The organism is Streptomyces sp. NPDC030820 (genome assembly GCF_055572075.1).
This window is the reverse complement of sequence record NZ_JBVIEB010000026.1, coordinates 1-54,436: the sequence shown is the minus strand read 5'-3', so window position 1 is coordinate 54,436 and position 54,436 is coordinate 1. Positions and strand designations below refer to the sequence as shown.

The following is a 54,436-nucleotide window of genomic DNA, read 5'->3' as shown; positions in this document are numbered from 1 at the left end:
CTCTGTCTCTGGACAGAGGCGGATGATCGCCCTCCCGGCTAGGGTCGGATGCGTGCGAGGCATGATGGTGAGGCATGACGCGGGGTCCTGTGCCAGGAGGCTGACGCCGACTCAGCTGATCGGGCTGGATGTGCTTTTGGCCATGGTCCTGATGGCGTCGAACGTCTTGTGGTGGACGCTTGGCACGCACCGCACGGGCTGGCCGGCATGGCAGACCGTGCTGACGTGCTCGTTGGGCGTGGCCGTCGCCGTCCGGCGGCTGCTGCCACTGCCTGCACTGGCGGTGGCTTCGGTGGTGATGGCCACCGACGGCGGGCTCAGCCTGACGGGGGTGCTGGCGACTGCCTTGCTGGTGTACGGGGTGGCGGTCGCCCGACCTACGCGTGTCGCGGCGTACGCGAGCGCGGTGGCAGGCGCCGCACAACTCGCCTTGGTGATCCCTATGCAGGGCATAACAGGGCACGACTACTGGGGGTGGCCAGGGATGAGCCAAAGCCTCATCGTCGAGGCCGCTGCCTGGGCGATCGGATGGTCCACCAGACAGGGCCGCGCCTACACCCGAGGCCTGGTCGAGCAGGCCGAAGAGCGGGCACAGCTCCTCCTCGTCGAGGAACGCATGTGCATCGCCCGGGAGTTGCACGACGTCGTCGCGCACAGCCTGAGCATCGTCGCGGTCCAGGCGGGCGTCGGCCACCACGTCATCGGCAGCCGACCTGACGAGGCCGCGAAATCCCTCTCCGCGATCGAGACCACCAGCAGGGACGCCCTGCGAGAGCTGCGTTCACTGCTAGGTGTCCTGCGCGATGACGACGGTGCCGAATGGCTGCCCGGCGGCCTCGACGACCTAAACACACTCATCGAACAGACCCGACGGGCCGGCGTCCAGGTCGACTTGACGACCAGCGGTCACCCACACGCCCTGCCCCGAGGTCTGGACCGCGCCGCCTACCGCATCGTGCAGGAAGCACTGACCAACGTCGTCAAGCATGCCCGCACCAGCCACGCCCGGGCGACGGTCGCCTACGCGCCGGGCGAGGTCGCTCTCACGGTCGTCGATGCCGGAGCCGGCCGCACGACCACCCCGATCACCGAGGGCCACGGCCTGACCGGCATAAAGGAACGCGCCGCCCTCTACGGCGGCGAGGTCCACGCCGGCCCGCTCTCCCCGCACGGCTTTCGCGTCACCGCCCGCCTGCCGTACGCCACGGACGAGCGAACAGCCCAATTCCCCGTGGGCGCCGACCTGGAGGGCGCATGACGGTGCGGGTCGTCGTGGTGGACGACGAAACGCTGGTGCGTGCCGGGTTCCGTGTGCTGCTCGAGTCGGAAAACGATCTCCAGGTCGTCGGCGAGGCGGCCGACGGGACCCAGGCGGTCAGGGTGATCCGCGAACAACGCCCCGACGTCGCCCTGATGGACATCCGGATGCCCGGGCTCAATGGCATCGAGGCCATCCGCGCGCTGCTCGGGGGCCCGTCTCCGGTACCCGTCCACGTCCTGGTGCTCACCACCTTCGACCTGGACGAGTACGTCTTCGAGGCGCTCCGCGCAGGCGCCGCGGGCTTCCTCCTCAAGGACACTCCACCCGCACGCCTGATCGACGCCGTGCGGGTGATCGCCACCGGGGAGTCGCTGCTGTCACCCGGCGTCACCCGCAAGCTCATCGAGACCTACGTCCGCCGCCCCGGCTACACAGGCCCGGTCACCCGCACCCTGGACGATGTGACCGGCCGCGAGCGTGACGTGCTGGGCTTGATCGCACGTGGCCTGTCCAACCACGAAATCGCAGCCGAGCTGTATCTGACCGTCGGCACGGTCAAGACCCACGTCAGCCACCTGCTGACGAAGCTGGGGGCCAGGGACCGGGCCCAACTCGTCATCGCCGCCTACGAAAGCGGACTGGCAGGGCCCGCACGTCGTTGAAGCAGGACGAGCAGGACCCAGTTGTTAGGCAGGAGGTTCACGCCTCGGCCGGTGCGATCCACGCGGGGCACGACACAGCCCAGCCACCCGCGGATGGGCCAATCGGCTTGACGCCCGTCCTGGCGAGCCGGACGTACCCCACCCCGACGCCCTCGAGTTGGCTTCGCAACCCTCGTCCTGCACCGGAGATCCTGCTTTCATACGCCCACCCAGCCAAGATCCCCCACCCAGGGACCCCGTTCGATCAGAACCGTCCTCGTGATCGATAGGACAACGGCTTCTAATAGGACTCCGTTAGGTCTGTCTTGATCTTGGTATTGTGTGTGTCCTGCTGGGCAGGGGTCAGGTGGTGCAGATGCCGGTCCAGCACCTCAAGACGTGTTGGAGGGCGTCGAGGGTCTGGTAGAGCGTGAGCCCGGCCCGGGGACTTTTGGGGCCAGCCGTTGTTCGGTGAGGAAGGCATGGGCTGCGGTCACGAGGGTGACGTGGTGGTGCCAGCCTTGCCAGGAACGGCCTTCGAAGTGGTCCAGGCCGAGGCCGTGCTTGAGTTCTCGGTAGTCGGGCAGGATTCCGTCCCACCAGGCCTGCTTGGAGGATGCAGCGGCTTTGATCGGACGCTCGACGGCCTTGACGGCGGGGCGGACGCGCACGGCGGCGAAGCGGGACCGTAACTCCCCGCGCGTGCCCTGCCGCCAGGCGACGGTGGTGAACGCCTGCGGCTCGAGACCGGCGGTCAGGGCCGCCACCGACGGTGCGGGCTGTCGATAGCGAGGCCGGGGGCCGGCAGCCGATGGGTCCGCTGCGGTCCGGCGTCTCGGGCTCCGCGTCGAAGGGGTGGGCGGTCACATCCGCGCGGCCGGCCAGCACGTAGTCGATTCCGCGGTCCGTCAGGGCGGCCCGCAGGTGCGCGTTGGTGCCGTAGGCGGCGTCGCCCACCACGACCGGCGGCCTCATGCCCCAGCCGGCCAGCGTGTCGAGCATGTCCAGTACCAGCCGCCACTTCTTTGTCCGTTTCCCATTCCTGAGTCAGCAACAGCCGCCACTGCAGCGGGTATGAGGCGGTGTCGGTCGCGGCGTGGACGCTGACCACGACCTGGCAGTTGGCGCGTTTGCCCAGGGCCCCGCAGTACTGCGGGGCCACAGCGACCGACATTCTTCCGTCCTTGGGCACCGACACGTCGTCGATCACCCAGGCCGTCGGGGCGATGAGCGGCAACATGCGTTCGCAGATCCGACGCTGCACCGGCACGGGATCCCAGGTGGACTGGTTCACGAACTGCTGGAGGTTCTGCTCGTTGCCGTCCGGCAGCCGAGCGGCCATGGCCTGGATCGACTTGTGGCGGCCGTCCAGCATCAGTCCCCGCAGGTAGCAGTCGCCCTTGGCCCGCTGGTCCTTGCGCGGCACCGAGGCGAACACATCAGCCACGTATAACGCCAACCTGGCCCGTACACGCTTCACTTCGTGTGCATCCACACATCCAACGGTGCCCAGGAACAGCCCGAACCGGAAGACCTAACGGAGTCCTACTAGTGCCGCATCAAGCAACGTTCGCCCTGTGGCGTATCTGAATGAGGAGTCTGGCCAGGCTCGCCTCACAGAACAAACTCTCGCCGAGAGCGAGACCCTGGTTCGGCGATGCCTCGGCCTATCGGGTCACCGGCGAGTGGCCCAGACTGCGAAGCCCTCGACTGCGTCGGCGACGGTATGGAACCGGAGCGAGTGGAAGAAGTCGAAGTTGTGCTGAGTGCCGGGTAGCTCGGCGAAGGCGACTGGTGCGCTGGAGGCGTGGGCGAGTTCGTCCGCGAAGTGGCGGGCGTCCTCGACCAGCACCAGGGTGTCCAGGGTGCCGTGCACGATCAGGAACGGCGGTGCATCGGCATGGAGATGGGCGTGCGGGGTGGCCGGGGTGCCCGACGTGCCTGCGGCGGTCGGTCCGTAGTAGCCGTACAGTCCGATCGCGCCCGAGATCGAGTCGTCGGTCAGCGCGATGGTCGCAGCCAGGTGGGCGCCGGCCGATCCTCCGGCGACGACCAGACGTGACGGATCGGCGCCGAGCTCGTCGGCGTGGTCGCGCAGCCAGGCGATCGCCTGTTTCGCGTCCGCGAGCGAGTCGGTGTAGGCCGTCCGCAGCCGGTAGTTCGCGCTGGCGCAGACCCAGCCGTGGTCGGCCAGGCGGTAGAGGAGCGGTCGCGCACCGAGGAGCTTGCTGCCCATCACGAACCCCCCACCGTGTAGATACAGCAGGATCGGGGCGCCGTGCGGTCGGCTACGGGAGACGTAGACGTCGAGGCGTTGGGCCCGGGCGTCGCCGTACCGGCGGTTGCGGAGCCGGCAAACGCCGGGCCGCCATGAAGCCAACGGCAGCAACAGAACCCGGAGGAGGGGCAGTCGGCTGTGGGGCGTCCGGATGCCTGGGTCGGCCGCTAGGGCCGCCTCCAGGACGCCTCGCGCCGAGCGGGTCAGGACCGCGAGCGCGACCATGCCGCAGACTGGGACGCTGGTGAGTGCGACCGCGAGCCACCACACCGGCGTACCGACCCGAGTCGTCAGAGTCGGAAAGGCACTGACGGCCAGCAGGACCAGGCCGAGGAACGGCTGCTCGTTGAGGAGATGCCCGAGCCAGAACCATAGGTTCGACGGGCTCGAATGCCGTGGCATGGGGGGCCGAAGGGCGGCGAACGTGCACAGTGCCAGCAGCGCGATGGAGGTGAGGAAGCCGATTGGCACGGTTGATCACACCCAGCCCGGCGAAGCGGGGCAGGGTGTCCCGCGCCGATGAGCGGGCAGGTGGATCGCCGCGCCGACGGCACCCAGGCCGCTGCCAGCCACCGTGGTGGCCTGGATGATCGTCGATGCGATCAGGGCCCCGGCGGGCGGGCACACCGTGGCCGCGACGCCGAAAGCCGGGGACACGGCCATCCCCACGGGAACCGTCAGACTTGTCAGCACCCCGTCCTCCCCTGCCTCACTGACACGGCCCATCCTTCCCATCCGGTCGTGGTGTGAGAAGTGCCGGTCCCGGCAGCTGCCCATAGGCGAGACTGCACGAAACCGGCAACGAGCACTGCCCCCGGCCCCCGCGCAGGGCGAACCTACACGGCTCGGTCCCCTCGGGTGACACGGCCGCCGGGCCGGCATCACCGTCCGCCCCGTTGCCGACTTGGCGGACGGATCCAAGCAGGACGGCCGGGGAGGCTTGCCCGGTGGCTGAACGAGTACGCGTCCGTGAGATCGATGACGATGAGGGCCGGCGCCTGCTGCGAATCCTCCGCCGCGGCACGGGGTCGGTGGTGACCTGGAGGCGGGCTCAGATGGTGCTGCTGTCCGCACCGGGCATGGCCGTGACGAAGATCGCCGAGGTGACGTTCACCAGCGCGGACCGGGTCCGGGACGTGATCCATAACTTCAACGCCGACGGCTTCGAATCGCTCTACCCGAAATACAAAGGCGGCCGGCCCAAGACCTTCACCCTCCCGGAACGCCGGGAGATCAAGAAGATCGCCAAGTCCAAGCCCGCCGAGCACGGCCTGCCGTTTTCGACCTGGAGTCTGGCCAAACTGGCCGACCTCCTGGTCGCCGAGGGGGTGGTCGACGACATCAGCCACGAGGGCCTGCGCATCCTGCTCCGCGAGGAGGGCGTCTCGTTTCAACGCATCAAGACCTGGAAGACCTCACGCGACCCCGACTACGCCGCCAAGAAGGCTCGCGTCGAGCACCTCTACGCGATCGCCGACGGCGAGGTCCTACCCGAGGACGGCGAACCCGAAGTCGTCTTCTGCCTGGATGAGTTCGGCCCGCTCAACCTCCAGTCCCACCCGGGCCGGCAGTGGGCCGAGCGCGGCGGACGGTACAAGGACCCCGACCGGGAGCGAGACCCCGCCGCCGGTCGACCTACACCCGCCCACACGGGGTCCGACACCTGTTCGCCGCCTACGACCTGGCCCAGGACAAGCTCTACGGCCACATCAAGCCGAAGAAGAACCGCACGAGGTTCCTGGAGTTCTGCCGCTACCTGTGCAGCCACTACCCGCCGGACTTCAGGATTGCGATCGTGCTCGACAACTTCTCCCCGCACCTGACCACGAAAAAGGACACCCAGGCCGGCGACTGGGCCGCGACAAACAGCGTCGAGCTCGCCTACACGCCGACCAACAGCTCCTGGTTGAACCGTATCGAGGCCCAGTTCACCGCCTTGCGCTACTTCGCGCTCGATGGCACCGACCACGCCAGCCACAAAGAGCAGGGCAGCATGATCCGCCGCTACATCATCTGGCGGAACAAGCACGCCGCCAACGAACGGCTCCGCGAGATCGTGAACGGGGCGAACGTTGCTTGATACGGCACTAGAAAGGGGGAGGCGACATGCCTGATGCGATCCGGATCGTGCAGGCCGACGACGAGCTGTGGCAGCAGTACGACGCCCTCGCCACCCGCAGCTACGGCCATCCCGTGGGCGACATCACCCGCCTGCGCCCGCACGCCGACATCCGCGTCGCCATCCGGAACGGGCGGGTCATCGCCGGCGGCCTCGGCCGCCTCGTCCCGCAGTTCTTCGGCGGGGCCCCGTACCCTCCGCCCTGCTCAGCGCCGGGTGCGTCGCCCCCGAGGAACGCGGCGCCCGCCTCTCCGTCGACATGCTCGCCGAACGGCTCCGCCACCTGCGCGACCAGGGCGCGGTGATCTCCACGCTGTGGACGACATCTGGCGGATACGTCCGCCGTCTCGGCTGGGAGGCCCCCATTGCGGTCTTCGCGTGGTCCATCGCCACCGACGACCTCAAACGAGCCTTCACCCGCTCTGGGCTGCCCATCGAACACGGCCGTACGAAGGAAACCGACGATCTGCAACGCCGCCTGGCCCGGCAGTGGAACGGGCCCGTGCAGCGCCCGGACTGATGGCCCGCCTGGATCGATGACAAGCAGCAGCTGACCACGTACCAGTTCGGCCCGGCCCAGTCCCCCACGGGGCCGCTGTCCTTCGCCATGAAGTGCAGCGAGCGCCACGGGATGCAGCTGACCGTGAACGACTTCTGGGCCACCGACGCGGACACCGTCGGTGAGATGATGGCGTTCCTCGCCAACCACCACACCCGCGCCCCAGCCATCCACTTCCGGCGCTCCGCCCTCCCCCCATACCCGGCGTTACTGCACGACCTCCACCGCTACCGGCTGACGGCGAAAGCCTGGCACCCGTGGATGCTCCGCATCCTGGACCTGGAGGAAGCGGTGCGGCTGCGGGGCTGGCCGGACGACCTCGACATCACCGTTCCCGTGGACATCGAAGACGAAGACGGCGAGACCTGGGGCCAGTACCTGCTCGAAGTGAAAGGCGGCACCGGACAGATCACCAAGACGCACACCGCTGGTGAAGTCCGGCTCACCCGACGGCAACGGGCCGACTGGTACGCCGGCGGCTACCGGACAGCGACCGCAGCACGCCTGGACGGAGTGGACGCAAGGTCCGAGGAGGTGCTCAGCAGACTGATCCTCACCACAGAGCACGAACCGTGGTTGCCCGACCACTTCTAGATTCTGTCCCTCGGGATTCAGCGGTCGACGACGTCCTCGGGATGGACACCGCTGTCCTCGAATCGCTCCGCGCGATCTGCGGCGAAGCCAACGCGCACAAGCTCGGGCTCTACCTCGGCGACCGCGACGTCCCCGACCCCATGGGCGGGGACCAGGAGGCGTTCAATGCCTGCGCCGTCCTCATCGAGGCGGGGACGGCTCTCCACGTCGGCCACCAGTGACCGGCTGCCCGGACGCGACGGACAGGATCTCGTCCACGAGCCTGTCGGCCGCATCCGGACGTCCGTACGCGCGGGCCCGCTCCGCCATGCCCCACCGCAGGTGGGCATCGGCAAGCAGCGGGCCCAACGCGTTGCGCACCTGGTCCGCCGTCACATCACCTTCGAGCGCGACCGCGGCCCCGACCTCCGCCGCTCCCGCCGCCCGTGACGGCGAGCCGGAAAGGAGCGCTGTTCATCCGTGGGCTGCTCCAAATCTGGCGGGGCTCAGACGAGTCGCCACAGTAGTGGCTGTGGTCCACAGCTCTTGCCTTCGCAGGTGAGGGTTCAGCGGTCGACGACGTCCTTGTCGAGGTCGCGGTGGACGAGGGTTACCGTCAGGCCGCGGCCGGGGTACGGCTGGGCCAGGTCCTCGACGCCCAGTTCGGCGGCGCCGGCGATGTCGCCGGTGAGGACGGCTTCGAGCGCGAGGGCGAAGGTGGCGGCGCTTTTCCGGACTAAGAGGTCGCACGGATAGGCATGCGGTCATGGTCGGCGATTCGGGCGTTCGTCCCAGCGGTGAGTGGTCCATGCATGCCGGATCAGGCTACGCACGGTGATGATCGTGTCGGCGGGGTCGAAGAAGGCGTGGATGACGGTGGTGCGCCGCTCGTAGCAGCGGGCGAGCCGCTGGAAAGCGTTCTGCCATGCGTGGGTGCGCTCGACGTGCCACCGCCGGCTCGCCTGGATCGGCGCCTTCTCGCCCTTGTGCGCGATGCGGGGTGGTCGAGCGGCACAAGCTCCGCAGCCGGGTGTTCAAGGGCCGGGAGGCGGCCGGGGAGGAGGACACCTGGGTGGTGATCGAGCCGGTCGCCGAGGCCGTCAAGGTGATGGAGGCCCTGACCGTCTGCGACCGGATCTTCTACCGCCACGGCTTCGGCTCGCGCAACGAGGGCATCGGCAACACGATCAACAGTCAGCTGAACATGCTGCGGGACCGGCTCGGCCAGGTCAGAGCCCATAACCCGATCCCACTGGTCGACGGCGAGCCCTGGCACTTCAGCACCCGCCAGTTCCGGCGGACGGTGTCCTGGCACATCGCCCGCCAGCCCTTCGGGGCGGTCGCCGGGAAGATCCAGTACAAGCACCTCAAGGTCGCGATGTTCGAGGGCTACGCGGGCAGCTCGGGTTCCGCGTGGAGGTGGAGACGGAACGCCAGCTCGCCCAACTGGAGCGCTTCCTGGACCAGTACGAGGACTTCAAGGCCGGGGTGAGGCTGCCCGCCCGCCTGACGGCGGAGTTCGGGCGCATCCGCGAGGAGCTCGGGGACTTCCCCGGCAAGGTGGTCGACACCGCACGGCTGCGGTCGATGCTGGTCAGCCCGGCGCGGACCTACTACCCCGGCGTGCTCAACGACTGCTACTTCGAGGCGTCCACCGCGCTCTGCCTGACCCGCCGGCCCGGCGCCGAGAGGGACACCGAGCCGGTGATGAACCACTGCCAGCCCGCCAAGTGCCTCAACTCGTGCTGCCACGGCACCGCGGCGCGATCGAGTCCGTGATCGCCGACGCCCGGCAGCTGCTGACGATCCGCCCGATCACCGCCCTGCAGAAGACGGCGTTGCAGCAGCAGGTCGACCAGATGCGCCGGACTCACGAGCAGGCCGGGACGGAGTCCGGATGAGCGTCACCGAGCAGGCCACCGCGGCGCTAGAGGCCGCGATGGAGCGGCTCCTGGCCGGCGAGCCGGACCGCAGCGACGGCGCGCTGACCGTCGCCTCGCTGGCCCGGGAGGCGGGGGTGAGCCGGGCGACGGCCTACCGCGCCGGCGACGTCCTCGAACGCTTCCGTCAGCAGATCGAGGAACGGAACGCCGGCCCGGACATCCCGGCGACGTTGCGCGAGCAGATCCGGGAACTGAAGGGCGAACTGCGCGAGGCCCGCAGGGCCCGACACGAAGAGATCCGAGATCTGCGACGATCGGTGGACGTCCTCGCACAACAGGTCCAAGCGCTGACGTTGGAGAACATCGCCTTCCGTGAGGCACAGAACCGCGGCGGCACGGTCACCGCACTGCCGCTCCGAGGTGCCCCGAAGGCGGGGGTTGATCACTGAGAGCCAGTCAGGACTTCCGGCTGCGACGCCACTGCTGGTCCGAGCGCGATCTCGCCTTCCGATGAGATCGTGCCCAGCAGATGCTCGTCCAACCAGTCGTCCGCGAACACCACATACATGCCCCGCACCGGCGCGATCTTGATATGCCGGTTGGCCTCCTCCATCGTGACGGCCGACACCCGGATCCGTTCGAAAGGGGCAGTGACCTGATAGCCGTCCGGGCCGAAGTCGGCCTGGAACAGGTAGTCGGAGTTGACGTGGGACCGTTGCCGCAACTCGATACGCGTAAGAGCGAGATGAGTGCGGATGATCTCCGCCCCTCGTCTCGTGATCGTGCTCGTGGCGAACCGCTTCTCTCCGCAATGCGGCAGCAGCCAGGTCCCGCCGGCGTTGTCTTCGCCGGCCTTGGGGAGCGACGGAACCAGGTTCTTGGCGTCATAGCGGCCGGATTCCCCGATGACGTCGAACATCGGGGTCTTGCCGCCCTTCCACTCCACGTCGAGGCCAGCGTGGTGGAGGAGCACAGCGGTCGCATGCTCGCTCATCACTTGCTTCACCGGTCCGAACGCCCCGTCCAAGATCCAGAACTCGCCGTCCGGCACGACCGGTTCCTCCCTGCCCCGCCTGCTCGTCGCCGACGGTCTGCACCCGTGTCGGCGGCCAGCTGAGATTCCCCATCTGCGGCCAGTTGACGGGGAGTCATCTGGCCGCAGATGGTTACCGAGAGTGTGGTGTAGTTCAGAGCTCCATGCGGTCGAGGTCCATGGTCCAGTTGGTGCGCCAGGTGGCACCCTGGTCATAGGAGAACGCCTGCTCCCAGTGAGGGGTCTGTCGGTGTGCGGTCCAGCGGAAGCGGACCTTGACCGCGCGGCCGGCCAAGACGTCGTCGCAATGGAACTCGCCGATCCCGTTCGTGAAGGCTCCCTCGACGTAGGGGTCCAGGTGTCCCGGGCGGCCGCTGGCGGCCCACCAGATCCGCCAGACCCTGGCCTCGGGGTCGAACTGGCGCAGGGTGAAGCCTTCGAAAGCGTCGGTCCAGATCCGGTCCACGTTGCCCAGGCCGCCCAGGATCGGCTCAGCGGCGGCCGTGGCGTCGAACTCGATCCACTCCTCGCAGGTCGGGTCGGTCACATCCACCAGCTTGCGGTTGCGCACGCGCCACCGTCCGAAGATGAAGTCGAAGTCGGAACGGCCGTCATCAGGCACTTGGGGACTCACAGCAAAGCTCCCGACAATCAGGCTGCCGAGCGGCAGCGGGACCGCGCCACGCTACGTGCCGGGTCGAGACTCAGGCAAGGCATTTGATCAAGAAATCATCGCAGAGAGTGATGGTCTAGCTGGCCGTACGCGGGGAGTCCCAACTGGCCGCTGACACACCCGCCAACCGACATCGCGCAGCCACCCGAGAGAACGTCAGGACGGGCACTCATCCAGGTCGCTCGATCGAGTGCACTCCCTGGTTGACCCTCCGGAGCCAACTTCGCTGGTAATACAGCCATCTGCCCGGATAACGACGTCGAGGACGACCGTCGTCCGGCTCCAGCCGGGAGAGTTCCAGGCCCAAACCATCGTTCCGTGCCGGTCGGCCAGGGCCTGCGCGAAGCCCTTCACCGCGGGCCCGATTGGGAGCCGGACCGCGTACTCAAGCAGCGACGACACACGCCCTTGGGCAGACCCCGGACGTTAGGAACAGTTGGACTGTCTCAGAGCTGGTGCCGTCTCAGTTGAGAGGATGGCGTCGGGGCGTTAGCGCCGACTGGACTACCGAGTGATCCGTCTCAGAAAGAGTTGAGCAGCTTCATCCCTCCGTGGTGGGGCTGAGAGCACTGGTTGACGAAGTGCGTCAACCAGTGCCCCGTATCCGTACCCAGCGGGGACGCGGCGTGTCCGGCGCGTCATCGCGCCCGGCGGCCGACGGGCGGGTTCACACTGCAGTTTGCAGGTGTTGAAGCCAAGTCGGGGTCGCCGTGCTGCAACTCCTGGCGGAGCTGGGCGAGCGCCCGGTGCAGTGTGCTCTTGACGGTTCCGGGCGCTATGCCGAGGGCGGTGGCCGTCTCGTCGGTAGACATCTGCTCCCAATGCCGTAGCACCACGACGCTGCGCTGTTGCGGCGTCAGCGTCTTGATGATGTCCATCAGCAGCATGCGATCGGCGTACTGCTCGGTGAAGTCCCCGATGGGCGCGTCCGGAAACTGCTCGATGGGAAGCTCCTGCAGTTTCCGTGCCCGCCACCACTCCGTCCGGGTGTTGATCATGACGCGGCGAACATAGGCGTCCGCGAGCTGCTTGTCCGCTATGCCATCCCAGCGACCATACGCTCGCAATAACGCGGTCTGCAGTAGATCCTGAGCGGCGAGCGGGTCGGGCACCAGGCGGCGGGTCTTGCGCAGCAGTGTGTCCTGCCGAGTACGGACGTACTCCTCGAAGTTCAGTGCCGGGTCAGGGTGGGTACGCGCATGCACGGTTGGATGCCTTTCGTGGATGGTCATGAACGGCAGGAGAACCGCGGCGCGGCCGATGCATACCCCCTAAGACATCGGCCCCGCGTCGTGCGGTCTGGCGGAGAGGAACTCGTCGCCCGGCTCGCGATGTCCTTTGCATCGGCAAGCGAGGCTCAGAGCGGCACATGCCGGCCTGTCACCCCTCGTGCGACCGCGAGGCCGCACGAGGGAGGTGCGCAGGGTTCAGCTGCAGGTCCGGTAGTCGTAGCCGGCGATCCGTCCGTTGCCGTCCCCGTCGTAGAAGTGATACCGGCCTTGGTCGTCTCGGCTGACGCTGATCACGTGGTTGGTGCCGATGTACGTGTCGACGGCTCCGTCGCCGTCTGTGTCCCGCAGCCAGTCGCCCGCCTTTCCGAAGGTCTCCTTTCCGACCACCCCGTCGGGGCTGGCCTCCCAGTCGCTCTGCCACGCCTTGGTGGCGGCCTTGGTCTTGGAGCCGAAGACGCCGTCGATGTCCGAGGCGGAGGTGAGGTTGCCGTCCGCCCACAGGATCTTCTGCCACAGGCAGGTGGCGTTGGAGGTGGTGTTGGTGTCCGTCGACAGGATGCCCTCGTCGTCCCAGTCGTTCGAGAAGGCACCGGCGCCGTAGACGTAGGGTTGACCGCTGTAGGTACCGCTTGCGGAGGCCGGGGAGGCGCTCAGCGCCAAGGTTGCGGCGGTCAATGCGCCGATCGAGCATGCGATCAGCTTGGCCTGTGTCGTACGTGAAGTCACAGTGCTGCTCCTTTGTCGTGATTCCGATTGCATCGAGCCTGCGCGGCGACGAAGAGGGCTGGCGCCGAGCTGCTCGCTGCGAGGGTTTTCGTCATCGAGTTCAGCGGGTCGGGGATTGAATGGGCAGCGGGTTCCGCCGCCCTGAACAATGGATTCGTTGCAGGTCACAGACACGGCGTTGGGGCAGTGGCCAAAGCAGACGGCTTCGGATTGCGCTCCTGCCACGAGGTTGCGTACCTTGTCCGACCTCGCGCCGCATCCACGGGGGAAGCGGGCGGCTAGAGGGGTGAGCTGTCGATGGCGGGACGTCCTGAAAGCCCACTCGATCCCAGCACCGGGCCGGTGGCGCGGTTCGCGGCCGAGTTACGCAAACTCCGGGCGGAGGCCGGGAGTCCGACCTACCGGGTGATGGCGCAGCGCGGGGGGCAGGGGACAAGCACCCTGTCGCAGGCTGCTGGTGGTGAGCGGCTGCCGACCTTGCCTGTCGTGCTGGCCTACGTGAGGGCGTGCGGCGGTGATCCGGAGGAGTGGGAGGAGCGTTGGCGGCTGGCGGCCGCCGAAGTAGCGGCGGAGCCCCGCGCCGAGGATGAGGACGTCGAGCCTCCGTACCGGGGTCTCGCCCGGTTCGAGCCGGGCGACGCCGATCTGTTCTTCGGCCGCGACGAGCTCACCGACCGCCTGGTCGAGCTGACCCGTGTCCGTCGGTTCACCGCGGTGTTCGGCCCGTCGGGCAGCGGCAAGTCCTCTCTGCTGCGCGCCGGCCTCATCCCCCGCCTCCGCACCCCGGACCAGGCCACCCCACAGCCAGCCGCGCTACGAGTCCTCACCCCCGGCGAGCATCCCCTGCGCACCCACGAGCAGCGGCTGACCCCGAAGGACGGCGACGGGGACACTTGGCTGATCGTGGACCAGTTCGAAGAGCTCTACACCCTGTGCCACGACCCGGAGGAGCGCGACCAATTCATCGACCAGCTCCTGACAGCCACCAACCCAGCCAGCCGGCTGCGCGTGGTCATCGCCGTGCGCGCCGACTTCCTCGGTCGGTGTGCCCAGCACCCGCGGCTGACGGCCGCGCTGCAGGAGGCCACCGTGTTGGCCGGTCCGATGAGCCGTGACGAGTTGCGCGAGGCCATCGTCAAACCCGCCCAGACCGCCGGGCTGATCGTCGAACGCACCCTGACCACGCGCATCGTCGAGGAGGTGGAGGGCGAACCTGGCGCCCTGCCGCTGATGTCCCACGCCCTGCTGGAGACCTGGCGGCGCCGCAAAGGCCGAGCCCTGACCGCTGAGGCCTACGACGCGGCCGGAGGTCTCAGCGGCGCCATCGCCCGCACCGCCGAGAACGTCTACACGCATCTGACCCCGTCCCAGGCCGACCTCGCCCGCCGTATCCTGCTCCGGCTCATCACCCCCGGCGAGGGAACCCCCGACACGCGTCGGCCCGCCCCTCGCACGGAACTCGACTTCGGCGACCCCAGCGACACAGCCACCGTCCTCGAACACCTGGCCCGCGCCCGCCTGCTCACCCTCGAGCACGACACCGTCAACCTCGCCCACGAGGCCCTCATCGTGGCATGGCCCCGACTGCAAGCCTGGATCAACGAAGCGCGCGACCGCCTGCGCCTGCACCGCCAGCTCACCGAAGCCGCACGAACCTGGGACGGCCTCAACCAAGACCCAGGCGCGCTGTACCGGGGAACCATGCTGGCCGCCGCAGAGGAAGCGTTCGCTGATCCCGGTCGGCGCCGCGCCCTGAACACCGCCGAGACCAAGTTCCTCACCGCCAGCCTCGATGCCCGGGCTGGAGAACGCCGGGCCACTGCCCGCACCACACGGCGCCTGCGCACGCTCGTGGCCGCTCTGAGCGCACTGCTCCTCGTCGCCCTCGCGACCGCAGGCGTGGCCCTGAAACAGCGGGCGGCGGCGAACGCCGAGCGGACCACGGCGGTGGCCCGGCAGATCGCGGCGGAAGCGGACCAGTTACGGGGGACCGACGTGCCCGCCCAGACAGAGGACGTGGCGCTGGCGGCGCTGCTGGATGTGACGTCGTACCGGATGCGCGACAGCGCGCGCACCTACACGAGCCTGGTACAGGCGGCGAACTCCGCACTGTTCAAGGACGTGCCTGAGCAGGACCGGGCACCAGCTGGCCCAGGCGTCGTGTCCGAGGGCAGCCCGCGGCTGGCACACGACGCACACCGGCACACCCTGGCCGTGGTCGGGGATGACGGGAACGTGCGGCTGTGGGACACCACCCACTTCACGCACCCCAGACGCGTCGGTCGGACGCTGCCGGGCAGCGACGTGGCCATGACCCCCGATGGGCACGTGCTGGCCATCGGGATCCACCTCGGCGTCCATCTGTGGAACATCGCCGACCCGGCGGACCCCGCGCCGCTTGGCAGTATTCCCACGTCCGGTGACACCAACTGGATGGAGCTGGCCTTCGGGAACGATGGTCACCTGCTCGCGGTCGGTACCGACAGTACCGCGCTGTGGGATGTCACCGACCCCCGGAAACCGGAACGCCTGGCTGCATCCCTGCCCGGAAACGTGGTGGCGTTCAGCCCCAGCCGGAAGATCATGGCCACGGCCGACTCCGGCAACGGCACAGTACGCCTCTGGGACACCTCGCACCGGGCGCGCCCGGCTGCCCTCGGGCTGCTGCGCACCCGCTCGGACCACGAGACCATTCTGGTGTTCAGCCCCGACGGGCACTATCTCGCCACGAACGGCAGCGAGGCCGACCAAGTGCCGCTGTGGGACGTCGGCAGACCGGACCGGCCCACCTCTTCCGACATCGTGCTCGGCACGTCCGACGGAACGGAAGCAGGGGCGGCGTCCTACAGTCCCGACGGCCGGGTCGTCGCGGTCAGCGGAGGGAATGGCACCCAGCTCTGGAACACCGACGCCGGCTTGAGTGCGCCGCTGGGGAGAGCGCTTGGGCAGCGCTCGCCGACGGGGATCACCACGGTGTTCGCTCCCGACGGACGCCGTCTGATCGCCGCCGGCGGGGCACTGCGGATCTGGAGCCTGCCGCCGGGCGTGCTGCTCGGTTGCGCAACCTCGAGCACGACCGGATTCTCCCCGGACGGGCGGATCATGGCGACGGCCTGCACCGATGGCGAGCCCGTGCGGCTGTGGGACGTTGCCGACCCCGGAGTCCCCCGTCTGCTGCCGGGCACGCTTGCCCCGGGCACCGCCGCGCAATTCGCCCCGCACCGACACCTGCTCGCCGTCACTGCATCTGACGGCGGGGTCCGGCTCTACGACGTGATCGACCCGGCACGGCCCCACCCTCTCGGGCATCTCACCGTCGGCCGTGACGACGCAGTGGTCTTGTCAGCCTTCTCCCCGGACGGGCGCGAACTGGTCACCTATGAGGAGATGAGTGACCGCTCGCAACCTGCGGGACCGGGCATCGGGGACGGGGACGGACGTATACCCAGCGAGGTCCGGCTCCCGGACAACGGTGTCCGCATCCGTACCTGGGACCTCGGCGACCCCCGGTATCCCCGGGAGACGGGACGGGCCGTCGTACTGGAGAAGAACGCTGGCGCCGGTCCACTCGCCCGCGCCTCGGACGGCCACGAACTCGCGGTCGTCGATGACGACCGGCGCATCCTGCTGTGGGACACGAGCGACCCCAGGCATCCGCGTCGGCGCGGCCGGTACTTCGTCGGTGACGTGCTGGCCTTCGCGCCCCACGGCGACACTTTGGCCATCGGCAGCGCAGATGGCACCGTGAGCCTCTGGAACACCGCTGACCCCGCCCGGCCCACCAAGCTGGGTACGCCGCTCGACGCTGGCGCCTCCGTCACCGGCCTCACGTTCGACCGCGACGGGCACAGGCTGGCGGTGGGCACTGTAGACGGCCTGATCAAGCTGTACGACACGACCGACCCGGCACATGCCAAGGCCGTCGGGGACCCGCTCGTGGGACACACGGCCGAGATCGACAACCTCGTCTTCGCACCCGGCGGCCAGTCCCTCGCAAGCGGCGCCCAGGACGGCACCCGGCTGTGGGCGCTGGACGCCGAGCAGAACATCCGCCGCATCTGTGCGGTCACCGGGCATGCCCTCACCCGCGACCAATGGCGACGTCATGTGGGAGCCCTGCCCTACCAGAGCCCCTGCCGTTGAACGCCGGTGAACCCGTCGCCCCCTGCGCTCACCTGAAAGTGCTCACTCGGCGGAGGGGGGAGGTGCGAGTCTTCGGTCGGGGACTGTGAATCGTTCGGTGTAACTCCCGATCACGGAAGATGCATCGATGACCAGTGAGAACGTGGCCGAGCACGAGGCTGCCGAGTCGGCAGCGGATGCGTCGGCGAAGGCCGTGGATGACCGGCTGATCGACGAGTTGGTGAGCCGAGCCAGGCCGAGGGCCTGCAGCTGACCGGCAAGGGCGGGCTTCTCCAGCAGCTGACCAAGCGGCTGCTGGAGTCCGCGCTTGAGGGCGAGATAACCGATCACCTCGGCTATGACAAGCACGATCCAGCGGGCAAAGACGGCGGCAACTCCCGCAACGGCAAACGCTCCAAGACCGTGCTGACCGACGTGGGACCGGTGGAGACAGCCGTGCCCCGCGACCGGGACGGCTCCTTCGAGCCGAAGATCGTCAAGAAGCGGCAGAAGCGCCTGACCGGCGTCGACGAAATGGTGATCTCGCTGGCCGCGAAGGGCCTGACCACCGGAGAGGTCCAGGCCCACTTGGCGGAGGTCTACGGCGCCGAGGTCTCCCGGCAGACCATCTCCACCATCACGGACAAGGTCCTCGAGGGCATGGCGAATGGCAAAGCCGCCCCCTCGACGCCGTCTACCCGGTGGTCTTCATCGACGCGATCCACGTGAAGATCCGGGTTTTGTCGACGATCTTGTGATCCGGACGGTTGAGCGGGCTGTGCCGACTGTTCGCGATCATGCATCGGGTGCTCTCGTGATGCGCTCCTGGAGTTGTTTCCGTACCTGTCCGCGCTGCTGATCGAGGAGGTCGAGCGACGGCCGGACCAGGTAGTGCTGCGGGCGCGAGTGCGGTCGACGACGGGGACCTGCCACTGCGGTCATAGCTCGTCGCGGGTGCACGGGGGGTATGTGCGCAAGCTGCGTGATGCCGCTGTGGGCGGTCTTGGTGTCGTGATCGAGTTACACATACGTCGCTTCCGCTGTGAGAATCCCGCCTGCACGGCAGTGACGTTCGCCGAGCAGATCGCAGGGCTGACGACTCCGCACGGCCGCTATACCCCTTTGCTGCGCGGGTTGTTGACGCAGATCGGATTGGCGCTGGCCGGCCGGGCCGGGGCCCGCCTGGCGGCCGCGGTCGGTATCACCGTGGGCAGGGACACGCTGCTGCGGATGGTCCGGGCCCTGCCCGAGCCGGAGATCGGCGAGGTTGAGATGCTTGGTGTCGACGACTTTGCCTTCCGCAAGGGCCGCCACTACGGCACGGTGCTGATCGACATGGCCACCTGTCCGCAACTTTTTCTCCAAGGCGTGCCAGAAAACGGCCCAGGCGTCGCACCGGACGTCACCGCCCGTCCAACCGCTCCAACCGACCCGGCGAACCTAATCAGGTTGAACTCGCGGAGTCCGGTGGTCCGGTGGCCGTGACGGTCCTTGATCGTGGCGGTACGACGTGCAACCGCGAGTACTACGTCAAAAAGCGCGGAGAGGGCTGCAAACACGTCCATGCCATCATCGCCCTCGCGCGGCGACGGACCAGCGTCCTCTGGGCTCTGCTACGCGACAACCGGGCCTTCACCCCTGTCCCGCCCACCGCGCAGGCGGCTTGTCCCCGTATCTGAAACTCCGCCGAACCCGTCACGGATGATGGGAGTCGCATCGCGCTACCGCTAACAGGGGATAAATGATCAAGATCGAATACCGGCAGACCGGCCCCTACGTGGACCAAGGCCAGGAGCACCGCGAAGGAGTGGACCTTGCCGTCGTCAGCCGTGCTGACCTGCGCTGGTACTACTTCCTGTCGGACCTTACGTTCACGATCGGCGAGGCCGAGCTGAGCCCGCCGTGGTCGTGGACGCCCGTTTTCGACTTCCTGTGGTCGATGAAGGGTGCACTCGAACACTTGGAGCGGGGCGAGCGGACGACGATCGGCTTCACGGAGAACGCCGAGCTGATCAACTTCCTCCCGGAAGGTGAGAAGGTACGGATCTCATGCACATACACAACGACAGAGGCCGTCTGTGAACGCGTCGACCTCAAGGACGCCTGGCTGACCCTCCGAGAAGCCGTGCTGACGCAGCTCAGTGTTGAGTACCCAAGACTCACGGCCAACCCAGTACTTGGGGAGCTCCGGCTCTGACTGCCTAACCCCGACGCGGCCCGTCACCTTGCTCTGGGCGACACAGAGCAAGGAAGCGTGGTTGAGGCCGATGGGGGTGCAGCGAGGCACACACGCGCCTCATCGGTCGGCATAGCCGCCGTCGTGGCTGACTTTCGTCGGCTGAGGCACGGACGATCCCCGACAGGAGGCACCGTCCTCACAAGCGGAGGTCACCCCCATGGGCTCGACTCGGTCATTCCCGCCGCGCGAGGGTCGCGCTACCGCTGGTCGGGCCATGCGTCCAGGACGACACCGCTGTCGTCGTCCAACAAGGTGACGCGGGCTGCGGGCATGGCACCCCCGTACTGGTCGACCCAGTCGCGGAACTTGTCACGGGCGGCGTCCTCGCGCCCCCACCAGCCGTGCTGCACCGGCCGCTCCGCAGCAGCGAGCAGCAGGTTTAGCGGCCCGGGCTGGTCATGCGAGCCGGATCCCTCTCGGCTGGCCCGGCTACGCATACCGACTGCGTCCCCGATCTCCCGCACCGTCGGCGCCTCGCCGCGGTCGGCGATCGCCTGCCGGATTCAGCGCAGGACGCGCTCCTGTGACTGAGCACGACACCTGGCCTGAATGGACAACTTCGATGCACAGCACTGACTGCCCGTCCTGCACGAGGCGGGTCACCACCGGGCGCGCAGTACACCATCGCTGTCCGGTAGGACGGCGCAGAACAGTGGGTGGCGTTCGTCGAGGTACAGAGGTAGGGCGGAGGCCGCCTTCGCGCCGGCCACGAGGGCCCCAAGCTCCTGGTACTCGGTGTCGTCGACGATCGCGTGGGCGATCGTCCCGTCCTGTGTCTCCCAAACGAACTCCACAGATCCCTCCTCGGGCAGCAAGGCGAGGACCGCGCCGAGGTCGGGAGTCAACTCTGGCCAGACGGTCAGCAGAGCGCGCGGGCTGAGACCGGCGCGCACCGCATCGAGGTTTTCCTCCGTGAGGCGGTGCCAGCGTGCGGCGTTACGAACGTAGGTCTCCTCCAGAAGTGCCGTCTGGCATGCGGCCAGCATCGTACGAACGCGCGCCCAGAAGGCCGCGTCGGCGACCTCTGTTACGTCCGGTTCCTCAAGCTCCACGGCGTAGGGCGAGGTCGTCACCGATTCCGGGAAAAGGCCGAGTTCCCGTGTACGGGCCACGGCGTCCAGGCACGGCCGATCGCTGCCTACGTACACGTACTGGTCCCACCCGACGTGCACGGCAAAGCTGTCCCCCGCTTCCAGTCGGCACCAGGCGCCCTGGTCGCGGAGCATGGCCCGCACCAGCTCCAGAGCCACCGGAAGGGAGACCTCCGCCCCGTCGTGGTAGCCGGTCAGGTCGGGCGGGAAGAGCCCGCCGAGACCATGTCCTGCAACCGGCGGCTCCCCACCGAAGTGGACGAAGCCGGTGACCGCGGGCTCCCGGATCTCCAGCCGGTCGATGCCGGAGGCCTCCGCGAAGGCAGCGATCGCCGCCAGGTATGCCGCCTCGATCGGCCCGTGGTCACTGACCGTGTCCTCGGCACCGGTGTAGTTGCCGCGCTCGTCGCGGTCGGCGGGATCGTACTTGGTAATCCGGTGGACGAAGTCTGGCGGCATGCTGCTCCTTGGACTGAGCGGAGGGGGTGCCAGCGTAGTTTCCGGTTCTGTCTCCGTAGTCCCGGGGGGCGGGGGAACGGCCCAGGTCAACCAGCTGGGCGCTGCTCTGCTGGCCAAGTGGAATGCACACCCCTGACAAGTCCCGTGCTCACCGGACAGATGTAGCGCTCAGTATTGCGCGCGGTAGAGAAAGGCCGGCGCTACCCGGTCGCATCGCTGCGCCCGGCACCAACAGGTGTCGTCGTCTGGGATGGGCTTGCCCGCCGGGGGTTGCCCTGCGGGAACGGGTGGTGTCCGGTTTGGGTGCACACCTTCGACCCCGAATCCTGCCCTCTTCGCCCCATGCAGCACCGCGCTCACCGACCAACTGCCCGGTGAACGCGGGCCATCGTCCAGGACGGGTCAGTTGCTGCAACAGTCCCGTCACTCCCCTTGGATCCTGCCCAGAGCGCTGTGAGTGGCGAGGGAGTTAGCTCGATGAAGCTTGGAAATGGGCAGGTCAAGCACGCCTTCCCATAGTCACGGGACTGACGGGACTGAGAAATCAGCAAGCTCCGCGACTCGCGGCCAGTGTGTTCCTTCGGTCCGCTTGCGGGACTGTAAATCGTTCGGTGTAACTCCCGATGCCGTGGCTCAGCCGTAACTGCACGAGCCGGTCCGCCAGTTCGGACCTGAGCCGATCGGCGTACTCCTCCGCCGACTCGGGAGAGTGGCTAGGAGTCGATGATGAGGGGCTGTCCGCCTTCGAGGCGTCCCGACCAGTACTGGTCGCTTCCGGCTCGGGAGGCCCGGACGGTGATGCCCAGTTGCTGGAAGACGTTGTTGCGGTCACGGGTGGCGAGGGCTTCCTGGACGGTGGCAGTGCGCTGCTCGGCGTTCCAGTCGACTGCGTGAATGGTCGGTACGCCCAGCCACACGAGGTGGCTGCGGACATCGTCGGCAGTGACGGGCGCGGGGACGGCGGCGGCGCACCGGTCCCGCTGGCTGCTCGGGCAGTGGTTGACAGCGCAGGCTGCCGTGCCGTGGACGCGGTGGCTGTCGGCGCGCTGGAGGACATGCGCCAAAGCGCAGGCGTTGGTCTGAAAGATGGGGTGATTGGGATAGCGGCTCGGGAGTGAGGCCAGCAGTCCCAGGTCTGGCGCGGCCATACGGCGTCGGCCGATTCGAGTGGCAGTTCGTCAGCGCCGAGTTCGGGCCAGAGCTGGGTCATCTGGTCGCGGGCGCCGCGCTTCACCTTGAGGCCGACGGCGACGGAGCAGGCGGAGTAGCGTGCGGCCCAGTCCAGTACGTGAGTGATCGTCTTGGGGGCAGCGTTGGCCGGCATCAGCGGGCGCCAGTAGTGGATGACGGGGAGGCGTGCTCGTGCAGGCGGGGGAAGTTCTCGCGGAGGGCTTGGTGGTCGATGCCGCGTTCGATGTCCGGGCCCAGGCCGGAGCAGCTGAGGTAGACGATCACGCGGGTGCCAGCCGACCGCGCGGCGAGGATGGCGTCGATGACGTCCTTGGTGACGGCGCACTTCGTGATCAGGCACACCGGGTTGCGGACCTCGCGGGCGGCGAGTTCGCCGAGGAGGCCGATGAGGTGGGACCGGGTGCGGGGCGTGGAGAGGGCGTCGGTGCAGGTGTAGAGGGCGAGGACTGCCTGCGGGTTGTAATACGGGCTTGCCTTGAGCAGGTCGACCGTCCGTCCCGGGGTTGCCAGCTCCACCGGTTTGACGCGGGTCTGGCCGCGGTCGACCAGGTAGCAGTACCCGCACGCCTTGTTGCATCCCTGTATCGGTTTGACCCCGAGCCAGGTCTCGTGCTGGTCGATCACCGGCTCCCAGATCCGCTGTGTGGGTGGGACCAACGTGAATGTGCGCACGGGCTGCTCCTTCGGGCAGGACCGGTGCCGCCCGCCAGGGGGAAGGCGGGCGGCAGCGAGGCCAGGTGGGTTGCGTGGTGATGCTTGCGCCTACGGCGGTGAGCTTGGTGACGGGCTCCTCGTATCCGCGTTCCAGGTAGCGGGTGCCGCTGATGGTGCTGGTGCCTTCGGCGACCAGTGCGGCGAGGACGTAGCCGAAGCCGGCCCGCAGGTCGGGAATGACGAGATCGGCGGCCTTGAGCGGAGTCGGGCCACTGATCTTGGCGGTGTGCAGGAAGTCCCGGCGGTGCCAGCCGCACGCGGTAGCTCCCAGACACCGGGTGGTCAGTTCAATACCTGCGCCCATGGCGCGGCTGAGCTGCTCGGCGTAGCCGAACCTGTCCTCGTAGATGGTCTCGTGGACGACGGACGTTCCCTCGGCCTGGGTGAGCAGGACGGTGATGGGCTGCTGCCAGTCCGTCATGAAGCCGGGGTGGACGCCGGTTTCGATGTCGGTTGCGGTCAGCGGCCGGGCTCGGAAGAACTCCAGGCCTGCCGCGGTCTCGGTGAACTCGCCGCCGATGTGGCGCAGGACGTTCAGGAAGGTGATCAGGTGGTCCTGGCGTGCTCCACGGACTTCGATCCGACCGTCGGTAGCGACGGCAGCCGCCGCGAGGGAGGCGATCTCGATGCGGTCGGGGACCGTGCGGTGCTCGACGCCCCTCAGCCCGGAGACACCGCTGATCACGATCGTGCGATCGGTGTCGATCGTGATCAGCGCGCCCATCTTCTGGAGCATCAGGACCAAGTCCACGATCTCGGGTTCGACGGCCGCGTTGGAGATGACGGTGGTGCCCTTGGCGAGGACAGCCGCCAGCAGCAGGTTCTCCGTGGCTCCGACCGACGGGAACGGGAGGTGGACGTGGGCACCCGCGAGCCTGGTGGCGCTGACCTTGACCGAACGGGTGCCGTCCTCGATTTCGGCACCCATCTGGCTCAGGCCGTCCAGGTGAAAGTCGATGGGTCGCTTGCCGATGGTGCAGCCTCCGGGCAGCGGGACGACTGTCTCGCCGCGCCGGTGCAGCAGGGGCCCCATCATCAGGATCGGGATCCGATTGACGCCCGAGTACATGGAGGACAGCTCGGTGCAGGTCACCTTCGGCGTGTGTACGCGCACGCTGTGCTCGCCGAGCCAGGACACCTCTGTGCCCAGCTCGGCGAGCATGCCCAGGACGAGATCGACCTCCAGGATGCGGGGCACGCCGTGCAGCACACAAGGCTCGTCTGTCAGCAGGGTCGCGACGAGCTGTTTGGTGACGGCGTTCTTCGCGCCGGACGCCTTCACCGTGCCGCGCAGTGGTTACGCCGCCGGTGATGCGGTAGACGTGCCGGTCAGCTGCCATGGGTCGCTCCCGGAGAGTGACGTTATTCATGTAGCGGTGCATCCCGTCCCGAGCGAGTGAGCCAGCGCCGCGCGTCCGTGATGAACCGGGCCTGGTCCAGGAACTCGAAGCTGTGCCGACACGAGATGATGTCCACCGTGCCAGGCACCAGCTCGGGCGGGATCGCATCAGCATCGAAGTCGTGCCGGACGAAAGACAACTGGTCGCCGAAGTCCGTATGACTGGCGCGTGCGTCCTCGATCGCCACGTCGCTGAAGTCGTAGGCGAGAACCATCAGACCCCACTTGGCCATGTGCGCGGACATCTTGCCCCGGCCGCAGCCGACGTCGACCGCCAGCATCCCGGACTTCACCATCGCGTAGTTCCGGAACATATTTCTCGGCAAGCGAAGACACGGCAATCAGGAGCACCCATGGGCGAGGAGATCTCCCGCCTAGACGCCCTCCGCTTCGCCCGCCGCGACTTCCAGGAGCACACCGCGCGCCAGCTCGCCACCATCGACCGGTGGATCGCCGACGAGGAATGCCGCAAGGCCGAGAAGCGGCAGGGCGAGGAGAGTCGTCCGCCGGCGCCCGACTGGCCCCTCGAGCTTGGGCTCAACCGCGACCAAGCCGTATACGTCCACCGCACCGGTTGATGGAACGCGGGCAAGCGGTCCCGCGGCGTCGGCGAGGCCGATGCGCGCCAGGCGCTCGCCACAGGCGTCTTGGCCTGCCCCCACTGCCATCCGACCATAGCTTGAAGGATCGCTCACACGACTGGTCCCCCGCCGGATGCGCAGGGGACCAGTTCCGGAGCTGTTTACGCAACCCCGCGTGAGCCGCGCCAGAGGTCAGCGCTTGAACATGTCCTTGATCTTCTCCTTGGCCTGGCGTGCATCGCCCTTGGACTTTTCCGCCTGGCCTTCGGCGACCATCGGTTCATCGACGGCGGCCCGTCCCGTGGCCCTCTTGAGTTTTCCCTTGGCCTGCTCAGCCTTGGCCTTGGCCTTCTCACCAGCCGACATGACAGACACGCCTCCTGCCGTGGTTAACGATTTGTCCGCTTTTGGTGGCGAATCCCGTGTGCCCAGCACCGCCCCTCACAAACGGGTGATGACCATGAAATGGCGGTATGCCGCGATCAGGCGCTGCGCGGCCGGCGCCCCGCGGTCTTCTTGGCCGGCTGCTTCTTCCCGACCGTCTTCTTCAGCCCGTGTACCTCGGCGGGCCCGGTGTCCTCGCCGCGGGCGGCCTTGACCTTCGATACGGACTCTTGCAGTGCGGCCATGAGGTCGAGCACCTGGGTCGGCTGCTCGGGCTCGGGGGCTTCGGGGAGCGGCTTCTCCTGGCGCTTCGCCTCGATCAGCTGAGTCATTGCTTCGGTGTAGCGGTCCTGGAACTCGGGGCCTTCCAGTCTTTCGGTGGTCATGGTGTCCATGAGGGCGAGCGCCCCTGTGATCTCGTCCTCGGTCACCTCGGTCGGCGGCGGGAGCAGCTCGGCGGGGTCGCGGATCTCGTCTGGCCAGCGCATGGCGTGGAGGACCAGGACGTCGTCGCGGACGCGGAGCAGGCCGAGTCTCTCGCGGCCGCTCCAGGCGCACTTGGCGACGGCCACCTTGGCGGAGCGGCCGAGGGCCTGAACGAGGAGCTTGTACGGCTTGGCCGCGACGAGGCTGGACGGCTGGAGGTAGTAGCCCTCCGCGATCCGGATCGGATCGATGGATTCGAGGGGCACGAACGCGTCGATCTCGATCGCCTAATCCGTTGCTAAGGGCAGCGCCGAGGGGGCCTCTTCCTTCGGGCTGTTCGAGTGCGGGACTGTGACGCCTTCGATCACCCGGGCTACGGGAAGCCTGTGTGTAGATCGGTGCGCGGTTCTGGTGCTCACGGTGGTGGTGACGTGCGTCAGGCGCATGCCTATCGATCGCCCGGCGTCGACGCCTATGCAAAGAGTGGCGGCGCCTGACGTGCGTGGCCGCCACCACCCCAAGCCTTGGCTATGACCAGGTGCAGCCGGGCGCTTTGATCACTCGTTTGCGTTGGTGCTGCGAGCCCGCCGCATGGCGACCTCTCGATATACCCGAGCCCATAGAGCTCCTGTGCAGACCGAGGCCCGTGGGGTGCGCTGGTGCCACGAACGGCTAGTGAGGTGGTGGCCCGGCCGCTGTGCGGTCGAAGCCTGGGATTAGGTCGCTGCGTGGCCCGCATGCGCTCGTGACCAGCGCAAACGCCGAACCATAGGGAGGAATTCTGCGTCCTTGTCAGGCTGAGGGCTTCGACTGCGGCTGGCCGCCTTGGGCGCGCAGTTGCTCATTGATGCGCTGAGCTTCTTCGAGCTGGTCTTCGAGGATGACGATGCGGCAGGCGGCCTCTATGGCGGTGCCCTGGTCGACGAGTTCGCGGGCACGGGCGGCGACGCGCAGCTGGTAGCGGGAGTAGCGGCGGTGGCCCCCTTCGGAGCGCAAGGGAGTGATCAGGCGGTGTTCGCCGAGGGCGCGGAGGAAGGCGGGGGTGGTGCCGAGCATCTCGGCGGCCCGGCCCATGGTGTAGGCGGGGTAGTCGTCGTCGTCGAGGATGTCGGCGGGCCGGGTACTGCGAGGGGGCATAGACCTCTTCTTTCGGGGGACGCGTCGGGGGGCCCGGATGCCGTACTGGCACCCGGGCCCCGAGCTTTCAACACCATCTACCGGCCGACTGCGCCGGCCTTCTTTGTCCGCAGGTTCCGCCTGGGAGGGCTGGGCTGCGGGGATCGCGTATGCGTGACCGGGGACCACCTTCCAATCCGGGGCCTTGCGGTACCCGGGCGGACTGCTTCCTCGCCCGGGCGATCCTGATGGCGTCTCGCTCCTTACCTTCGGTTACTCGGTTGTACTGCTGGATAACGCGGGTACTGCTCGCGCCCCCTTCGGGTCGCGTCCTGCTTGACCTGCATGCACGGCAGTTCCTGTCTGCCACGCCCACTTCGACTTCCTGGGTACGGGAGAAACAGTAGCCCTGCGGAAGGCCAATGTCTACCTCAGCCATGACAGATTTCCTCTGTTGCACCTGGAAGAGTGCTTCACGGCAGGTTGTGGCTTCAGACTTGCTGTCTTGGTGGTTGGACAGTGCCAGCAGGCCGCGGACGGGCAGGTGGGCCTCTGCTGGATGGCGGAGGGCGCCGCCCATGTGGAGGGTGTAGCGGGTGCGCCGCCCGTCGCGCTCGCGGCTGAGGTAGCCGGCCTGTTCGAGGTCGGTGACGATGCGCTGGGCGGTGCGTTCGGTGATGTGACAGACCGCGGCGATATCACGGAGGCGCAGGTCAGACATCCCATGGCGTAGGGATGTCAAGCGGCTGTGGTGAGGGTTGCGTGGTGTGACCATGCGGTGGCCTCGTCGTAGAGGGTGCGGGTCTTGAGGCATCCGTGGAGGATGCCGACGAGTCGGTTGCCGAGCTGGCGCAGGGCGCGGTTGTAGTCGGCGTCGCGGGCGCGCTGTTTGTCGTAGTAGCGGCGGGCGCCGGGCGAGGTGTTGATGGCGGAGAACGCCTGCTTGTGGAGTGCGTCGGCGAGCCGGTCGTTGCGCGCGTGGCGGGCGTGGACGGCGTGGGTTCTGCCGGAAGCGCGGGTGATCGGGCTGGTACCGGCGTAGTTCTTGCGGACCTTGGCGGAGGTGTAGCGGGTGGGGTCGTCCCCGAACTCGGCGAGCACCCGGGCGCCGGTGATCTCGCCGATGCCGGGCATCGACAGGTAGATCTCAGCGTCCGGGTGCGCGAGAAAATGCGCGCTCACCTGATCTTCCAGCGTGTCTATCTGCTCGTTCAGCGCGATCAGCACTCTCGCGTGCGCGGCCGCCGCCGCGGCGTAGGCGGCGGCAACCGGGGCGGCGATGCGGAGCTGGGGCTGGCGCAGGCTGGCCTGGATCGCGGCGGCTTTCTGGTCCCGGTTGCGGCGGCGTTGGCGGGCCAGCACCGCGGTGATCTGCGGCTTCGTCAGCTTTGCCGCCTGCTCCGGGGTGGGCGCCTTGATCAGCAGTTCCAGGGCGTCGGTGCTGGTCAGCTCCAGCCCGGCGTAAGCGGTCAGCGCGCCCGGGAAGTACTCGCGCAGCGTGTTCCACAGGCGCTGGAAGGCGCGAGTGCGCTCCCAGATCAGGGTCTGGTGAGCGCGGGCGACGACTTTGATTGCCTGGGCCTGGTCGCTGTCCCCGGCGACTGGCCGCAGCTGGGGGCCGTCGATGCGGACCATGTCGGCCAGCGCGTGCGCGTCGCCCTTGTCGCTCTTGGCTCCCGACGTGCCGTACCGCTCCTTGAACCGGGCCGCCTGCCTCGGGTTGACCGCGTAGACCCGGTAGCCGGCCGCGATCAGCGCCTGCACCCACGGATCCCGGTCGGTCTCGATCCCGACCGCCACCTGCCCGGGCTCCAGGTCCTCGCAGCCGTGCTGGGCGATGAGGGCGTGCAGCTTCGCGATGCCCTCGATGCCTTCCGGCAGCCGCGCGGCGCCCAGCTTGCGGCCCGTGGCGTCCTGCACCTCGACATCATGGTGGTCTTCGGCCCAGTCGTCGCCGATGAACAGCGCCAGCACCCGCCCCTTCGCTCTCTTCCGATCACGGTGTGCAGCCCGCGGAAGGCACGGCTCGCTCTCTAATGGATCAAGTGCTCACGCCCAACCACCCGGCGGGCACGCCATCCCATCGGCAGTCAGGCCTCCCGGCCGACCAGCGGGGGCACGGTCTGACCTCAGAACTCGCAGTGGCTCGGAGGCTGGGAGTGCTCACCTGCCGGCGGCTACGGACCGCAGTCTTCCTCACGGCCCGACGGAGCCCATTAGAGGCGCGTGCGATGACCAGCAGGACGCGGGCGTGATTGGTGAGGAAGGTCCATCCTCCGGTCTTCCGGAGATCGAGGAACTGGGCGCTGACATCGTGCTCGTCGATCATCCGGCCGTGGCCGCACGGGTGCGTGCGATCATCGGCGACGATCCGGTGCAGCTGGGACTCGACGGCGTCAGCGGAGAGGCCACCTCACTACTGCTGGACGTGTTGACCGAGGGCGCCCTGTTGGTGATCTACGGCTACATGAGTGGCGAGCCCTTCTCCCCCGACCAGGACGTATTGCGGGCGAAGAACATCACCACAACGGAGTTCTGGATGTACGAGGACGAGTATCTGCCCCGTCATCCGGCCCTGAGCGCAGAGTCCGGGCAACTGGTTGCCGATGGCAGGCTGACATTGCCCTCCGCTCCCGTCTACAAGGCCAGGGACTTCGCCAAGGCCCTTGCGTACCTGCACGAGAACGGCAAAGTCCTTTTGGACTTCAACCCCACCGCGCGTAGCGGCCGATGAACGAAAGTACACCCGAGCCGGTCTCGGGCAACCGAGTGGTCTTTTGCACACGATCAAGGAACAGCACCATGACCCCAGACAACGTCGAGGAAGCGGCCGAGCCGAAGCTCGTGTTCCTCTCGCTGCCGTTCTTCGCCGTGCCGAAACTGACCGGCCTCACCGACTGGTCCGGAAAGATCGTCGTCGACACGACCAATCAGTTCGCTGCGGCCAACCCCCGGGCGGGGCAGGTACGGCGTCGGTGACCTCACGGGCAGCGAGTGGGTCGCCGAGCACCTACCCGGAGCTCGGGTCGTGAAGGCTCTCAACACCCTGTTCGCCCCCTTCATCGCTGCGGACCCGCGGCATGCCGAAGGCCGGCAGGTGGCCTTCTACGCGGGTGACGACACCGATGCGAAGGCAACTGTGGCCGGATTGCTGGGCGAATTCGGATTCGCCGCGCTGGACCTCGGCGGCCTGCGTGAGGGCGGGCGACTGATGCAGTTGCACGGAGCACTCAGCGCAAAGCACTTGCTGCTGCAGGACGTCGGCTGACGCCGCGGCCCAGGTGATGCTTGGAGCCGGCTCGTCCCCGGTCGACCGGCGAGGGGCCCGCCTGGCTCCCCCTTTTAGCGCCCTGACGTGGGAGGAGTCGACGACGCAGCGGGACCGGTCCAGCCGCGAGGCTGCGTTCAGTTCGGCCAGCAGGACCTCGTGCAGCCGTTGCCAGACGCCGGCCTGGTTCCAGCCCCGTAAACGTCGCCAGCAGGTCATGCCCGAGCCGAAGCCCAGCTCCTTGGGCAGGTACTCCCACTGGATCCCGGTGTGCAGCACGTAGCAGGATCCCGCACAGCACCTCTCGGTCTGGCAGCGGTTTGCGGCCCGGGTGCCGAAAGCGCCGCTCGCGCTGCGGCAACAGCGGCTCCAGGCGGTCCCCCAGCTCATCCGACACGATCCACGGCGACGTCCCCACATCGAACCGAACGCTCAACTACCGTCCCGCACACGGCCATCATGGCCGAGCCATCTCATTGTGTTAGCCGTTGTTACGAGACGCTGTCGGAGCCTGCGAGGAGCCCTTCGCGGAGTTGCAGCGGCGCCACGCCGTGCCACCTGCGGACCGCCCTGCGCAGCGCGCGTTCGTCGGAGAAGCCTGCCTGGCGGGCCACCTCGCGGAGCGTGAGGTGAGGGCGGTGCAGGAGTTGTTCGACGCGTTCGCGGCGTACGCCCTCGACGATCGCCTCGTAGGAGGTTCCGCAGTCGGCCAGGCGGCGGCGCAGCGTGCGTTCGCTCGACGCGTGTCTGCGGGCCTGCTCGGCGAAGGAGGGGACGTGCGGGAGGCTCTGCGCGACGGAGATCTCCAGCACCTCCAGGAGGTCCTGCTGCCGGCGGCGCGAGGCCATCTGTGCTTCGAGCAGTTCGAGGGTCGAGGCGTAGGTCACCGGATCGCGGCCCGGCATCGGACGGTTGATCCATGCCTGCGGCACCACCATGCGGTTGTGGGAGGCGCCGAAGTGCAGCGGGCAGCGGAAGAGTTCACGGAACGGCTGGGCGTCGTGCGGTGGGGGGAAGGCGAAGTTGACCTCCTGGGGTGCAAGGCCGACGCCGGCGGCGAGGCGGCCCAGCGTGACGACGCTGGAGAACGCCTCCTCGATGAGGAAGACGGCGACGTTCGGGTCGACCACCGGATCCGGGAGGTCGGCCCGTACCACGTAGTCGGGGCCCTCCCGGCCGGCCGACCAGACCGTCATGGCTCCGGACACGTTCTGGAAGCGCACGCCTGTCTCGATGGCCACCCGGAGGGTGTCGCTGGCGAGCATGGCGAAGCCCAGGAGACCCCAGGCGGTGAGGTGCTGGGCGGCTCCGACCCGCAGGCCCAGGTTGTCGTCGCCGGTTAGTTCGACGGCGCGCCGGATGACGGCACTGCCCTGCCGGTAGGAGACGCGCAGGGCCGCCGATGCCATCAGGGTCTCGGTGAGCCCCACTTGTGTGAGCTCCGGTTGCAGGTCGACGCCGTACTCCCGGGTGATCTGGCTGAGGTAGCGCAGGATGTTCGGGGAGATCGTCGCCGACGTGCTGCGCGTGGTGCCGTTCTCCGGACGGGGTGCCTCGGGCATGGCTTCTCTCCAGGGCCGTACTGGCGACCACTCTAGGCAGTGGCGTCCGGTTTCCGCTTTGTCAGCGGGTACGGATCCACACCGTCTTCTCCCTGGTCCACTGGTCGAAGGCGTTGGTGGATCGCTCCGCCCCGCCGAATCCGGACTGCTTCCAGCCGCCGAAAGGGGAGGTGATGTCGCCCTCGCTGTAGGCGTTAACGGAGACCACCCCGGCCTGGATGCCACGGGCGAGGCGGAAGGCGGTGTCGAGGTCGCGGGTCCATACGGAGGCGGCGAGGCCGTAGGCAGTGGCGTTGGCCATCCGGACCGCTTCCTGCTCGGAGGTGAAGGTCTGGACGGTGACCACGGGTCCGAACAGCTCCTCGGTGAGGACCCTGCTGTCGTCGGGGGCGCCGACCACCACGGTGGGCGGGAAGTAGGCCCCGTGCGGGTGAAGGCCTTCCGGCAGCCCGGCGGTGTGTGCCACGGCTCCGGCGGCGACCGCCTCGTGTACGGCGCGTGCGACCCGGTCCCGCGCCGCACCGCTGATCAGCGGCCCCATCCGGGTGTCCGGGTCGGCGGGGTCACCGATGGCCAGCGTCCCGGCGGCTGCCGTGAACCGTGCGATGACCTCGGCGGCAATGTCCTCGTGGAGCAGGACGCGGGAGCCCGCCGTGCAGTTCTGGCCCGTCGTCAGGAACGCGGCCTCGACCATGTCGTCGATGAGTTCGGCGCCGAAGTCGAGCGCGTCCGGCATGAGGACCTGGGGGCTCTTGCCGCCCATCTCCAGGGAGACCCGTTTGAAGTTGGTCTCCGCCGCATCCACCAGGATCCCTCGTCCGGTGGCCGTCGAACCGGTGAAGGACAGGGCGTCCACCCCGGGGTGGCGGGCGAGCGCCTGACCGGTTTCCGCCCCGTAGCCGGGCAGGACGGTGAGCGTCCCGTCCGGCAGACCCGCTTCCATAGCCAGCCTGGCCATGTGGAGGGCCGAGCGGGGGGTCGCTTCGGCGGGCTTGAGCAGCAGGCTGTTGCCCGCGGCGAGGGCGGGGCCGATCTTCCAGGCGGCCATGGCGAGCGGGTAGTTCCACGGGAGGACGGCCGCGGCCACTCCGACGGGTTCCCGGGTCATCAGGCCGAGGTGGTCGTGGCCGGTGGGGGCGACGCGGCCGAAGACCTTGTCGGCCGCCTCCGCGAACCAGCGGATCGACTCGATCGCGGCGGGCACGTCGCCAGTGCGGCAGTCCGTGATGGGTTTGCCCGCATCCTCGCAGTCCAGGCAGGCCAGGATCTCGGCGTCGCGTTCCATCAGGTCCGCGAGGCGCAGGAGCGCCGCGGCCCGCTGCCGGGGCGGCCGGCCCGACCACGCCCCCTTGTCGAAGACTCGGTGGGCCTGGTCCACGGCCGTGTCCACCTCATCCGCGGTGGCGGCGGGCAGGGTGTCAAGGGTTTCCCCCGTCGCCGGGTTAAGGACCCTGAGTAGACGGACGTTCGTTTCTGTGGTCACGGTCATGCCTCCTTCACCAGTTCCCAGCGGCCGTCGACCTGACGAGCCAGTCCTCTGCGGCGCAGGTCCTCCAGGTATCTGGCCAGACCGCGCTCGCCGCGCCTGCGGAAGAGCGGCAGGAGACTGGGCAGGAGGTTCGGCACCAGCATGGAGAAGCGGACCAGGCGGGATTCACCTGCGCGCGGATACGCCTCGAGCCGCGGCCTGTCGAGCAGGCTCACCACCGCGGCGACGACGTCGGACGGCTGCTGCGGCGGGTCCTGGAACTGCAGGGAGTTACCGCCGTCGACGGCCTCCTGGCGCAGCATCGCGGTGTCGGTGGCCGACGGCAGGACGGATCCGACGCGGATGCCCTTGTCGCCCAGGTCGAGGGCGATGGACAGCATGGCGCCGCGGAGCCCGAACTTCGACGCCGCGTAGATGGGCGTCTCGCCCTGCGGGAAGATGCCGGCCAGGGAAACCGTCGTGATGACGCGGGGGTCGCTGGCGGCCCTCAGCAGGGGGATGGCGAGCCGGGTCGCGACGAGCGGGGACACCAGGTTGAGGTCGATCTCCCGCTCGATGCTCTCCACCGCGCGCACGTCGAATCGCTCGGTGCTGGTCATCCCGACGTTGTTGACCAGCACATCGAGGCGGCCGAAGGCGAAGGCGACGTGTTCGAAGAGGTCCGCCACCCCTGCCCGGTCCAGCAGGTCGCAGCCGAGGCCCAGGTGACCGGAGCCGGGAAGGGTGTCCGCGACCCGCTGCGCGCGCTCACCGTCGATGTCGACGACGACGCACACGGCGCCGCTGGCCGCGAACCGCCGGCACAGCGCGCTGCCGATGCCGCCCGCGCCGCCGGTCACCAGCATCACCTTGTCGGTGTAGTCGTAGCCGCTCATGCCACCGTTTCCTTGCTGCGGACGGCCAGCACGGCCGGGGGGCGTCCCTCGGTGGGCCAGCCCATGGCGGCGGCGACCTTGGTGAGGTACCTGGTGTACGCGACGCTGTCGACGTAGCCGGTGTGGCGCGGGGAGTCCACGAACCTCAGGCCGCCGGTCAGGTCCGGGCGGTCGCCGCGGATCATGCGGGCGAACCGCTCGGCGTTCGGCATGCCCCGGCGGGTGTCCTGGACGAAGCCGGCGATCAGCTGTGCCTGGGCGTCGAAGAGCTTGTAGGCGCCGGAGTTGGTCTCGATGAAGCCGACGCCGAACAGCCCCTCGTGCTCGCGGGAGAACGAGGACAGGTACAGGTCGGGGTGCTGCTCGTCGCCGAAGTAGCGCTGAGCGACGGGCACTTTGTGGACGTAGCCGGTCGCCAGCAGGATGAGGTCGAAGTCGTTGCTGCTGCCGTCGGTGAAGTGGACGGTACGGCCCTCGGCGCGCACGATGCCCGGCCGCGCGGTGATGTCACCGTGCTGTAGGTGGTGGAGCAACATCGAGTTGACCGTCGGATGGGTCTCGAAGAGCTTGTGGTCCGGTTTCTGCAGGCCGAGGCGGCACGGATCGCCGTTGATGATCCGCAGGAGCGCGCCGAACAGCTTCTGCTCCAGCCACTTCGGCATCCGAGGGCCGACGCCTTCGAGGGTGTCCACGGGCCTGCCGAACACATGCTTGGGGATGAACCAGTAGCCGCGGCGCATGCTGATCTCCGCGTGGTCGGCGGCCCGGGCCGCGTCGCAGGCGATGTCGCAGCCGGAGTTGCCCGCGCCGACCACGAGGACCCGCTTGCCGCGCAGTTCGTCGCTGCTGCGATAGCCGACCGTATGCCGGATCTCGCCGCTGAAGTCACCCGGGATCTCGGGGACGTTGGGGTGCCACTGCGCGCCGGTACAGACCACGACCTGCCCGTGGCGGCTGGCCCGGCCGTCGGACCGGGTGACCGTCCAGGTGCCGTCCGGGTTCTTCGTCACCTCACGGACCCCGGTGCCGAACTCGATCCGCTCCGTCAGCCCGTACGCGTCGGCGAAGGACGTCAGGTACGACAGGATCTGCCGCCGCGAGGGGTAGTCGGCGAAGTGGTCGGGCATCGGCCAGCCGCCGAAGCCCGAGAGGGTCTTGCTGGAGATGAAATGCGCCGACTCGTACATCGGGCTGCCCGGATTGTCGATGTCCCACAGACCTCCCGGACCCGTGTGACGCTCGATGTGCGTATAGGGAAGCTGCCGTTCACCGAGCGCCCGTGCCACTGCCAGCCCCGCGGGACCGGCCCCAATCACACACGTGTCGAATTCGGACTCCTTCACGAGTCCACCTCCTCTCGTCGCCACGTTCGGCGTGGGAGGAACTTAGGCAGCGTGCAAGCGCCGGCGGACTGGCCTGTGCGGCCACAAAGGGGACCGCAGGGGCCAACCCCGTTGACCGGCCGGGCGCGGCGCCGGCCGGTGGACCCTGACGCTCTGGTGGTGTGCCGGTCTCCTGAGGCACCGCCCGGACCATCCGCTCCTGGCCGCCAGGGTCCTCAGTGTGGCCGTCGGTGTCCTCCGCCGGGTCGGTCCGCATTCCTACGGTTGCTCCCATTCGCGCGCACCCCGGCCCGCCCACGGTCCGTGACAGGAAGAGGTCCCCATGACCGCGTCCCTCGGAGCGACCGCTCCGCCTCTGCCGGTGAGAAGTGGCCCGCTCGCAGGAGCCCGCCGGGTCACGGCCACCGTGTTCGCCGCCCAGGGCGCGGCGGTGGCCGCCGTGTCCACCACCGTGCCCGCCGTGGAGAGCCATCTGCGGCTGTCGTCTCTGACGATGACCGCGCTCACGATCGCCCTGACGCTGGCCGCGGGTGCCGGCAGCTTCGCGGGCCTGGCCGCCGTACGCCGCTCGGGTCCCGTCACCGTCATGCGCGCGGCGGTGCTGACAGCGGCCGTGGCCCTGCTGTCCGTGGCCTGGGCGCCGGGCCGGCTCTCCGCCTCGGCGGCCTATGTCTTCTTCGGGCTGGCACTGGGTGCCATCGATGTGTCCGTCAACACCCGCGCGGCAACCCTCGAACGCCACTACGGGCGCAGTATCCTCTCCTCCTTCTACGCCGCCTGGAGCGCCGCTGGCGTGGCGGCCGCGCTGCTGACGGCAGGCGTCTCCCGGCTGGGCTGGCCGGTCGAGTACGTCCTGACCGCGCACGCCGCGCTCGTGGCCCTCCTGGCCCTGACCGTCCGGCCCCATGTCCTCTTGCCCGCGCTCTCCTCGTCCGGCGACAGACCGGCGCCGGTCGAGGAGGTCCTGGGGCGGCGGGTGTGGGCACGGCTCCTCCCCTTCGGTGTCGTTCTCCTGGTCGCCTACGTCGTGGACTCCACGGTCTCGGCGTGGTCGACCGTCTACCTTCATCAGACCCTCGCCGCGTCCCTGGCGGCCGCGCCGCTCGCGTACGCGGCCTACCAGGCGGGCACGGTGACCGGCCGGGCGAGCGCCGACCTCATGGTCCGCCGGGTCGGGCCGGTGGCCGTGGTCCGCGCCGCCGCCCTGCTCGCGGCCGTCGCCCTGGCCGCACTGGCAGCAGCCCCGAGCTGGCCGTACGCGGTCGTCGCGGCAGGATGTGCGGGCCTGGGAGTCGCCGCCCTCACCCCACTGTGCGTCGCCGCGGCCGGCCGACTGCGGCCCGGCGCCCCCGAGACGGTGCTGGCCCGGCTCAACGTCTTCAACTACGTCGGCGTTCTCGTCGGAGCCGGTGCGAGCGGAGGCCTGGGGGCGACGGGCCACTTCCGCATCGCCTACGCGATACCCGCCGCACTCGCCATGGTCCTCGGGACCACGGCACGCTTCTTCCGGACCGACGGCACCCAGGCCGCCGCGGGCATGGACACCACGGTGTCCGGGTTCAGCTCACGTCCTCACCGTGGTCGTACACCGTGACCGCGATCTCCCACCCGACCAGCCGCTCCTGATCAGAGGCTCGACGCGGGACCACTTCCCGCCCGCGAGCCCGCACCCTATGCGGGGCATGTGCACGCAGGCGCTGAGTTCGACCACCTAGTGGGCCAGCCTGCCCAGCCCCGTGTCGATCGCCTCCATCGATCGACTACGCGCGCCGGCGCCGTCTCCTCACCCTCGATGCTCTGCGCATCGACCGCCGCGCCTCTGAACATCTGATTCGGGAACACGGGTGGAACCCGGGCCCCGGCCGGGAGCGCCACATGCGTGCCTATCTGCTGCATCTGCTGGGCGCCTGGACGGACTCCGATCACCCGCTCCCGGCCCAGTTCACCTCGTTTCCCCAACCACTGGCACCCGACCTTCACCGGGTCCTGGTCTCCACGAACGGACCGGACAACCTCCGGTTCATCTGCGCTCTTCCTTCCATGCCGAGCCTGCCGGCCGCTGAACGAGTCCTCAACAGCCCACGAATCAGGCACCACGCACCCGCCCGCTCACCGCAACACCGTGCGGCCAGGCGTTCCTGTGGCGAGCCGCACAAGTCCTCGCCCGGCCCTCATTCGGCTGCGGAACAGCCGTTCGCGCTGCGGAGGCGGATCGTCTGTGCTGCCGGGGGGCGGCGGAAGACACGGGCTTCCCGACGCTGCGGCTGTGCTGCTGAGCGCCGCCAGGTGTCGTGAGCCAGCCCGTGGCGCCGTCACTCAGTCAGCCGTCGTGCGGAGTGCCGCTTCGGCTTGGCGAATGCGCCATTCCTCCACGGTGTCCTGCTGTCGTCGGGCTCGCTCCAGCAGCCTGTCGAGCAGGGCTGGATCGAGGCGTTCGTCCGTCCCGGTGAGCTGGCGCAGGGTCTGCCATCCGGCCGTCTTGCCCTCCACCCCCAGCCGCAGCGCCTCCAGCTCCAGCACGGTGCTCAGCGGAGAGCGTCGCACCAGGCGGCCGTTGCCCTTCAGCCGTGCCAGTTTTTCCGCGACCCAGCCCGCGGAGACCTTGTAGCGGTGTACGGGGACACCCAGGTCCCGCATGATGCCGAGAAGCGCCGTGCGGTCCTGGGCGATGTCGGTGGCGACAGGCCCGAGCGCGCGGCCGAGCGCGGAACCACGGGCGACACGTGCCAGGTGGCCGGCCCGCTGGGTGCCCACGGTGGCGCCGGCGAGGTGGTCGTTCAGATAGATGCCGAGCAGCTTCATGTCGGCGCCGCGTGCATGCGGGTGGCGCCGAGGTGAGTTCCGTGGTGGGGCGTTCATCAGAAGCCTCCTTCTTGTGCGGGTGGCTGCCGTGTAGCCGGGGATGCAAGAGGTTCGGGCGCGCGCGGTGTACTCACCGTCGTCGTGACGCGTACGAGGCAGGGCGTGCGGGGCGTGGAGCCGAAGCCGAACCGTACGGGCGGTTCCACCGCGGTGAGGGCGCCGAGGTGGCGGCCCTCGAGGATCACGGTGGCCGCGGTAATCAGATGCAGATCGCGGGTGCCGTACCACTCGCGTCGGCCGGCGCCGGCCGTGCCACGGGTGCGCACGCCCAGGAGGAGGCGGGCGAGCGGGTCCGTCACCACCGTCCAGAAGGGCCGGGCGGCCAGGACATCGGGGACCGTCCGCAGGAGCAGCCCCACGGGGCCGCGCCAGCCGGCTGTGAACCGGAGGTCGAGGAGCGGGCCTGCGGTGACTGTCCAGCCGGCGCCGCTGACGTGGACGCGTACGGGTTCGATGCGGACCTCGTCGAAGGCGTAGGTGCCGGCGATGAAGTCCGCCGTCTGCCGGGTGGGTGCCAGCAACAGGCGGTGGCCGTCGGTCCGTTCGAGCATGACGTCGCTGAACGGCCCGAAGGAGGAGCGGGGCCAGTGGCCGAGGATCAGGCGGGCGCCGGACGCCGTGCCGATCCCGGCGATCCAGCCGTCGAAGCGCCACCGGGTAGTCTGCGGGGATCGGCGCATCAGGGTGCCTCGGTGGTGGTCGGGTTCATCCGCCCGCGGGCGGCCCGAGTCGGCCGCACCGGCGCCATGCCAGGAGCCATTCGGCCTGCATCGCCGCGTCCAGCAGATGGGTCGGACGGATCCGGCCGACGGGCACGTACACCAGGTCGACGGCCAGGAGGGTCACGGCCGTCCCGAGGCCCGTACGGCGGGCCTGGCGCACCGCACCGGCCGGAGTGAACAGCATGCTCCAGGCGGCCGTGGCCAGCAGCCCGGCTGTCGTGCGCTGGAGCCATACCTCGGACTTGGGTCCGAAGACGCACTCGAAGCTGCGCAGGTGCAGCAGCGGCCAGCCGCCCCCGACCAGGTTGAACAGCCCCTGGGCCCGCGCCACGAACACCGGGTTCATCCCCGTCTCCTCAGTGTCGGCCGCACCGGGCGCGAGACCCCGAAGCGGACCTTGTGAACGCCGTCGGAGAAGTGCACGAGCGGCGCCTGAGCGGGCGGCGGCAGCCCGGCCGCCCGGGTGAGGGTCTCTTGGAGGTCTTCCAGGCGCGCCGCGCGCAGCGGCCAGGGCTCGTGCTCGACGGGCGTCTGCCAGAGCACGCCAAAGCCCCGTGTGAAGGCCCGCCACCGCGACGTCAGCCACACATCCCGCGGGCTCGGCTGGACCGGCTCGCGCGGACGGACCACCACGCGGTACGACGGCCCGCCACGCCCCCGCTCCCCGGCGTAGGTCACTACATCACCGCCCCGCGACAGCGTCAGGTGCCCAAGGTGGTACGGCGTACCGATCGCACGGGCGGCCAGCATGACCCGGGAACTCACCTCGAGGGTCAGGAACCACAGGCCGTCCCTGCCGCCCCGTTCACGTACATACGTGCGCAGGTTGGTCTCCGCGAAGGAGGGCAGAGCAGCAGGTACACCCGGCGGGCGCACACGGGCCGTCACGAACGGCGTGAGACTCACCCACGCCCACTGATCATGGGTGTCCACCGTCAGCCCCTCCGGCAGCAGACGCTGTACCTGCTCGGGAGAGCAGGCCCAGTGCACGAACGTCTGGGTGAGCCAGCCAGCGCGCAGTGCCGGGAGATACACACGATGCTCTGGTCCATAGGACACCACGCGCACCGACTCCCCAGGAGGTCCGCATCAAAACTCGACACGACCCGATGCGGACGGGCCCGGGTCTCTAACCTGCCCCAGCAGACCAGGACAGAGTTCGGCCGACAGCGCGGGCAGCGCCCCGCTCGTTGTACGCGTGTGGACGACGAATGGGTGTTCTGGGCCAGCGGCGCCCCCACTGCGCTTCCGCACTGAGCCGTCCTCGCCCCGGCACCTGGGGGATGGCCAAGCCGTCGCCTGCGCCCGGATCCCGCGAGGTGCGGCGGGGCCGGGTGGTGCGACGGCTGGTGCCGGGTGGCGCCGAGATTGATCACGACCATCTCCGGTTCTTTGTGCTCCTAGGATGGCGAGGGTGACGGCAAGAACCAGTGACATCGAGAAGGCAGCCGGTGTGCTGCGCGCCGGCGGCCTGGTGGCCCTCCCGACCGAGACCGTCTACGGTCTGGGTGCCAACGCCGAGGACCCCGCCGCCGTCGCGCGCATCTTCCAGGTCAAGGGACGTCCGCCCTCCCACCCGCTGATCGTCCACATCGGCGGCGCGGAGCAGCTGGACGACTGGGTCCAGGACGTGCCCCAGGCGGCGCGCCTGCTGGCCGAACACTTCTGGCCGGGGCCCCTCACGCTGGTCCTGCGGCGCGGTTCCCGCGTGCCCCTCGAAGCGACGGGTGGCTTGGAGACGGTGGCGGTGCGCGTGCCCGACCACCCCGTCGCCCTCGCGCTGCTGTCGGCCTTCGGCGGCGGCGTCACGGCCCCGTCCGCCAACCGCTTCGGCTCGGTCAGCCCTACCACCGCGGACCACGTCCGTGCCGAGTTCGGCGAGGCGGTCGACTTCGTTCTGGACGGCGGCCCGTGCGGAGTCGGGGTGGAGTCGACCATCGTCGACGTCACGGGCGAGGTCCCAAGCATCCTCCGGCCCGGCGGAGTGACACGCGAGGACCTCGAAGCGGTGCTGGGGCACCCGCTTGCAGTCCACTCCACCAGCCGCGTTCGGGTGCCAGGCCAGCATCCGTCCCACTACGCCCCGCGTGCACGGGTCGTCCTCGTCGAGCCCGAGAAGGTCGTCGCCGAAGCGGAGCTCGCCCAGGAGCGGGGGCACCAGGTGGGCGTCCTTCTTCCCCCCGCCTTCACCCACGCCCCGGTGAAGGCGCACGCCGTGGTGACGGTCCCCGCTTCGATGGCCGCCTACGCGCGCGGGCTGTACGCGTTCCTGCGCGAGCTCGACCAGCAAGGGTGCGACCTCATCGTCGCGTCCCTGCCGACGGAGGAGGGGCTGGGGCTGGCGATCGCCAACCGGCTCCGCCGCGCCGCGGGGCCCCGGCCCTCCTCGGTCCCCGGCATCCAGCAGAACTGAACGCCGGGCGGCCGGCAGCGGGTGTCACCGTGTGGGGGCGGCAGCCCTGCTCAGGCCGTGGGAGGCCATCAGTTCTGCACTGCCGTCGGCCAGGCGGTAGGACAGACCCACCACGGCAAGTCGGCCGGCGGCCACTCGCTCGGCCAGCACACGGGAGCGTTCCAGCAGCAGGTCGACGGTGTGCCGGATGTGCTCGGCCAGGCTCTCCTCGGGCTGCTCGCGTCCGGCGGCGCGGGCCGCCAGCACACACGGGGTCTGCCGGGGATGCCACAACGCTCGTAGCCCTTGAAGACTGGTACAGCGGGCAAATCCTGGCTTCCGTGGACACTCACGTCATTGAGGCAGCCGCTGTCTAGGGTCCGCGAGTCCATGCGCAGTGTCGGCTGGTGATGCGCAGTGAATGCGCAGATCCGAAGGCCGGTGCGCATTCGTTACGCTGTGTATCCGGTGTTTGACGTTCCTATCCCGCCGCGTCTCCACCGCAGGATTCCACGGGATGCACCGTTGGGTCTCCATAGACCGCCCCCTGCCAGCCAACCCCGTGCCCGGCAAGGTGAAGTTTCCCTTGGCCGAGGCGCCCATCCCGGCGCGACCAGACCGTACCGTCGCGATCCGTGAACTCTAGGGCGTCGACAAGGACTTGCGCGGGATTGCATCAAATTTTCGGTAGAGGGGCAGCTGGCTTTTCTCCAAACGGTCGAAAATGGTGACCTCGCCGCTGCCAGTGCGCCACTTCTGATACCTCAGCGTCTCCGGCTCGATCACCATGTCCGAGCAAGGCGGCACGCTCGGAAGTTTGTCAAAACAGGCCCAAGTCGCCGACTTCACCGTTGGGCGCTGCTTCAGTTATGGGGGTCATCGGTCCTATCGTCGCGGCGAGCCCGTACGCAGCGGATCATCTCTTCCGCGTACGGCAGGACGATGCAGAGGCCGACTCCGGCGGCGATGGCGCCAAGATAGCCGGCGGACAGCGGGCGCTCCTTGGGAAGAAGCTTCCAGTCGTCGGCTCGGCGGCCGCCCTTGAGGACTTTGCCGACCTGGTCCCAGTGCAGGCAGGTGGTGAAGGCTGCGGCCGTCAGCGGCAACACTTCGAGAAAGCTGTGGATGTGCTGCTCGACGGGCGTGACTTCACGCTTGTCGGTGGCCAGCGACACGTCCCACAGCGCTGTGGCCCCATGCGCGAGAGCGGCGCCGCCCATGAGCGACAGCACCAGCGGATTCACCTTGGCGGTCAGGCCCGCGACCACCGGCAGACCTGCCTCGGTCATCATCAGGGCGTGAACCGCTGATTCGCGCACCCCGCTCGTGTGCTCGATATCGGACTGGCGGTGCATCACCCAGTCGGCGACAGCCGGCACGAACCACAGGGGCATGACGCCGTACAGCAGGAACCTGCGGTTGGCGTTCTCGACGTCCTCGGCGCCCCGCGGAATGCGCAGGGTGGGACCGGAGCGCCAGCGTTGCCAGCGAGTGAACGCGGAACGGCGAACAATACGCATGGATGCCTTTCGTCGGTGACGCGTGCGGTGCAGGCTCCCGCTCGCTCGTCTGACCTTCGCGGGGCCGGACTGCTAAGACGAGCTCCGGTGAAGGCTCCGCCCCGCGGGACGCCCGCGGCCGCCGAGAGTCAGCGCCCGACTGCCTTACGCAGCTGGTCCTTGTTCATCGAGGAGCGGCCCTCGATGTTCTTCTTCTTAGCCTCTTCGTAGAGCTGGTCCCTGGTGGGACCCTGCGCACCGCTGCCGGAGCGCTCGCCACCACGCTGCGACGCGGACTTCTTGTCGCCGGTGGAGGTCTTGCTTGCCGTCTTCGACTCCCCCGACCTCGCACGCTCCTTGTTGACCGTCCGCGCGGCGATTTCCTTCGCCCGCCCCGCAGAAGCACCGCGCTTCTGCGCGCCCTCCTTGATGTGCTCGTACTGACGCTCACGCTTGGAACTGGATCCTGCCGGCATGACAACTCCCACAGCTAAGATGGACGGTCCGCTCTCCGAAAAAACGAGTTCCCGCGCCTGTGCAACCCACACGGCAGGAAACGCACCCTCCACTGCACCTGAAGGCTGGACGGGCCGCGACAGCACAAGGCCGATCGAGCGGTGGCGGCGTCGCAGAGCCATCCGCAACCGGGTCGCCGACGTGCCCCGGCTGGGCAGCAATGAGGACCGCGCGGAGGCATACCGGGAAGGTCACCTGCGCCGGGGCCGAGCGGCCTGGCCACCCGACCGAACCAGACGCAAGCGCGATACGCGCCGACCCCGCAGACAGGAGGAGCAGGGTTCCACTGCTGAGTCTGCGGGGCCGGTGCATGACTCACGTACCCTGCGGTACGTCCGATAAGCCCGATCCCTCCCAACCGCCGCAAAGAGAGCTGCTTTTACACGCCAGGGGGCCCGGCCGTAGCGGCCGGGCCCAGTCATTGCTCGCGCGTGGCGCGCTCCTCGCGCCGGTTGTCTTTCGCCTACCAGCGATACCAGCGGCCCCTACGGCCGCCGCTGTCCGCAGACCGGACGACGAAGCCGAGTAGCCACACGATGAGCACGATCACCGCGATCCACCACAGTGCCTTCAGCGCGAAGCCCGCACCGAAGAGGATCAGAGCCAGCAGAAGAACGAGAAGCAGGGGAACCATCGTTATCAACCTCCTGGCCACCGGATGCCCTTACTTCAGCCCTACAAGCACACAAAATATGAGTTCCTTCCAAGGAATGAGGGGTATATGCGCGCCGCACGTCGTGGACGGTTCCCGCTAAAGCGATGTCGAGGCTTGGATTTGCCGGGACCGTTACGGGGTAGCGCGTACAGCCGACACCCGAGACCGGCAACCGAGGGAGCTCAGTCGCACGACCGCCATCGAAAAGGCCGAGCTCAGGCCGAACAGCGCGCCACCGGCAACGAGGAGCTGAACAGGCGCCCACACAGGCAAGACCGTGGGCGACGCGCATGAGGCCAGTGCGTCGCTGTGAACCAATCACGTTCTCGGAAGTGAGTGACGCCATTACTCCCCGCGGGTGAGCAGTCGCCTCAAGCAGTGGCGGGCCGTTGGTGATTAGTTTCTCCGGTGAACCCCCACCCGCCATCCGAGCGATGCCGCTGACGGTGCGCCCGCACCGGCGCGTTAGGGCCGCTACCTGTCTTGATCAGCTTCATTGCCGATCGAGAGTGATGAGCGCATGCATCCGTTCCACGCGAAGCTTGCCCTGGTGACCGCGGCGGTCGCCGCGCTGCTCGCCCCTGTCAGCTCCACTCCCGCGGCTGCGGCCGCAGCCGCAGTACCCGCCACCGACGTGGCCGGTGCCCCGAGCCTGCGCCGGGATCTTCCCAGCCGCCGCCGGCCGAGGTCGCCCGCAAGGAACTCGGTGAACTCGCCGTCGCCGCTCCGGCCAGCCGCCCGCGGCTTCGTGAAGGCCAACCAGCGCGACCTCCAGGCCCGGTGCAACCTGTCGGTGGCCTCCGTGAACGAGGCCTGCCAGTTCTTCGCGCACGTCGGCTGGATGCGCACCGCCAAGCGAGGCATCCTCCAGCTCAACCCGTGGCTCACGGTGGCCGGTACCTCCGGCGAGCAGGAGAAGTGGCAGAAGCTCTGGACTGACACCAAGGGCCCGGCTTGCGTCATCCCGCACCCCGACTACCCCACCGAGTGGCGCCCGGGGCGGGAGGCGGAGAAGAAGGCCGCCGAGGCCGCGCGCCGCAGATAGAACGTCGTCACGCTTCGGCAGCGGCGGCCCGTACGCAAGGCGAGCGCATGACGTCGCGCGGCATATCCTCGATACAGCGTCGACCTGATCGGAAGTGGCGAGGCTCCGTGAGCAGCGCTTACGTCCCCGGCCCCTGCGACCGAGGCCCCCGTCTCGATCCCCCGTGACGTCCTGCGCCTCCTGGCCCTGGTCGACGTCACCACCGCCGGCCGCCGCGTCCTGGACCAGTTGCTGTACCTCAGCGACCCGGACACCGGCACCGCCGAGATCAGCCAGAACGAGATGTGCGCCGAACTGGGCGCCAGCAAGCCGACCGTGAACCGCGGCTACCCCAGCAACGGCCGGTCGTCGTCGCCGGGCAACCCGGGGCCGGACCACGCTCGTCGACCGCATGGCAGCGGTCCTGGCCCGGTGCGGCGGCGCCGTGCGGGTCGGCCGGGACCTGTACAAGCCGCTCCACCGCCACTACGCCGGCGTCCTGGCGGCCGACGTCCGTACGGCCGGAGCCTTGGTGCGCCCCGACACCGTGCGGTGGCAGGCCGCCGTCGAAGCCCACGTCCGCGAGATGGGCTTCGACGCCGTGGCGGAGTCGGCACTCGCCGACCCGGACGACTTCCGCGCCTCCTCCCGCCCCTACCGGGCGGCCGGCCACCGGATCGAGGTGGTGGTGCTGTGCATCCCGGAGGCCTTGAGCCAGCTCGGCATCGTGGACCGGTTCCTCACCGAGACCGCCGACGGCGGGCGCCGGTAGGTGTCGTGGGAGAACCACGACACCTGCGCGAAGGGCCTGCGCGCCACGCTGGCCGTCATCGAGACCGAGCAGCTCGCCGACCGCGTCACCGTCGTACGGCGCGACGGCACCGCCCTCTACACCAACGAGCTCACCCCCGGCGGTGGCTGGCGGCGCCGTCCGGCTGCCGAGCGGGCGGAGCGGGCGCGGCCGTGGACCGCCCCCGAGACCACCGTCTTCCGCCGCGACCTCGCCCGCACCGACCGCGCGTGCACACCGAACTGGCGGGTGAGGACCGGCGCCTGGCGGTGCAACGCGACAGCGAGCGCACGGCCGCCTGGTCCGAGCCGGTCCGCCGCACCGCCCAGCCCACCCCGGTACCGCCCGGGGGTCGCCTATCACCGGCTGTCAGCCGATGAGCACCGGTGGATCTTCGACGAACTGATCACCCCGACGGCCCTGGCCAATGTCACGCCCCGGGACGACCCGCGCACCGTGTATGTCCTGGGCCAGCCCGGGGCGGGCAAGCTGCTGGCCGCCAGGATGGTCCAGCGGGCGATGAGGACCGGCACGACCAGGCCGGTCGGCGACGACTTCCTGGACGACACCCTCGCCGTCCTTCGCAACAAGGTGGTCACTGAACCCTTCTCATCCTGTGGTTCAAGGCTGATGAGGATGGGCTGGTGGGGGCGTGACGCGGCAGGGCTCCTGGTCGTTCGGTTGGTGATCTCACTCATCAACGCCCGGACGCAGGAGCCCTGTTGGTCCCGTATCGGTCAGACGCTTGTCCGGAAAGCGCCATGCCCCTGTCGATCCCGTGAACGATAGGCGGATGGCGTCTCAGGCCAGAAAGCGAAAAGGACTCGTAGCGCGCCCTGGAGCGGGAGCATCGCAGGGTCGCTCACAGGTCACCACCAAGATCCACCGGGTGCTCCCTATGGAGTGCGGCCTTGGCACCGCGGCTGGAGCTGACCAGGGCTGCTGTGGAAGCGGCAACGGTGACGGTGAGTATGGGCATCGTGACCAGCTGGGCCGCGTCATCGGTATTCATGGTCAACGCCGCGACGCAGGCGATGCCTGTCGTGGCCACGGCGAACGCCACCGCAACCCCGGACAGGGCAAGCAGCCGCAAGACCTTGGCAGATGGTCGGAACCGGGTGACGGCGACGGCCGGTGCCACCGCCATGGTGATGAGGAACGCTGCCGGCCCAAGCACCGCCAAGGCTCCGACCCAATAGGAGATCGGGTCGATGGAGGCGTACGCCAGGAGGAACGGCGCGATCAGCCACGTGGGCAGCGTCGGGGCAAGAGCCACCAGCGGGCGCCACGCGGCCCGGTTGCCGGTTCTGGAAGTTTCCGCGAGGAGGGCGAGGGCGCCAGCCAGCAGGATGAGCCCAGCGCCGTACATGGCGTACTGAGCAACGTCGAGCAGTCGGCGCACCAGGTCCGGAGTCAGCCCGGGTTCCTCGGAGAGGATGAAGTCCAGCATCGGCAGGGCATACAGTGCGGCGCACCAGGTGACCCAGGTAGTGGCGACGCTTGCCTGCATGCGGCGCCGGCGCCGTTCGGCGGACTCTTCGGGCATCACCGGGTGAAGCCACGCCCGCAGCGCGCCGACAAGAAGGTCCGCGACGATGCTCGGGCCGGCGCCGGTGTCCTCGACCAGTGCTTCAAGCTCGCAACCGTAGCGCTCCCGGAACGAGGGAGGATATGACCGCAAGGCCACCCGGGCCGCCATGTTGATCACGCGTTTGCCACCCCCAGTCGGGTCAACCCGGTGCGTGCGAAGCGAGCCATCGCCCGGAGCCTGTCGTTGAGCACGGTCTGGCCTTCCGCGGTGATGCGGTAGGGCCGCCGGCGCTCGTCCTCGTCCAGCGGCGCGACCAGGCCGCTTTCCTCCAGCCGCGCGATGGCGGCATACAACGTGCCCGGCCCCAGCCTGATGGACGTCTGCTCCTCGACATCCTTGGTGATCGCGTAGCCGTGCTTGGGGCCGTCGGCCAGGCTGGCCAGGATCAGCAACGCGGGTTCCGCCCATCCGACACGGTCCCGTTGACGCGGCATCAGGCACCTCCTTCATCCTCCCGACTATTACGTTATACGATACTGTGCTGTACGTAGTACTAGTCGAGTCCGGCAGGACCCGGGCACGATGACTCTCGCAGCGCCCCGCCCGTCGTGGAGGCCACGCTGACCAGCGGCAGATCCACCTGGCCCCCGGCGTGCCGCTTCAGTGAAACCCTTCTCGTCCTGAGGTTCGGGGCTGTTGGAGAACGGCTGGTGGGGGTTCGTGACATGGCAGGGCTCCTGGTCGTTCGGCTGATGAACTCACTCATCAACGCCCGGACAGAGGAGCCGTGTTGGTTCCGTATCGAGCCATGCTTGACGTCCCACATGAGGTCGTCGAGTACGTCTCGTGGCTCATCTACGCCCGAAGGCGGGAACTGCGCTCGCGCTGGCGGCGGCTGAGCTGCTTCCAGCAAGCCGTCCTCGTGCTGGTGCACCTGCGCAAGAACGAGACACAGCAGCAGGTGGGAGTCGGGTTCGGCGTCTCCACCGCCACCGCCGGCCGGTATGTGACCGAGGCCCTCGACGTCCTGGCCGATCACGCTCCCACCCTGCTGGACGCGCTGCACCACCATGACCCGAGCGAGCTCCTCCTCATCCTGGACGGCACCCTGATCAGGACTGACCGCGTGGCCGTCGACGAGCCCTACTACTCGCAAAAGCACCGTCATCACGGGATGAACGTGCAGGTCCTGGCCCGCCCGAACGGCACTGCGCTGTGGTTCTCACGCGCTCTGCCCGGGCGGACCCACGACCTCACGGCCGCTCGCGCTCACGGAGTGATCCAAGCGTGCCTGACCAGGCAGATCCTGGTGCTCGCCGACCGCGCGTACCGCGGGGCCGGCGCAACGGTCCGCACCCCCTACTACGGCCGCGACCTACCCGAGAAGTACGCCCAGTTCAACCGGGACCACGCTCAGCTGCGGGCACCCGGCGAGCGAGCCTTCGCCCGTCTAAAGCAATGGTGGATCTTCCGCAAGGCCCGCTGCAGCCCGAACCGGATCAGCCGGACCGTCGCCGCCGTTCACGCCATCGAGACCGCCTGGCGATCAGGATGAGAAAGCTTCACTGCCATCAGCCACCTGTTCCCGGTGGCCGAGGCCGTCGACGACGTCCTGCTCGTCGACAAGACCGCCCAGGATTCCACGGCCACCTGGCTCACACCGCAAAAACGCACCGCACTCATCCACGACGGGATCCGGCGCCTGCTGGCACACATCTGAGCAGTACCGGGCCGCCACCAAAGTCGCCAAGGAGCCCATCTTCCGGTCCCCGGGCAGCCTCATCGGGCACCGGTGGCTCCTCTTCCGGTGACCGGCGGGCCCGGCACTTCCTTCCCGGCGCATCAGGTCGCCCCTGCATGCCTGCGGACAGCGCTGACAAGCACTCGGCTCAGCGTCGACCGCAGCCTTCCACCCGACGGCGCCGCAGCAGGACCGGCCGGTGCCAGGCCCTCCCCCGTAACCCGGCGCAAGAGTGCTCCTGCGAGCAGCCGGGCCGTCGAGGAGCACACTCCCTTCCAGCGAACTTGCTGACGCTCGCACCCGACGCGGGCTTCCGGCTCCGCCGTGCCCGCCTCCCCTGGCATGACGCCGCGTCACGGCCCTGACGACGGCCGGGGATCGCGCAACCACCGGGATCCTCACCGCCTGGCAGCACAGCCGGAACACCGACGAAGTCCTGTGGCAACTCCCCCACCAACAGGCCTCAAGTCATCCCGCTGCACGCCCCACGCAGCCCCACTCATTGGAACAGTGAAGCTCAGGTCGAGAACTAGACATCACTCAAGAAGAGCAACAGACTCCACCCATCCGTACTATCTCTGCCTCGGGCCACACGCAGCAGTCATCTCCACCTGCCGCTCGCATCCCAACCCGAAAACACAGGCGTGGCTCTCTGCGCCTGCGCCACACGTGCTGCACGCCCGGCCACGCAACCGAAGGAAAGGTCCACCATGTCCATCACGATCGGCACTGAACTGACATCGCAGTACGCCGCACAGGTAACCAGCGACCTCGAACGCAACACCAAAGAGCAGGAACGTATCAGCGCGGAGATCACCGCACTGCAGGAGCAGCTGGCCGCGCTGCAGCACGACCACTCCGTGCTGATGCAGGTGCAGCAGGTCCTTGGGCATTCGCCGGCGCCGGCTCAGCCCACAGCCGGTTCGGACGGCGCGGCAGTGCCTGCTCCGCGCAAGAAGGCCTCTGCTGAGCCCGGCCAGGGAAAGCAGACGCGCGCGAAGAAGGCAGCCGGCACACAGGACTCCACCACTGGCAAGAAGTCGGCGGCCAAGAAGCCCAGCAACAAGGACGCAGCCGCGAAGACGGCCCAGCCCACGCTGGTCCAACTCGTCCGCAGCCACCTCACCGAGCAGAGCGAACCGCACTCCGCGGCCGAAGTCGCCAGCGCACTCGGCCAGGCCCATCCCGAGCGCGGCATCAAGACCACCGTCGTGCGTACCACCCTCGAAGGACTCGTGGCCAAGAACCAGGCCCAGCGAACCAAGCAAGGTAGCTCCGTCTTCTACACCGCCCCCGGTTCGGCCGAGTAGACGGCCGCACCGGCGAACGACGCGCAGTCGTCGGAGCAAGCCGAGTGAGCTGCTGACAGCACCCGGAAGACGGCGCTGGCCCGCCGGTGCGGGTGCGTTGGCCAGCAGCGCGCTTCGGTCTCCGCACGGATCATCCTGACGAGCTCGTCACCCGCCAGGCCCTCGCTCACTGGACCAAAAGAAGGCAAGAGGCGGCGGGTGCCGCAGACGCCTTCAACCGGCCTATCGGCGACATGGTGCGAGTACCGGGCCGCGACCACCTCTCCATCTGTGTAGTGCGCCAAAGCGTCGCCTACTGGCAGGAGCGGGCGGGTGAGGCGTCAGGTACGGACGGATGACACCAACCGGCCCGGAACCGGTCTGCGAACTGCAGATCCAAGCGGGTCGTAAAAGTCCGCCCCCAGAGCAGGTACCCGCAGCCGCCCAACAACGGCAAGCCCTACGACTGCGATGAGTATCCGTTCGCATCGACCCAGGAAGGCGCGCACTTCCAGGAGCTGCACCGAGGCCCGACCGACCCGGACCGGGTCTGGAACTTCTCGGTCAAGTACGTCCCTCGTTCCGAAAACCGAGGAGCCGGCGCCGACCTGAAGAACTGGTACTACTGGGACCACATCCTGGCCTCAGACTCCTTCTGGGTTGAGATCGACAACTGACCGACGGCATGCCCCCGGGCCTTGTTGGACGACTCTCTGTATCAGCACAAACGCGCAGGTCGGCGACAGTCACGGTGGACATAAGCGCTGATCTTGATGAGCAGTCTGATCTTGCTTCGTCCACGACGACGCGGTGTACACAGGGCGGAGGTGCGAGGCCAAGTGGGAGATCGTGGCGCGCTCAATTCTGGTGCGTCCTGGGAGTCCAGTTGCCGCCTCCTCCGGAGCCGTACCGGGTGACCGAGCTGTAGCCGGTCATGCCGGCAGGGCCCGACCGCACTCGCGGTCGGGCCCTTGGTCAAGCGGCTGGAGGTTCCTCCGTCTCCGGTGGTGCGGGCCTGTCCGGCGGATCATTGCCCGCGGCAGGTGAGCCCGGGCAGTAATCCACCGGACGCGACTGGGAAGCGGGCGTCATGCCATGGAGAACTTGGCGACGTACTCGTCGAAGGGCTCGATGCCGACTTCCGCACGGAGTTCGTCCATGCGCTCGGGCTCTTCACAGGGCCACGGAATCGGCGCCCCGTCCTTCACGCCGGCGATCTGAGTGCCGTAGACCTGCTTGCGGCCTTCATTGACCAGCGTGCGGTCGAGCAGAAAGGCCAGCTCGCGTGGGCTGGCCGAGCCTGCTGACACTGCCTGCTGCATCAACTGGAGGGCACGACGCTGGACGTCGAGCTGCCGGTCGGCGTGCTGGGCGATCAGCCATGCCGCGCGTGCGGCCTCCTCGCCGACAAGTTCCGCCGTTGGCCAGCCGTATTCCTCCATGATCTCGCTGAGTCGGTCACCGTGCCGTGCGGTCAGCCGGCGCCACGCCAGCTGTTCGTCGGGGTCATCACTGTTCGCGCGGAATGCGGACTGGTGATCGGCCGCAGCCATGTCCGTGAGTTCCGCCGTCAGCGCGGCAACGTCGTGCGCCACTCTCAACTCCAAGGTCAGAACCGTGCTTTGTGTCCGCCCGCAAGCCTAGAGGTGCAAAACGGATGTAAAGATCATTCCGGAGAACGGTGACAGGCGCCTCGCCGCACCGGGATAATGGATCTACCCCCGGAGCCAGAGCCGGATCGCTGCGACGGTCACGGTGCCCTGGAAGACATAGGCACGCTTGTCGAACCTCGTGGCCACGGTTCGGAAGTTCTTGAGGGCGTTGATTGTCCGCTCGACTTCGTTCTGCGCTTGTAGATCGTCTTGTTGAAGCTGGTGGGCCGTCCGCCCTTGCTGCCGCGGCGTTGGCGGTTGGCCCGCTGGTTCCTCGGCTCGGGGATGGTGTGCTTGATCTGCCGTCTTCGCAGGTAGCGGCGGTTACGGCGGGAGGAATAGGCCTTGTCGCCGCCGAGGTGGTCAGGTCGGGTGCGGGGGCGTCCGCCGCTGAGCCGGCCGACATGTATGCGTTCCATGACGGGGATGAGTTGCGGGGCGTCGCCCCACTGGCCCGGAGTGATCAGCAGGGCTAGAGGGCGGCGTCCGCCTTCCCCGGCGAGGTGAATCTTGCAGGTGAGCCACCCCGGGAACGTCCGAGCCCCTCATCGGGGCGGTGCTGCCGGGGCATGCGTCTCTTCCCGGCACCCGCGGTGGTTTCTTGCGTGCTCCGGCGGCGTGCTGGTGGGCTCGGCAGGTGGTGGAGTCCACGCTCACCATGGACCAGTCGATACGGCCCACGGCGGCCGCGTCGGCCAGGACCGCTGCGTAGACCTTGTCCCACGTGTCGGCCGCCGACCAGCGTCTGTGCCGCTCGTACACGGTCTTCCACTTACCGAACCGCGCCGGCAGATCCCGCCACGGCACCCCGGTCCGGTTCCGGTACAGGATCCCGTTGATGATCCTGCGGTGACTGGCCCAACGCCCACCGCGCAGCCCAGGACTTGGGCAGATGCGGCTTGAGCCGGACCCATTCCTCGTTCGTGAGATCCCCTCGCCCCATGGACATGCCAACGCACCAGAGCGCGAGAAGTCACATGATCTGCCGGACAGGCCCTAACGGGAGGGCGGCACCCGGAATTGAAACAGGTACAGGGGAGGATCGTGCAGCACAGCGCTGCAGCGTGGTTGGTTGAAATCGCGCTTGCCCTCAGGGTGTTCGGCCCCGGATATGATCGAGCCGCGATGTGCTGGCCTTCTTCGACCGTCCCGGTATGTCCAACGGCCCCACGGAGGCGATCAACGGCCGCCTCGAACTCCTCCGTGGATCCGCGCTCGGACTCCGCGACCTGCCCAACTACATTGCACGGTCACTGCTCGAGACCGGCGGATTCAGGCTGCAACTGCCCCTTCCATCGTGAAGAGTCCACTTGAAGACCGGTCAGTCCACGAGTAGCACGAGTTTGCCGCGGACAGTCCCGGCTTCGCCGACGCGGTGCGCGTGGGCCACCTCGGTCAAGGGGAAGGTCTGGCCGACCTGGACGGAGAATCGTCCACTTTCGGCCATGTGAGCGACCTGCGTCAGCGCGTAGGTGGCGCGGCCGGTGTCGCCGCGGCTGACGCGGATGCCCGTCTGCTGCGCGCCTTTGAGAGGAGGGCTCGAACCGGGACCGGAACGACGGCGGCCGGCTCGCGGTCGGTCAGTCGCCGTACTCGTAGGCGTCGGTAGTCAGGTCCATGGAGCCGGTGCACAACTCGTGGCGGGTCCGCAGCCAGGCGCGGCCCGCGAGTGGCGACGTTGGTCGGGATACCCCCGGATTGGGCCTGGCCTGCTGAAATTTCGGTTCTGCTGGTGCGGGGTCCCCCGTTGCAGGGGCGGTGCTTCATCCGGGTGAACGGCTCCGTGTTGCTGGATCTTGGCTGTGGTGGTGCCTATTGACTGGGTGCGTACGCCAGGCCTTCCAGGAGGACCACCATGTTTGGCAGGACTTTTCTCGCCGCCACGGCACTTGCCGCTAGCGCTCTGACCGTTCCGGCAACGCTTCCTCATGCCCACGCCGCAGCACGACGCATCGTGAAGCTGAGCAACGCCGACAGCGGCAGGACCGTCTTCGTCACTCTGGGCGAAAAGGTCGAGGTCAATCTGAAAGCCAACTCAGGTAACGGGGTGAAGTGGGTGTGGGATGTACCCGTGACCTCCGCCCCCCATGTACTGCGACGGGTTTCAGGAGGCACCGCTCCCAGAGGCGACGCTCGAGCCACCTTCCGAGCCGAAGAGCTCGGAAGGAGCACCATCATCGCGCCCAGCCGCTGCGTAGTCACAGCTCCTGGACACGTCTGCCCCCACCTCGGTGTTCTTTGGAGGGCCACCGTCGACGTCTTCTGACGGCTTGGCCCTGAAGGGCAGCAACGTGGGAGAGTCAGCCGTCCCGCGATGTCGGCACGCGTAGAGCGCGAACCGGTCGACGTCCAGGACGTCCTGCCGTGTCCGCCGACTCCTGGAGCTGGGCGTCCAGGTGTGCGGCGGCCCGGCGCTCGCGCCGGCCCTAGGTGTATTGACCTGAAGCGTTGTTCACGCGGCTGATCGGTGGGTGGCCGCCGAGTGCGGTGTGGCAGCGGTGATGGTTGTAGGTGTGCAGGAAGTCT

The 54,436-nt window shown here is 68.5% G+C and carries 54 protein-coding genes and 15 pseudogenes; 31 read left to right on the top strand and 38 right to left on the bottom strand.

Going from position 1 to position 54,436, the window contains the following annotated elements:
• The first annotated feature begins 61 nt into the window (after positions 1–61).
• Positions 62–1,258, top strand: a complete 1,197-nt coding sequence (locus ACZ418_RS41210; RefSeq protein ID WP_468373604.1) for a sensor histidine kinase — start codon at positions 62–64, stop codon at positions 1,256–1,258.
• The gene (locus tag ACZ418_RS41205) at positions 1,255–1,923 is read left to right on the top strand and encodes a response regulator (RefSeq protein WP_468373535.1); all 669 of its coding nucleotides are present in this window, start codon (positions 1,255–1,257) and stop codon (positions 1,921–1,923) included. Before ACZ418_RS41210 ends, ACZ418_RS41205 begins: the two co-directional genes overlap by 4 nt.
• A gap of 371 nt (positions 1,924–2,294) precedes the next feature.
• On the opposite strand, the pseudogene ACZ418_RS41200 reads toward ACZ418_RS41205, so the two are convergent.
• The 3 genes and pseudogenes from ACZ418_RS41200 to ACZ418_RS41190 all read right to left on the bottom strand — a co-directional run bounded on the left by ACZ418_RS41200 (position 2,295) and on the right by ACZ418_RS41190 (position 4,873).
• Positions 2,295–3,397: pseudogene (locus ACZ418_RS41200) on the bottom strand (IS701 family transposase).
• Between the two features lie 180 nt (positions 3,398–3,577).
• Complete coding sequence (locus tag ACZ418_RS41195) at positions 3,578–4,651, bottom strand: alpha/beta hydrolase (RefSeq protein WP_468373533.1); 1,074 nt, start codon at positions 4,649–4,651, stop codon at positions 3,578–3,580.
• A 6-nt stretch (positions 4,652–4,657) separates the two neighbouring features.
• Positions 4,658–4,873, bottom strand: coding sequence for a hypothetical protein (locus tag ACZ418_RS41190; RefSeq protein WP_468373530.1), 216 nt, complete (start codon positions 4,871–4,873; stop codon positions 4,658–4,660).
• Between the two features lie 254 nt (positions 4,874–5,127).
• Here ACZ418_RS41190 and ACZ418_RS41185 point away from each other — a divergent pair.
• The 6 genes and pseudogenes from ACZ418_RS41185 (at position 5,128) to ACZ418_RS41160 (ending at position 8,171) form a co-directional block, all read left to right on the top strand.
• Positions 5,128–6,260 (top strand): annotated as a pseudogene (locus tag ACZ418_RS41185) (IS630 family transposase).
• Between the two features lie 26 nt (positions 6,261–6,286).
• Positions 6,287–6,604 (top strand): hypothetical protein, encoded by a 318-nt coding sequence (locus ACZ418_RS41180; RefSeq protein WP_468373618.1) that lies wholly within the window; start codon positions 6,287–6,289, stop codon positions 6,602–6,604.
• On the top strand, positions 6,502–6,819 hold the full coding sequence (locus tag ACZ418_RS41175) for a GNAT family N-acetyltransferase (protein WP_468373603.1): 318 nt from the start codon (positions 6,502–6,504) through the stop codon (positions 6,817–6,819). The genes ACZ418_RS41180 and ACZ418_RS41175 overlap by 103 nt, the downstream gene beginning before the upstream one ends.
• Positions 6,820–6,831: 12 nt before the next feature.
• Entirely contained in the window at positions 6,832–7,452 is a 621-nt protein-coding gene (locus ACZ418_RS41170) for a sterol carrier protein domain-containing protein (protein ID WP_468373601.1), read from the top strand.
• 41 nt (positions 7,453–7,493) lie between these two features.
• Positions 7,494–7,673, top strand: a complete 180-nt coding sequence (locus ACZ418_RS41165) for a low molecular weight phosphatase family protein (protein WP_468373527.1) — start codon at positions 7,494–7,496, stop codon at positions 7,671–7,673.
• A gap of 357 nt (positions 7,674–8,030) precedes the next feature.
• On the top strand, positions 8,031–8,171 hold the full coding sequence (locus tag ACZ418_RS41160) for a hypothetical protein (RefSeq protein ID WP_468373525.1): 141 nt from the start codon (positions 8,031–8,033) through the stop codon (positions 8,169–8,171).
• Positions 8,172–8,195: 24 nt separating this feature from the next.
• On the opposite strand, the pseudogene ACZ418_RS41155 reads toward ACZ418_RS41160, so the two are convergent.
• Positions 8,196–8,429, bottom strand: a pseudogene (locus ACZ418_RS41155) (IS5/IS1182 family transposase); the annotation flags it as partial.
• Positions 8,430–8,431: 2 nt separating this feature from the next.
• Here ACZ418_RS41155 and ACZ418_RS41150 point away from each other — a divergent pair.
• The 4 genes from ACZ418_RS41150 to ACZ418_RS41135 are packed head-to-tail and all read left to right on the top strand — an operon-like array spanning position 8,432 to position 9,763.
• Positions 8,432–8,923, top strand: coding sequence for a hypothetical protein (locus ACZ418_RS41150; protein ID WP_468373522.1), 492 nt, complete (start codon positions 8,432–8,434; stop codon positions 8,921–8,923).
• A complete protein-coding gene (locus tag ACZ418_RS41145; protein WP_468373519.1) occupies positions 8,851–9,210 on the top strand; it encodes a hypothetical protein in 360 nt (119 codons plus the stop codon). Before ACZ418_RS41150 ends, ACZ418_RS41145 begins: the two co-directional genes overlap by 73 nt.
• Positions 9,207–9,332 (top strand): hypothetical protein, encoded by a 126-nt coding sequence (locus ACZ418_RS41140; RefSeq protein ID WP_468373517.1) that lies wholly within the window; start codon positions 9,207–9,209, stop codon positions 9,330–9,332. Before ACZ418_RS41145 ends, ACZ418_RS41140 begins: the two co-directional genes overlap by 4 nt.
• Positions 9,329–9,763: a hypothetical protein gene (locus ACZ418_RS41135; RefSeq protein WP_468373514.1), complete on the top strand. Its 435-nt coding sequence runs from the start codon at positions 9,329–9,331 to the stop codon at positions 9,761–9,763. The genes ACZ418_RS41140 and ACZ418_RS41135 overlap by 4 nt, the downstream gene beginning before the upstream one ends.
• Here ACZ418_RS41135 and ACZ418_RS41130 read toward each other — a convergent pair.
• From ACZ418_RS41130 to ACZ418_RS41115, 4 genes are all read right to left on the bottom strand, one after another.
• The gene (locus ACZ418_RS41130; protein ID WP_468373512.1) at positions 9,757–10,365 is read right to left on the bottom strand and encodes a hypothetical protein; all 609 of its coding nucleotides are present in this window, start codon (positions 10,363–10,365) and stop codon (positions 9,757–9,759) included. The genes ACZ418_RS41135 and ACZ418_RS41130 overlap by 7 nt on opposite strands.
• A 136-nt stretch (positions 10,366–10,501) precedes the next feature.
• The gene (locus ACZ418_RS41125) at positions 10,502–10,981 is read right to left on the bottom strand and encodes a hypothetical protein (RefSeq protein ID WP_468373509.1); all 480 of its coding nucleotides are present in this window, start codon (positions 10,979–10,981) and stop codon (positions 10,502–10,504) included.
• 677 nt (positions 10,982–11,658) lie between these two features.
• Positions 11,659–12,252 carry a SigE family RNA polymerase sigma factor gene (locus ACZ418_RS41120; protein ID WP_468373506.1) on the bottom strand — a complete coding sequence of 198 codons (594 nt, stop codon included), beginning with the start codon at positions 12,250–12,252 and terminating at the stop codon, positions 11,659–11,661.
• Between the two features lie 195 nt (positions 12,253–12,447).
• Positions 12,448–12,978 (bottom strand): peptidoglycan-binding domain-containing protein, encoded by a 531-nt coding sequence (locus ACZ418_RS41115; RefSeq protein WP_468373504.1) that lies wholly within the window; start codon positions 12,976–12,978, stop codon positions 12,448–12,450.
• A gap of 297 nt (positions 12,979–13,275) precedes the next feature.
• Here ACZ418_RS41115 and ACZ418_RS41110 point away from each other — a divergent pair, with 297 nt between their 5' ends.
• The 4 genes and pseudogenes from ACZ418_RS41110 to ACZ418_RS41095 all read left to right on the top strand — a co-directional run bounded on the left by ACZ418_RS41110 (position 13,276) and on the right by ACZ418_RS41095 (position 19,297).
• The gene (locus tag ACZ418_RS41110; protein ID WP_468373501.1) at positions 13,276–17,121 is read left to right on the top strand and encodes an nSTAND1 domain-containing NTPase; all 3,846 of its coding nucleotides are present in this window, start codon (positions 13,276–13,278) and stop codon (positions 17,119–17,121) included.
• 127 nt (positions 17,122–17,248) lie between these two features.
• A pseudogene (locus ACZ418_RS41105) lies at positions 17,249–17,837 on the top strand (transposase); the annotation flags it as partial.
• 154 nt (positions 17,838–17,991) lie between these two features.
• Positions 17,992–18,585, top strand: a complete 594-nt coding sequence (locus ACZ418_RS41100) for a transposase family protein (protein WP_468373598.1) — start codon at positions 17,992–17,994, stop codon at positions 18,583–18,585.
• Positions 18,586–18,841: 256 nt separating this feature from the next.
• Positions 18,842–19,297, top strand: coding sequence for a hypothetical protein (locus tag ACZ418_RS41095; protein WP_468373498.1), 456 nt, complete (start codon positions 18,842–18,844; stop codon positions 19,295–19,297).
• Positions 19,298–19,536: 239 nt separating this feature from the next.
• On the opposite strand, the gene ACZ418_RS41090 is transcribed toward ACZ418_RS41095, so the two are convergent.
• The 6 genes and pseudogenes from ACZ418_RS41090 to ACZ418_RS41065 all read right to left on the bottom strand — a co-directional run bounded on the left by ACZ418_RS41090 (position 19,537) and on the right by ACZ418_RS41065 (position 24,474).
• Positions 19,537–19,689 (bottom strand): hypothetical protein, encoded by a 153-nt coding sequence (locus ACZ418_RS41090; RefSeq protein WP_468373496.1) that lies wholly within the window; start codon positions 19,687–19,689, stop codon positions 19,537–19,539.
• A gap of 249 nt (positions 19,690–19,938) precedes the next feature.
• Positions 19,939–20,889 (bottom strand): RNA-binding protein, encoded by a 951-nt coding sequence (locus ACZ418_RS41085; RefSeq protein ID WP_468373494.1) that lies wholly within the window; start codon positions 20,887–20,889, stop codon positions 19,939–19,941.
• Positions 20,890–21,602: 713 nt separating this feature from the next.
• Positions 21,603–22,037 (bottom strand): hypothetical protein, encoded by a 435-nt coding sequence (locus ACZ418_RS41080; protein WP_468373615.1) that lies wholly within the window; start codon positions 22,035–22,037, stop codon positions 21,603–21,605.
• Between the two features lie 175 nt (positions 22,038–22,212).
• A complete protein-coding gene (locus tag ACZ418_RS41075) occupies positions 22,213–22,752 on the bottom strand; it encodes a hypothetical protein (protein WP_468373612.1) in 540 nt (179 codons plus the stop codon).
• A 133-nt stretch (positions 22,753–22,885) separates the two neighbouring features.
• Positions 22,886–24,076 (bottom strand): annotated as a pseudogene (gene murA / locus ACZ418_RS41070) (UDP-N-acetylglucosamine 1-carboxyvinyltransferase); the annotation flags it as partial.
• 80 nt (positions 24,077–24,156) lie between these two features.
• Positions 24,157–24,474: a class I SAM-dependent methyltransferase gene (locus tag ACZ418_RS41065; RefSeq protein WP_468373491.1), complete on the bottom strand. Its 318-nt coding sequence runs from the start codon at positions 24,472–24,474 to the stop codon at positions 24,157–24,159.
• Positions 24,475–24,546: 72 nt separating this feature from the next.
• Between ACZ418_RS41065 and ACZ418_RS41060 the strand changes: the two genes are divergently transcribed.
• The gene (locus ACZ418_RS41060; protein ID WP_468373489.1) at positions 24,547–24,771 is read left to right on the top strand and encodes a hypothetical protein; all 225 of its coding nucleotides are present in this window, start codon (positions 24,547–24,549) and stop codon (positions 24,769–24,771) included.
• Positions 24,772–24,783: 12 nt separating this feature from the next.
• Positions 24,784–24,876, top strand: a pseudogene (locus ACZ418_RS41055) (DUF6233 domain-containing protein); the annotation flags it as partial.
• A 90-nt stretch (positions 24,877–24,966) separates the two neighbouring features.
• On the opposite strand, the gene ACZ418_RS41050 reads toward ACZ418_RS41055, so the two are convergent.
• From ACZ418_RS41050 to ACZ418_RS41040, 3 genes are all read right to left on the bottom strand, one after another.
• Positions 24,967–25,140 carry a CsbD family protein gene (locus ACZ418_RS41050; protein ID WP_451008910.1) on the bottom strand — a complete coding sequence of 58 codons (174 nt, stop codon included), beginning with the start codon at positions 25,138–25,140 and terminating at the stop codon, positions 24,967–24,969.
• Between the two features lie 116 nt (positions 25,141–25,256).
• Positions 25,257–25,862, bottom strand: a complete 606-nt coding sequence (locus tag ACZ418_RS41045; protein WP_468373596.1) for a Ku protein — start codon at positions 25,860–25,862, stop codon at positions 25,257–25,259.
• Positions 25,863–26,376: 514 nt separating this feature from the next.
• Entirely contained in the window at positions 26,377–26,721 is a 345-nt protein-coding gene (locus ACZ418_RS41040) for a MerR family transcriptional regulator (protein WP_468373486.1), read from the bottom strand.
• 484 nt (positions 26,722–27,205) lie between these two features.
• Here ACZ418_RS41040 and ACZ418_RS41035 point away from each other — a divergent pair, with 484 nt between their 5' ends.
• Positions 27,206–27,433: a hypothetical protein gene (locus ACZ418_RS41035; RefSeq protein WP_468373483.1), complete on the top strand. Its 228-nt coding sequence runs from the start codon at positions 27,206–27,208 to the stop codon at positions 27,431–27,433.
• Between the two features lie 5 nt (positions 27,434–27,438).
• Here the strand turns inward: ACZ418_RS41035 and ACZ418_RS41030 are convergent, their stop codons facing one another.
• Positions 27,439–28,671 (bottom strand): IS110 family RNA-guided transposase, encoded by a 1,233-nt coding sequence (locus ACZ418_RS41030; RefSeq protein WP_468373593.1) that lies wholly within the window; start codon positions 28,669–28,671, stop codon positions 27,439–27,441.
• Positions 28,672–28,951: 280 nt separating this feature from the next.
• Between ACZ418_RS41030 and ACZ418_RS41025 the strand changes: the two genes are divergently transcribed.
• From ACZ418_RS41025 to ACZ418_RS41015, 3 genes are all read left to right on the top strand, one after another.
• Positions 28,952–29,434 carry a zinc-binding dehydrogenase gene (locus ACZ418_RS41025; protein WP_468373480.1) on the top strand — a complete coding sequence of 161 codons (483 nt, stop codon included), beginning with the start codon at positions 28,952–28,954 and terminating at the stop codon, positions 29,432–29,434.
• Positions 29,435–29,502: 68 nt separating this feature from the next.
• The gene (locus tag ACZ418_RS41020) at positions 29,503–29,679 is read left to right on the top strand and encodes an NAD(P)-binding domain-containing protein (protein ID WP_468373477.1); all 177 of its coding nucleotides are present in this window, start codon (positions 29,503–29,505) and stop codon (positions 29,677–29,679) included.
• A 49-nt stretch (positions 29,680–29,728) separates the two neighbouring features.
• The gene (locus ACZ418_RS41015; protein ID WP_468373475.1) at positions 29,729–29,968 is read left to right on the top strand and encodes a hypothetical protein; all 240 of its coding nucleotides are present in this window, start codon (positions 29,729–29,731) and stop codon (positions 29,966–29,968) included.
• A gap of 10 nt (positions 29,969–29,978) precedes the next feature.
• On the opposite strand, the pseudogene ACZ418_RS41010 reads toward ACZ418_RS41015, so the two are convergent.
• From ACZ418_RS41010 to ACZ418_RS40990, 5 genes and pseudogenes are all read right to left on the bottom strand, one after another.
• Positions 29,979–30,386 (bottom strand): annotated as a pseudogene (locus ACZ418_RS41010) (transposase); the annotation flags it as partial.
• 73 nt (positions 30,387–30,459) lie between these two features.
• Positions 30,460–31,530: an AraC family transcriptional regulator gene (locus ACZ418_RS41005; RefSeq protein WP_468373472.1), complete on the bottom strand. Its 1,071-nt coding sequence runs from the start codon at positions 31,528–31,530 to the stop codon at positions 30,460–30,462.
• Positions 31,531–31,591: 61 nt separating this feature from the next.
• Entirely contained in the window at positions 31,592–33,019 is a 1,428-nt protein-coding gene (locus tag ACZ418_RS41000; protein ID WP_468373470.1) for an aldehyde dehydrogenase family protein, read from the bottom strand.
• Positions 33,016–33,894: an SDR family NAD(P)-dependent oxidoreductase gene (locus ACZ418_RS40995; RefSeq protein WP_468373467.1), complete on the bottom strand. Its 879-nt coding sequence runs from the start codon at positions 33,892–33,894 to the stop codon at positions 33,016–33,018. The genes ACZ418_RS41000 and ACZ418_RS40995 overlap by 4 nt, the downstream gene beginning before the upstream one ends.
• Positions 33,891–35,237: a flavin-containing monooxygenase gene (locus ACZ418_RS40990; RefSeq protein ID WP_468373464.1), complete on the bottom strand. Its 1,347-nt coding sequence runs from the start codon at positions 35,235–35,237 to the stop codon at positions 33,891–33,893. The genes ACZ418_RS40995 and ACZ418_RS40990 overlap by 4 nt, the downstream gene beginning before the upstream one ends.
• 322 nt (positions 35,238–35,559) lie before the next feature.
• On the opposite strand from ACZ418_RS40990, the gene ACZ418_RS40985 reads away from it, so the two are divergent.
• Positions 35,560–36,831: an MFS transporter gene (locus ACZ418_RS40985; protein WP_468373462.1), complete on the top strand. Its 1,272-nt coding sequence runs from the start codon at positions 35,560–35,562 to the stop codon at positions 36,829–36,831.
• Here the strand turns inward: ACZ418_RS40985 and ACZ418_RS40980 are convergent.
• From ACZ418_RS40980 to ACZ418_RS40960, 5 genes and pseudogenes are all read right to left on the bottom strand, one after another.
• Positions 36,797–36,987: pseudogene (locus ACZ418_RS40980) on the bottom strand (macro domain-containing protein); the annotation flags it as partial. The gene ACZ418_RS40985 and the pseudogene ACZ418_RS40980 sit on opposite strands and share 35 nt — an antisense overlap.
• 566 nt (positions 36,988–37,553) lie before the next feature.
• Positions 37,554–38,096, bottom strand: a complete 543-nt coding sequence (locus ACZ418_RS40975; RefSeq protein ID WP_468373460.1) for a hypothetical protein — start codon at positions 38,094–38,096, stop codon at positions 37,554–37,556.
• Complete coding sequence (locus ACZ418_RS40970; RefSeq protein WP_468373457.1) at positions 38,096–38,779, bottom strand: hypothetical protein; 684 nt, start codon at positions 38,777–38,779, stop codon at positions 38,096–38,098. Before ACZ418_RS40970 ends, ACZ418_RS40975 begins: the two co-directional genes overlap by 1 nt.
• 25 nt (positions 38,780–38,804) lie before the next feature.
• Positions 38,805–39,167, bottom strand: a complete 363-nt coding sequence (locus tag ACZ418_RS40965; RefSeq protein ID WP_468373454.1) for a hypothetical protein — start codon at positions 39,165–39,167, stop codon at positions 38,805–38,807.
• Positions 39,164–39,856, bottom strand: coding sequence for a YqjF family protein (locus ACZ418_RS40960; protein ID WP_468373451.1), 693 nt, complete (start codon positions 39,854–39,856; stop codon positions 39,164–39,166). The genes ACZ418_RS40965 and ACZ418_RS40960 overlap by 4 nt, the downstream gene beginning before the upstream one ends.
• 370 nt (positions 39,857–40,226) lie before the next feature.
• On the opposite strand from ACZ418_RS40960, the gene ACZ418_RS40955 reads away from it, so the two are divergent.
• Positions 40,227–41,234, top strand: coding sequence for an L-threonylcarbamoyladenylate synthase (locus tag ACZ418_RS40955; RefSeq protein ID WP_468373448.1), 1,008 nt, complete (start codon positions 40,227–40,229; stop codon positions 41,232–41,234).
• Positions 41,235–41,258: 24 nt separating this feature from the next.
• Here the strand turns inward: ACZ418_RS40955 and ACZ418_RS40950 are convergent.
• The 4 genes and pseudogenes from ACZ418_RS40950 to ACZ418_RS40935 all read right to left on the bottom strand — a co-directional run.
• A pseudogene (locus ACZ418_RS40950) lies at positions 41,259–41,495 on the bottom strand (carbonic anhydrase); the annotation flags it as partial.
• Between the two features lie 581 nt (positions 41,496–42,076).
• Positions 42,077–42,733, bottom strand: coding sequence for a diguanylate cyclase (locus tag ACZ418_RS40945; RefSeq protein WP_468373445.1), 657 nt, complete (start codon positions 42,731–42,733; stop codon positions 42,077–42,079).
• Between the two features lie 128 nt (positions 42,734–42,861).
• Positions 42,862–43,188 (bottom strand): plasmid stabilization protein, encoded by a 327-nt coding sequence (locus tag ACZ418_RS40940; RefSeq protein ID WP_468373443.1) that lies wholly within the window; start codon positions 43,186–43,188, stop codon positions 42,862–42,864.
• Between the two features lie 503 nt (positions 43,189–43,691).
• Positions 43,692–43,862: a DUF5670 family protein gene (locus ACZ418_RS40935; protein ID WP_055705189.1), complete on the bottom strand. Its 171-nt coding sequence runs from the start codon at positions 43,860–43,862 to the stop codon at positions 43,692–43,694.
• 541 nt (positions 43,863–44,403) lie between these two features.
• Between ACZ418_RS40935 and ACZ418_RS40930 the strand changes: the two genes are divergently transcribed.
• Positions 44,404–44,928, top strand: a complete 525-nt coding sequence (locus tag ACZ418_RS40930) for a hypothetical protein (protein WP_468373440.1) — start codon at positions 44,404–44,406, stop codon at positions 44,926–44,928.
• A 391-nt stretch (positions 44,929–45,319) separates the two neighbouring features.
• Positions 45,320–46,486 (top strand): annotated as a pseudogene (locus ACZ418_RS40925) (zeta toxin family protein).
• A gap of 73 nt (positions 46,487–46,559) precedes the next feature.
• Here the strand turns inward: ACZ418_RS40925 and ACZ418_RS40920 are convergent.
• Positions 46,560–47,405: a hypothetical protein gene (locus ACZ418_RS40920; protein ID WP_468373438.1), complete on the bottom strand. Its 846-nt coding sequence runs from the start codon at positions 47,403–47,405 to the stop codon at positions 46,560–46,562.
• Positions 47,402–47,722 carry a PadR family transcriptional regulator gene (locus ACZ418_RS40915; RefSeq protein WP_468373435.1) on the bottom strand — a complete coding sequence of 107 codons (321 nt, stop codon included), beginning with the start codon at positions 47,720–47,722 and terminating at the stop codon, positions 47,402–47,404. The genes ACZ418_RS40920 and ACZ418_RS40915 overlap by 4 nt, the downstream gene beginning before the upstream one ends.
• 314 nt (positions 47,723–48,036) lie before the next feature.
• Here ACZ418_RS40915 and ACZ418_RS40910 point away from each other — a divergent pair, with 314 nt between their 5' ends.
• The 4 genes and pseudogenes from ACZ418_RS40910 to ACZ418_RS40895 form a co-directional block, all read left to right on the top strand.
• Positions 48,037–48,783 (top strand): transposase family protein, encoded by a 747-nt coding sequence (locus tag ACZ418_RS40910; RefSeq protein ID WP_468373432.1) that lies wholly within the window; start codon positions 48,037–48,039, stop codon positions 48,781–48,783.
• Positions 48,784–48,816: 33 nt separating this feature from the next.
• Positions 48,817–48,948 (top strand): hypothetical protein, encoded by a 132-nt coding sequence (locus ACZ418_RS40905; protein ID WP_468373429.1) that lies wholly within the window; start codon positions 48,817–48,819, stop codon positions 48,946–48,948.
• Between the two features lie 731 nt (positions 48,949–49,679).
• Positions 49,680–50,279, top strand: a complete 600-nt coding sequence (locus ACZ418_RS40900) for a hypothetical protein (protein ID WP_468373427.1) — start codon at positions 49,680–49,682, stop codon at positions 50,277–50,279.
• A gap of 362 nt (positions 50,280–50,641) precedes the next feature.
• Positions 50,642–50,935 (top strand): annotated as a pseudogene (locus ACZ418_RS40895) (NucA/NucB deoxyribonuclease domain-containing protein); the annotation flags it as partial.
• 411 nt (positions 50,936–51,346) lie between these two features.
• Here the strand turns inward: ACZ418_RS40895 and ACZ418_RS40890 are convergent.
• Together ACZ418_RS40890 and ACZ418_RS40885 are read right to left on the bottom strand one after the other, a co-directional pair.
• Positions 51,347–51,853, bottom strand: a complete 507-nt coding sequence (locus ACZ418_RS40890; RefSeq protein ID WP_468373425.1) for a DUF6624 domain-containing protein — start codon at positions 51,851–51,853, stop codon at positions 51,347–51,349.
• Positions 51,854–51,973: 120 nt separating this feature from the next.
• Positions 51,974–52,853, bottom strand: a pseudogene (locus ACZ418_RS40885) (IS5 family transposase).
• A gap of 181 nt (positions 52,854–53,034) precedes the next feature.
• Between ACZ418_RS40885 and ACZ418_RS40880 the strand changes: the two are divergent.
• Positions 53,035–53,211: pseudogene (locus tag ACZ418_RS40880) on the top strand (transposase); the annotation flags it as partial.
• 20 nt (positions 53,212–53,231) lie between these two features.
• On the opposite strand, the pseudogene ACZ418_RS40875 reads toward ACZ418_RS40880, so the two are convergent.
• Positions 53,232–53,438, bottom strand: a pseudogene (locus ACZ418_RS40875) (zinc-binding dehydrogenase); the annotation flags it as partial.
• 898 nt (positions 53,439–54,336) lie between these two features.
• Positions 54,337–54,436 (bottom strand): annotated as a pseudogene (locus tag ACZ418_RS40870) (IS481 family transposase); the annotation flags it as partial.

Excerpts from the sequence above, each read along its gene's own strand:
- ACZ418_RS41210 (WP_468373604.1), top strand. The coding sequence starts at position 62 with ATGATGGTGAGGCATGACGCGGGGTCCTGTGCCAGGAGGCTGACGCCG.
- ACZ418_RS41205 (WP_468373535.1), top strand. The coding sequence starts at position 1,255 with ATGACGGTGCGGGTCGTCGTGGTGGACGACGAAACGCTGGTGCGTGCC.
- ACZ418_RS41180 (WP_468373618.1), top strand. The coding sequence starts at position 6,287 with ATGCCTGATGCGATCCGGATCGTGCAGGCCGACGACGAGCTGTGGCAG.
- ACZ418_RS41165 (WP_468373527.1), top strand. The coding sequence starts at position 7,494 with ATGGACACCGCTGTCCTCGAATCGCTCCGCGCGATCTGCGGCGAAGCC.
- ACZ418_RS41135 (WP_468373514.1), top strand. The coding sequence starts at position 9,329 with ATGAGCGTCACCGAGCAGGCCACCGCGGCGCTAGAGGCCGCGATGGAG.
- ACZ418_RS41120 (WP_468373506.1), bottom strand. The coding sequence starts at position 12,252 with ATGACCATCCACGAAAGGCATCCAACCGTGCATGCGCGTACCCACCCT.
- ACZ418_RS41110 (WP_468373501.1), top strand. The coding sequence starts at position 13,276 with ATGGCGGGACGTCCTGAAAGCCCACTCGATCCCAGCACCGGGCCGGTG.
- ACZ418_RS41095 (WP_468373498.1), top strand. The coding sequence starts at position 18,842 with ATGATCAAGATCGAATACCGGCAGACCGGCCCCTACGTGGACCAAGGC.
- ACZ418_RS41085 (WP_468373494.1), bottom strand. The coding sequence starts at position 20,889 with ATGCCGCCAGACTTCGTCCACCGGATTACCAAGTACGATCCCGCCGAC.
- ACZ418_RS41080 (WP_468373615.1), bottom strand. The coding sequence starts at position 22,037 with ATGGCCGCGCCAGACCTGGGACTGCTGGCCTCACTCCCGAGCCGCTAT.
- ACZ418_RS41065 (WP_468373491.1), bottom strand. The coding sequence starts at position 24,474 with ATGCTGGCGGTCGACGTCGGCTGCGGCCGGGGCAAGATGTCCGCGCAC.
- ACZ418_RS41060 (WP_468373489.1), top strand. The coding sequence starts at position 24,547 with ATGGGCGAGGAGATCTCCCGCCTAGACGCCCTCCGCTTCGCCCGCCGC.
- ACZ418_RS41050 (WP_451008910.1), bottom strand. The coding sequence starts at position 25,140 with ATGTCGGCTGGTGAGAAGGCCAAGGCCAAGGCTGAGCAGGCCAAGGGA.
- ACZ418_RS41040 (WP_468373486.1), bottom strand. The coding sequence starts at position 26,721 with ATGCCCCCTCGCAGTACCCGGCCCGCCGACATCCTCGACGACGACGAC.
- ACZ418_RS41020 (WP_468373477.1), top strand. The coding sequence starts at position 29,503 with ATGACCCCAGACAACGTCGAGGAAGCGGCCGAGCCGAAGCTCGTGTTC.
- ACZ418_RS41005 (WP_468373472.1), bottom strand. The coding sequence starts at position 31,530 with ATGCCCGAGGCACCCCGTCCGGAGAACGGCACCACGCGCAGCACGTCG.
- ACZ418_RS41000 (WP_468373470.1), bottom strand. The coding sequence starts at position 33,019 with ATGACCGTGACCACAGAAACGAACGTCCGTCTACTCAGGGTCCTTAAC.
- ACZ418_RS40995 (WP_468373467.1), bottom strand. The coding sequence starts at position 33,894 with ATGAGCGGCTACGACTACACCGACAAGGTGATGCTGGTGACCGGCGGC.
- ACZ418_RS40985 (WP_468373462.1), top strand. The coding sequence starts at position 35,560 with ATGACCGCGTCCCTCGGAGCGACCGCTCCGCCTCTGCCGGTGAGAAGT.
- ACZ418_RS40975 (WP_468373460.1), bottom strand. The coding sequence starts at position 38,096 with ATGAACGCCCCACCACGGAACTCACCTCGGCGCCACCCGCATGCACGC.
- ACZ418_RS40970 (WP_468373457.1), bottom strand. The coding sequence starts at position 38,779 with ATGCGCCGATCCCCGCAGACTACCCGGTGGCGCTTCGACGGCTGGATC.
- ACZ418_RS40965 (WP_468373454.1), bottom strand. The coding sequence starts at position 39,167 with ATGAACCCGGTGTTCGTGGCGCGGGCCCAGGGGCTGTTCAACCTGGTC.
- ACZ418_RS40955 (WP_468373448.1), top strand. The coding sequence starts at position 40,227 with ATGGCGAGGGTGACGGCAAGAACCAGTGACATCGAGAAGGCAGCCGGT.
- ACZ418_RS40945 (WP_468373445.1), bottom strand. The coding sequence starts at position 42,733 with ATGCGTATTGTTCGCCGTTCCGCGTTCACTCGCTGGCAACGCTGGCGC.
- ACZ418_RS40940 (WP_468373443.1), bottom strand. The coding sequence starts at position 43,188 with ATGCCGGCAGGATCCAGTTCCAAGCGTGAGCGTCAGTACGAGCACATC.
- ACZ418_RS40935 (WP_055705189.1), bottom strand. The coding sequence starts at position 43,862 with ATGGTTCCCCTGCTTCTCGTTCTTCTGCTGGCTCTGATCCTCTTCGGT.
- ACZ418_RS40930 (WP_468373440.1), top strand. The coding sequence starts at position 44,404 with ATGCATCCGTTCCACGCGAAGCTTGCCCTGGTGACCGCGGCGGTCGCC.
- ACZ418_RS40915 (WP_468373435.1), bottom strand. The coding sequence starts at position 47,722 with ATGCCGCGTCAACGGGACCGTGTCGGATGGGCGGAACCCGCGTTGCTG.
- ACZ418_RS40910 (WP_468373432.1), top strand. The coding sequence starts at position 48,037 with ATGCTTGACGTCCCACATGAGGTCGTCGAGTACGTCTCGTGGCTCATC.
- ACZ418_RS40900 (WP_468373427.1), top strand. The coding sequence starts at position 49,680 with ATGTCCATCACGATCGGCACTGAACTGACATCGCAGTACGCCGCACAG.